The organism is Pseudomonas capsici, from assembly GCF_017165765.1.
GTDB classification, from domain to species: domain Bacteria; phylum Pseudomonadota; class Gammaproteobacteria; order Pseudomonadales; family Pseudomonadaceae; genus Aquipseudomonas; species Aquipseudomonas capsici.
On sequence record NZ_JAFGZD010000022.1, the window covers coordinates 1 to 57,671 of the forward strand.

The following is a 57,671-nucleotide window of genomic DNA, read 5'->3' on the forward strand; positions in this document are numbered from 1 at the left end:
GTTTGAGCCTTGTGTCAATCTATGTTCATGCGTGTCAAACTTTATTGTTTTGTGTCAATCTTTATTGTTGAAAACCATCAACCCACCAGCGCTGTGCGCAGACGCCGGAAAAGGCTGCTCGTTTTACGGCCTTGGTAATCCTGGGTCTTGCTCCTGGCGGTATCATCCAGGTGTGGGTGCGGGACAGTTGCAACAACGCCATCAAAGTCGCCCGCGCTCAAGCTGATGTAGAGCCGTTGGGTCCACATCTTGGCAAGTCGGGCGGCAATTACTACCCACAGCCGGAAGCCTCCAAACGCTACATTGAGAAATATGGCATTCCCTACGGTAGCTGGTGATTTGCCTGTGAATGCTCTACTCAGGCGGGCGGTTTCATCCGGGAAGGCGTTATCTCTAACGCCACAGATACTGTGAATGACGGCAGCACACAGTTGGACAAAATGCTCGGCGCCAACCTGGGCGTGGTGCTGGATGCCCTGAATGACAACCTGTGGACACAGGGTAAGGCCGATGGAACGCCGGATTGGCCAGCATGCTCGTTCATAAGGGATAATGCCCCCTGCTACACGACTTATAGACAGCAACACCTAGAGACGTCTAATGACCCTTGCCGAGCTTCATCAGATCCTTGCCCGTGGTGAGGACAGTCGCCATCAATTCAAGCGCGACTTCAGCAATATCGATGCCTTGGCAGCCGAGTTGGTGGCGCTCGCCAATACGTGCGGTGGCTATCTGCTGATTGGCGTAGAAGACTCCGGCGCGGTGAGTGGGTTGGATGTCACCGACGTTGCGCGGCTTAATCAACTGCTCTCGAATGCGGCTTCGCAGAACGTCCGCCCAGCGATCAATCCATTGTCAAGTAACCTTCAGACCGAGCACGGGCTGGTTATGGTGGTGGCAGTCGAACAAGGACTGAATAAACCCTATGTCGACAACCAGGGTCGTATCTGGGTAAAGAATGGCGCCGACAAACGTCGGGTCACGGCCCGTGAAGAGCTGCAGCGTTTGTTCCAACAAGCCGGGCTGGTGTGCGCCGATGCGGTACCGGTCGCGGGCAGCAGCGTGGCGGATATAGACGCCAAAGCGCTTGGCGAGTACTTCCAAAGACGCTTTCGGCAGAGCCCCGAACAGACAGGTTTGGAAACCACCCGCATATTGGAAAATCTTGGCCTCGCCAGTGGCGACACACCCAATTTGGCCGGTTTGATGCTCTTCGGCAAGACGCCACAACGCCTTTGCCCCGCGTTCGATATAAAGGCCGTGGCGTTTCCGGGCACGGTGCTACATGACCGCCACTACCTCGACAGCGAAGACATCGACGGCGACCTGCAGGAGCAGTACCGACGCAGCCTTGCCTTCATCAAGCGCAACCTGCACCACGTGCAGCGCCAGCAGGGCTTCAATACCCTCGGCCAGCTTGAAGTGCCGGAGGAGGTATTTGAAGAACTGCTGGTCAATGCCCTGATCCACCGCGACTACTTTGTCAGCGCCTCCATCCGGATCATGATCTTCGTCGATCGTATCGAACTGATCAGCCCCGGGCACCTGCCTGACGTGCTCGATACCGAGAAAATTCGATTTGGCCTGTCCAACCGTCGTAACCCGACGCTCACCTCCCATGCTGTGCACATTCTCCCCTATCGCGGTTTGGGCACCGGCATCCCGCGCGCTATCGATGCTTGGCCAATGATCCGGCTGGAGGACGACCGGCAGAGTAATCAGTTCAAGGTGGTAATTCAGCGCGCCGTTGAAAAAGGGCCTCTTTCGGGTCCAAGTGGGGACCAAGTAGGGACCAAGTCGGGACCAAGTGGGGACCAAGGAGAGACTGAGTCCGCTGCCGAAGAAGAACAAGCTGAAACTCGCCTGTCTTTGCAGCAAGAGCAGATAACGCTGCTGTCCAAGATGACAGGCGACCACACTGCGCCAGAGCTAATGAGCTTCGTCGGGCGCAGCAACCGCAGCAAGTTCCGCGAGCAGGTTTTGGCCCCACTACTGGCGCTTGGCGTGGTCGAGATGACCATTCCAGACAAGCCCAACAGCAGCAAGCAACGCTATCGCCTGACTGCGGCCGGCCAAGCGCTAAAAGCCGAACAACGCTCCCTAGGCTCCTGAACCTGGCCATCCTCGAACAGCGCAGCAGCGTCGCGGGCAACTTGCTGGACAGGCTGTTGCACAGCCTGGGCTACGGCGCTAACCGTCAGGCGCTGCAGCAAATCGGAAAACCGCGCCACATTCTTCATCAAAAATGGCGCAGTTCTAAAAACTGCGCCACATTCTTCATCAAAAATGGCGCAGTTCTAAAAACTGCGCCATAACTGCGCCATAACTGCGCCAACAACCGCTAGACGTTGCAAACTCCGCAATGTATTCAATCCCTGAAATACTCAGCAGCATCCGGGATGCGGATTGACATTGCCCAAGCACCCTGAAATTGCCAGAAGAACAGCCAGATCTTAGAGCTCCGGTAACGACACTCTGTCGCAGCAGCTATCCAAACCAACACCCCGCTCACCAACAGCAACACTTTCCCGAAAGATCCCTCCCTTTCCTTCGCACGAAATTTCCGAGAAAATCCCAACCGCTTGCGCCCATGAAATCCGGTCACTACTCTCCCTCCGTCGCTGCATATTCAGCGAACGGGTTTAGTCGCCCGGGATGACTGGCGCACTGCGCCACCTTTTGCGAGGCGCTTTTTTACGGCCTGCATTTATGGTGGCCGTGCGTAGGGCACCTTCGGGTGCGCCGGGTACCAGTCTCCGGTCGACTAACCTGCGCATGGCCGCCACCCATCGTTTAGTCGCGAGCATGGCGGCTCCACTTCTGACTGGAGTTTCATGATGCTCAAGATCACACCGGATCCACCCTGTCACCTCTCCCCTCGTTACCTTGAAGATGCTCTCGTGCGTGCTTCCGAGCTATTGAGTTGTGCCGCTGCCACAGCCTATGAAAGCGGCGACCGTTTGAGCGGTTCACATCGGCATCTGGCCTTGTCTGTCGTCCATCTGGTGGAGATGGCCAAGGCCGAGGTTGATCGTTCGCTGGAGGATCTTTCGGTTCGTTGATGTGTGGATTACAAAACCTGCATTGCGCAGGTTTTGTATTTGCTCAGGCTTTTCGCCAGCAAGCTGCCTCCCACACGTGTTGTTTATGCCTTAACAGATCGGCATTAGCCCTGTTGCACATCACAAAAACCTCTCCCCCAACTCCCGCCCCAAAAACCGCGCAAACGCCGATATCCGCTGTGGCACATGCTGTCTGTGCTGGTAAACCACATAAACATCCGCCAGCGGCGCGTGGTATTCGGGCAGTACGGCAATCAGTTCTCCACGGGTCAGATGTTCCTGTGCATCCCAGCGTGAACGCAGGATCAGGCCATGGCCGTCCAGGGCCAGGCGCATGGCGACTTCGCCGTCGTTGCTCGACAGGCTGCCGGAGACTTTCTGGCTGTATTCGCGTCCATCGCGGGTGAAGCGCCAGATGGCGTAGTCGCTTTCGTATTGTTTGAGGACGATGCAGTTGTGTTGCGCCAGCTCGGCGACATCCTGGGGTGTGCCTGCGCGTTCGAGGTAGGCAGGTGAGGCGCAGAGGATGCGGGGGTTGTCGAGCACATGGTGGGCGATCAGGCGTGAGTCCGGTGGCTCGCCCACACGGATGTCGATGTCGATCCCCGCATCCAGCAGGTTGACCGGCTGGCTGGACAGTTGCAACGACAGTTCCAGGTGCGGGTGCTGTGCAGCGAACACCGACAGCAGCGGCGCGATGTGGCGTCGGCCAAAGCCGAACGAGGCGTTGATGCTCAACTTGCCGCGCAGCACCGGCTGGCGGTTGTCGAGGGCGCTTTCCAGTTCTTCCAGTTGGCGCAGGATTGGCCGGGCGCCTTCCAGGTAGAGCAGGCCTTCGGGGGTCAGGTCCAGGCGGCGGGTGGTGCGTCTTATCAGTTGCACGCCCAGGCGCTGTTCAAGCTGGGTCAGGCGTTTGCTGACGGCAGGCAGCGACAGGCCCAGTTCCCGGGCAACGGCGGTCAGGCTGCCGTGGGTGGCCACGCGATTGAAGAAGCTGAGGTCATCGATGTTGGTGACCAACTCTTTACTTGAATTCAAGAATGGATTTCCCGCAGGTCAAATTGTGCTCGGCAGGCGAATGAATACACTGGAGTGCATCACCTGACAAGCACGAGAACCGCTGCCATGACTCAATACAATTACAAGATCGCCGTCATTCCCGGAGACGGTATCGGCAAGGAAGTGATGCCCGAAGGCGTGCGCGTGATGGACGCCGTCGCGCAGAAGTTCGGGATCGGTCTGCAATGGGACTGGTTCGATTTCGCCAGCGCCGACTATTACCTCGCGCACGGCAAGATGATGCCGGATGACTGGTTCGAAACCCTCAAGCAATACGATGCGATTTACTTTGGCGCGGTGGGCTGGCCGGATGTGGTGCCGGACCACATTTCCCTGTGGGACTCCTTGCTGAAGTTTCGTCGCGACTTCGATCAGTACGTGAACCTGCGCCCCTGCCGGCTTATGCCCGGCGTGAAAGCACCGTTGGCCGGTCGCAAGCCGGGGGATATCGATTTCTATGTCGTGCGGGAAAATACCGAGGGCGAATATTCCAGCGTCGGCGGCACCATGTTTGCCGGTACCGAGCGGGAGGTCGTGATTCAGGAAACGGTGATGACTCGCGTCGGCGTCGACCGCATTCTCAAGTATGCGTATGACCTGGCCCAGAGTCGGCCCAGGAAGCATCTGACGTCAGCCACCAAATCCAATGGTATCGCCATCACCATGCCGTACTGGGATGGGCGCGTCGTGGAGATGGGCAAACAGTACCCTGATGTGAAGGTCGACAAGTATCACATCGATATTCTCACCGCGCATTTCGTGCTGCACCCGGATCGCTTCGATGTCGTCGTCGCGAGCAACCTGTTCGGGGACATTCTTTCCGATCTGGGGCCGGCCTGTACCGGCACCATCGGCATTGCGCCTTCGGCCAATATCAACCCGGACCGGACTTTTCCCAGCCTGTTCGAGCCGGTGCATGGTTCGGCACCGGATATTGCAGGCAAAGGCATCGCCAACCCCATCGGACAGATCTGGTGCGGCGGCATGATGCTGGAGCATTTCGGTCATGCGCAGGCCGGGGCTGCCGTGCTGTCGGCGATTGAAGCAGTGCTGGCCCAAGGGCCGGAGAATGCACCACTGACACCTGACCTGGGTGGTACGGGGTCAACGGTCACGCTGGGCAAGGCCATCGCGGAACAGGTGCAACGCGGGGAATAGATGCGCGTTGTTACTGGCAGTAAATGTCCTCGATGCGATTCTGCCCGTTGACCTCGATGTTAAGCCGCAACGGGCTGTAGCTCAGGTCTCTGGGGCCACCGCTTGAGGTGATGCGCGAGCTGGGCGCACGGGCGAGTCGCTCGATCTCTCTTCTGTTTTCCGGAGTGAATTCTTCGCCAAGCAGCGCAGAGGCTCGGGCGGCGTAGCAACCGTATACGGTCATCTTGCCGTGAGTGGATTTGGCAGGTGCGGGGTCAGGCTCGACCGGCTGTTCACTGGCGAAAGAGCGCTCGGCGGGCAGGACAAGAAGCAGGCAGAATACCGTCGCGGCGAATGCACGCATGCGAGGTAAAGGATTGATTTTTTCCATAAAAAGAAACTCCGAAGTGGCTGTGAGACATCGCATCCCACAATCAGTTCGTCACGAACCCGCGCTGCATAGCCCCAATAGCAAGACGCCTGTCTTTCCCTTGAATGGAATTTCCGACCGATATGGAATTTAGCCGCGAGCATGGCGGCACATTCAATCACTCAACTCATGCACCAGAAAATCCAGAAACGCCCGGGTCTTCAAAGGCACACGCCGGGCGGACGGGTACACCGCATTGATGGAAATCGGCGGGGCCTGCCAGTCGCACATCACCGGCACCAGTCGCCCCTGTTCCACGGCCTTTTCGACGATGAAAGTCGGCAGCAAAGCGATGCCCATGCCCGCCTCTGCCGCTTGCGCCAGCAGGTCGCCGTTGTTGGCGTGCAGCGGGCCGGTGACGTGGACTTTCTGGGTTTCCTTGCCGTTGCTCAATTGCAGACTGACGCCGCTTTGCAGGTAGCCGTAGTTCAGGCACTGGTGCGCAGCCAGGTCGCGGGGCACTTGTGGAGTACCGGCGCGAGCCAGATAGTCGGGTGATGCCACCAGCATGCGTGGTGCCGGTGCCAGATGGCGGGCGACCATCGAGGAGTCGGCCAGGCTGGCAATGCGGATGGTCACGTCAAAACCGCCCTTGACCGGATCGACCTGCTGGTCGCTGAACACCAGTTGCAGCTCCACCTTGGGATGCTGCGCATGGAATTTGGGGATCAACGGCCCCAGCCGACACAAGCCGAATGACATGGGGGCGTTGACCCGCAGCACACCATGCACTTCCCCCAGACCGCTGCGCGCCCGCTGTTCGGCCTCGTCCAGCGAGGCCAGCACTTCACGACAGGCATCGTAGTACTCGGCCCCGGCTTCGGTCAGATGCAGGCTGCGGGTGGTGCGCAGCAGCAACTGCACGCCCAGCGCTTCTTCCAGCGCCTGGATCTGTTTGCTGACTTTGGAGCGTGGGACATCCAGCACTCGAGCGGCCGCAGCAAAGCCATTGGCGTTCACCGTGGCGACAAAAGTGCGCATGCACTCGATGCGATCCATGACTGTCCCTTATATAGAAACAATGAGTCTCGATTTTAGGGAATTGTCTCAACAACCGCCAGTCCGTAAATTTACTCCCAAGCCAGCAAGCAAACGCCAGACAGGCAAAACGGCTAACCCTTTAACGATTCGTACTGACTCAACTTGAAAGGAAATCATCATGTCCAAACTCGAACTGCTGAACCCGACCAACTCCGCTCTGATCCTGATCGACCACCAGCCGCAAATGGCATTCGGCGTGCAGTCGATCGACCGTCAGACGCTGAAGAACAACACTGTAGGTCTGGCCAAGGCCGCCAAACTGTTCAACGTGCCGACCATCCTGACCTCGGTGGAAACCGAAAGCTTCAGCGGTTATATCTGGCCGGAACTGCTGGGCGTGTTCCCTGATCAGCAGCCCATCGAGCGCACATCGATGAACTCCTGGGAAGACAGGAAGCTGGTGGAAGCGGTCAAGGCGACCGGGCGCAAGAAGCTGATCATCGCCGCACTGTGGACCGAGGTCTGCCTGACCTTCCCCGCTCTGGAAGCCATGGCCGAAGGCTACGAGGTGTATATCGTCACCGACGCGTCGGGCGGCACGACCAAGGAAGCTCACGACATGTCGGTACAGCGCATGGTGCAGGCCGGCGCGATTCCGGTGACCTGGCAACAAGTGCTGCTTGAGTACCAGCGCGACTGGGCACACAAGGAAACCTACGACGCCGTGATGGCACTGGTTCTGGAGCACAGCGGTGCTTACGGCATGGGCGTCGACTATGCCTACACGATGGTGCACAAGGCACCGCAGCGGACCGTTTCCTGATACTCGATTGCAAAAGCGCCGGCGCGTCTCTGTGACACGCCGGCGTTTGTCGTTTTGCCGTGACAGCCTGTCGCGTGACGTTAATAAGCCATGAAGCCTTCGAGCAAATATGTCACGATCAAGCCAAGCCGCAACGGCAAACCAGAGATCAACAGACTCGACATACCGCAACGCCTCGGAGTACAGCATATTGAACAGCAAATTGACGGCTGCAGAACTGGCCGTGATCAGTGAAATAGAAGCGACATCCAGCCTCTTGAAGCTGGTAACGCGGCTGACCGGCTTGAGATTTGCTGCCATCGCCAAGGTGACCGAGACCAACTGGGTCGCCTGCGCGGTCTGCGACGAACTCCAGTTCGGTGTCGAGCCCGGCGGTGAGCTTGAGATTGAAACCACCATCTGCAACGAAATCCGCGCCAGCCGCCATATCGTAATGATCGACGAAGTGGCAACGGACCCGGTGTATGCCAACCATCCGGTGCCGAAGCTCTACGGCTTCCAGAGTTACTTTTCCATGCCGATCATTTTTCCCAATGGCATGTTCTTCGGCACCTTGTGCGGTCTTGACCCGTTGCCGGCCAAGCTTGGCAATCCGGAGACCGTCGATACCCTGAAGGTTTTCTGCACCTTGCTGGGCAGTACGCTGTATGCCCATGAGCAATTGCTGGAAGGTCAGGTGGAGATGAGCTGTTAAGGTGTTCACTCCTGCCCGGGCATCTGAAATGTGGCCGAAAGCCGTTCTCCCGGAGAATGGCGATGCCGCTATCGGGCAATTACTGAGCGCATGGCTGGACTCGGTCCAGCGCTATATCGGCATGCTGGCTAACGACAACTGCTGGTGGCATAACGAACGCGCCAATGTCAGCACTCTGGCCGGCGCGGCATGGTCAATCGGCTGGGTAGCGCTCGAGGAATATCCCACGCGCAAACATCGCCCCACGACCTCGCATATAGATCAGTCCGAAACAGGTGGGCGTGGACGCTGCGACCTTTACATCAGCAACGACCAAGAGGATTTCGCTTTCGAGGCCAAGCATGCCTGGCAAAGACTCGACGGGGCGGATGTCGTGAAAGTCGCGATGGATGCAGCAAGAAAAGATGCGCTGGCACTCAAGCAAGGAGAGGCCGAGCGTCATTTCGCCGCGACCTTTATCGTACCGTTCCTGCCAAAAGCAGAGGTTCAAGGCATGACGGAGGAAGACTTGCGAGGGCGACTCAAGGAGTGGCTGGACAGTCAGAATACGTTTATCGGCGACACGCAACGAAACATTGCCTATGCCTACACCTTTCCGGGAACAGGCAGGGAATCATGGAGTAATGACATAAACCATTTCCCTGGCGTGGTGCTGGTACTGGAAGAGGTCCCTGTCGCGTAAAGATGAAGACCAACGCCCGCACCGCTTCTGCGATACGGGCATTCAGGCGGACGACGAGTCCACAGCTGCCTACGGCGAACAAGAAAAACAATCACGTTTCCTGCCCGGTCCTTTACGTTTATTCATCACTGCCTTTATTGCTGCTCTGACCACCCTTCTTGCCTGCTTCGGAAGCCTTTTCAGGATCATTGGCGAAATTGCCGCCAGAAGCCTGACCACCTTTCTTGCCGGCTTCGGATGCCCGATGAGGGTCATTGGCGAAGTTGCCGCCCGATACCTGACCGCCTTTCTTGCCGGCTTTGGATGCACGCTCAGTGTCGTTGGCGAAGTTGCCGGGATTGTTGTCTCCAGTGTTAGCCATCTCCCTATCCTCCAGGGTTAGTCGACCGCTTTAGTGCGTGTCGTATTCATTGAGAGGGGAGGAAAAATCTGTCGATCCATGAAAATCGCTTCTCTTCGACGAGTGGTAAGCACTGCGCTTCCTCGCTACAGGCCACGGCTATCAAGGCTTGCAGGTTTCCTGAAGGTAAAAATATTTTTCTTCGGAAAACCTTGTTACTCGGCGATCAAAACAGTGGCACCAGTGTCTGATAGAGTGACCCTGCGTAGTGGCAATTAGTCACCACCCTGTTGATTCGAGAGTTTTATGAGCACCGGCGCCCCCCTTCCGCTGAACGAAACGCAACGTTTGCTACGTATTACCGAACTGTGCGTGCTTGAAAACACGGTGGATGAGGTCTTCGAGGAGATCGTGGCGATGACCGCCGAGTTCTTCCAGGCCCCTATCGTGCTGATTTCCATCGTCGACGAACATCGACAGTGGTTCCGCGCACGGGTTGGCCTCAAGGCTCAGGAAACGCCGCGTGATGTCTCGTTCTGCGCCTATGCGATTCACTCTCCCGACTCACTGGAAGTAGTCGACGCCACGCTCGACGAACGTTTCAAGGACAACGGCCTTGTCACCGGAGAACCGGGCATTCGTTACTACGCAGGGGCACCGCTGATTACCGACGACGGTCTTGGCCTCGGCACGCTCTGCGTGATCGACACCGTACCTCGCGAGGCCATGAGCGAGCGCGAGGCGTTGATGCTCAAGCGCCTGGCCGGGCTGGTGATGAAACGTATCATCGACCTGCGTCGCAGTTGCTTCGTCGACCAGACCACCGGACTCTACAACCGTCTGCGTCTTGAAGAAGACATTCTGCTGGCGCTCAAAGCCGGTAAAGAGATGCGCCTGGTGGCCGTCGACATGATCACGCCCGAATTCCTCAACAATATCGTCAAGGCCCTGGGCTATAGCTTCGCTCAGGATCTGGTCGTGGCCATGAGAAACCGTCTGCAGGCGATGCTGCCGTCAAGCTGTCCTCTCTACAAGATCAGCCCGACACGCTTCGGCTTTCAGTTGCCGGGCGACATGCCGGACGAATCGATCTATTGCGCCATTCTCGAAGACCTTCAGTCTCCCGTGATCTGCCACGGCATTCCGGTGCAGATGCAGGTCGGCCTTGGCATTGTGCCTTTGCTGGTGGGCCAGGCAATGGAACAGGACTGGGTGCGACTGGTCATCAGTGCCGCCGACGATGCCCGTGCCCGTCAGGTTGGCTGGGCCTTGTACGAGCCGCACATGGATGCAACCCAACAACGCTCGTTCCAGCTTCTCGGCTCACTGACCAGTGCCGTGCATGCCCACGATCAATTGCGCCTGGTCTATCAGCCACGCATCGATCTGGCCTCAGACGAATGCACATCGGTCGAAGCGCTGCTGCGCTGGGTTCATCCGACCCTGGGTCCCATCGGGCCTGCCGAGTTCATTCCCCTGGCTGAAAAGACCGCGCTCATGCGCTCCTTGAGCCTGTGGGTGTTGCAGACAGCTGTCGAGCAAGCTGCCAGCTGGCAGCGCAAGGGTTTCAATATCCGGGTCGCCATCAACGTGACGCCTGACGACCTGACAGGACCGGTGTTCACTGACCGGGTGATCTGGCTGTTGAAAAAACATGACATTTCCCCCGAACACTTCGAGCTGGAGTTCACCGAAAGCGCGTTGATGCAGAATCCGAGCGAAGTCCGCAACCAGCTTGAACGCTTGCGCGAACTGGGCATGCATATCGCTATCGATGACTTCGGTACGGGCTACAGCAACTGGAATTACCTGCGGCAGCTACCCGCCACAACCGTGAAGATTGATCAGTCACTGATGCGCAACCTCAACGTCGAAGAGGCGGACCAGCGTCTGGTCAAGGCCTTGATCGGCCTGGCCAAGAAGCTGGGCTATTGCGTGGTGGCCGAAGGTATCGAGACAGAAACCATCCGCAAACTGGTCAAGCAATGGGGCTGCGATGAAGGGCAAGGCTATCTGATTGCCAGGCCCATGGAGGCAGACGCTCTGCTGAGCTGGTTGCACCCCAATCAGATCATGCACATTGGCACTGAGGTAGCGCCTGAAATCCGCACCCTGTAAAAACGGTTATAACCTTAGACCACATCTTCATAACCGATCAGTACATAAATCGTTATGCTGCCCGCCGGTTTTTACCTGACAACAGGTCTTACAGGGTCATATATGGACGTCGGCGGTCTGGGTTTCGTAGTAGCGGGATTGGTGGTCGGTTTCATTGTCGGTATGACGGGTGTAGGTGGGGGCTCATTGATGACGCCCATTCTGCTCTGGTTCGGTATCAATCCGGCGACAGCCGTGGGCACGGACCTGCTCTATGCCGCCATTACCAAGTCCGGTGGTGTGCTGGTTCATCAGAAAAACAAAAACATCGACTGGAAGATCACCGGCTGGCTGACGATGGGCAGCGTGCCGGCGGTATTGCTGACCTTGTGGTTTCTAAGCTCGCTGGACTCGGCACCCGATGCCCTGAATGCAATCATCAAGCAGGCGCTGGGCGTCGTCCTTCTGTTGACGGCCATGGCCGTACTGTTCAAGAAAAGACTCCTGGCGTTTGCCCATAGTCGCGACAATGGAATTTCGTTCTTCACCGGTTCGAGCCTGAACGCACTGACGGTAGTGACCGGGCTGATTCTGGGCACCATGGTGGCCCTGACGTCCATCGGCGCTGGCGCACTGGGCACGGTGGCGCTGTTCATTCTCTATCCCTTGCTGGCCACCCGGCGTCTGGTGGGCACGGAAATCGCCCATGCCGTTCCGCTCACGCTGGTCGCAGGCCTCGGGCATGCCAGCATGGGCAACATGAACTGGGAATTGCTGGGCTGGCTGCTGCTGGGTTCATTGCCCGGCATTTACCTGGGCAGCCATATGGCCGGGCGCGTATCCGATGAACTGCTGCGACCCTTCCTGGCAATCATGCTGGGGATGATCGGCTTCAAACTGGCGTTCTGATCGCAGCCAGAATCCGGCTGACGGCTTCTGGCACCGCAAGCTCGGAGGTATCGATCGTCACGGCGGCACTGTGCGGTGCTTCATAGGCGCTATCGATACCGGTCATATTGGGGATCAGCCCGCTCCGGGCCTTCTTGTACAGCCCCTTGGGGTCTCGCTCTTCGCACACCTGGATCGGCGTGCTCATGTAAACCTCGGTGAAATCGTCCTCACCGATCACCTGCCGGGCCATTTCCCGCTCCCGGCGAAAGGGCGAGATAAACGCGGTAATCACGATCAGCCCGGCATCCATCATCAGACGGGCCACTTCGGCGACCCGGCGAATGTTTTCCACCCGATCTGCATCGCTGAACCCCAGGTCCCTGTTCAGGCCCTGGCGAACATTATCGCCATCGAGCACGTAAGTTCGCTTGCCCTCGTCATGCAGGGCCTGCTCCAGAGCATCGGCAACGGTCGATTTGCCGGAACCCGACAGGCCGGTAAACCAGATGACCTGCCCTGTATGGCCATTGAGACGCTCTCTGCCCTGGCGGGTGATGCTGAGCGCCTGACGATGGATATGCGGCTGGTTTTGATTGGCCATTATCAGACCTGTCCTTCTCTTTTAACCGGTCCCTGACAGTACCGCTTCCGGCACCCGTGCCGCTGGATGTTATCAACAAGTTGATCCCGATCAAGAGAGCGAAGACACGCTCATCGGGAGATGTAATTTGTTGTAGCCCAATCGGAGTTTTAGGTGCAGGATTTCGTGCGTCAACTTTCCGTGCCGGTGACTCGGCATCTGCTCACCTTACAAAATGGAGATGCGTACAATGCTTATCCGAATTGAAGAAGGTAATCACGGGGCAAACTGGGTAGTGAAACTGGACGATTACCCAGTGACCTGCCGGAGCTGGCAAGAGGCCAGGGAGTTCGCAGAGCGAATGAAATCGCGCATTGATGCGCCTCATCCCCTGCCACGCTCTACCCGACGAGCAACACCGGAACGCGCCACTGCAACCTGACACCTCCTCACCCACCCTCCGGTGCTTGACGGATAAACGCCGGGGGGCCGCTTTTGCTGAATCGAACCCGCTATTTTCCGGGCATCACGCCCTCTGAATCCATTCTCGTTTTGCCAACATTCATTTCACATCCTCTTCACGTTTGGCTCTGTACATTCACATCACTCCTTTGATGAATCCCATTTGGCCCGCCGTGTTGTGGGCCATTTTTTTGCCTGCGAAAAACCGGGCCACGCCTCGTGAACCGCTTTATTCGCCCTGACTGGCAAACGCGTTTTCCTGCACAGCAACCGATTTACCCCTGGCTGCGCCGCTCAGCAGACTGCTCTCGCTCAGTTGTGCCAGACGCTCACTTCCGGTGCCGCTGACAATCGTGCTGCTCCATTGCGCCACAACGGTCGCCATCCAGCCGAACAGGAACAAGGCAACAACCTGCAACGCCCACTTTGCAATTATCGACATGTGTTTTCTCCATAACGGATTGGTGATGGCGAGGATATAAACATCCCTGCATTGCAGAAGAATTGCAGAAAACGGCGTTTTATCCACCCCAGTCACTCATCTCGTCGAAGGAACTCCGGCAGACAACCTCGCTTCATAACCCATGAGGCCAGAGCAATCCTGTCCAGGCTGTTTCACTACGAGAGGAGAAATGTCATGCCCACCTCGAACAAAGACCTGTACACCGCCAAACAGAAACGCAAGGCCGCTCGCATCGAAGAAAGCTACGAGCAAAAAGGCGTGCCCAAAGACGAAGCCCAGGCGCGCGCATGGGCTACGGTGAACAAACAGTCCGGTGGTGGCGAGCGCAAGGGCGGTTCGGGAACCCGCACCTCGGCGAGAGCCAAGACCGAGGCGCGTCAGGACTCGGCCAAGCGTGCAGCCGAAACCAGACAAGGCATACCGCGCAACGATCTTCCCCTGGAAGAGCAGACCAGAAACGATCTGATGCTGCGCGCACGAGCATTTGAAATTGCCGGTCGCTCGGCCATGAACAAACAGGAACTGATCCAGGCCCTGAAAAAGGTCTCATGAAGGAGTTGTCTTATGAGCGGGTCAAGAACAGGCACGACCAAAGCCGAAGTTGTTCTGTTAGCCACGCACAAGCAGCTCGCCCCCCATGAAGTCGTGGTTCATCAGGTACTGGCACGCCAAATAGCCCGGCTTCTGGGAGCGGTATTTGTCGGGCTTCATGACAGCACGGTGCATAAAGGCCCCGGTCTGTACTTCATACCGTCCGATACCCTGATCGGCGCGGACATGAGCGATGCCCTGGACATCCGCTCGGTAGACGATCTGTTCGGCGGTCTGGCCAGCGAACCGTTCATGGCCACCAAGGCCATTTCTCATCCCCTGCCTGAAAACTCTTCGACCCGGCCAAGCGGCTGGTCCGATGAGTTTCACCGCCAGGCTGGCGCTGCCGTACTCACAGGCTTCACGACTTTCGACCTGAACGACGCGCTCGAGGCAGGCACGCAATTACTGGCCAACGGCCCGGTGCGGATAAAACCGGTACTGGCCACTGCAGGCCGGGGGCAGATCGTGGCCCGCTCCGAAGAGGAACTGGCAAACGCCATCGCCGAACAGGATAGCGACGAGGTCCGCCACTGGGGTCTGGTGGTGGAGGAAAACCTGCAGGACGTGGTCACTTACAGTGTGGGTCAGGTACAGGTGGCGGGCATGACCGCCAGCTACCATGGCACTCAGAGCCTGACCACCGATAATCAGGGTGAAACCGTCTATGGCGGCTCCCGGTTGTGGATCGTACGCGGCGATTATGACGTGCTGCTCAGTCAGGACCTGGACGCCTCGGTGAGGCAGGCCGTGGAGCATGCCATGGTCTATGACCGGGCAGCCTGTAACTGCTTTCCCGGTCTCATCGCCTCACGACGCAACTACGATATCGCTCAAGGCACCAATGCCCGGGGCCAGGTGTGCTCCGGGGTGCTTGAGCAGTCCTGGCGCATCGGGGGTGCCAGCCCGGCAGAAATCGAAGCATTGACGGCCTTCGCGGCGGACCCTGCTCTGCAGCGTATTCAGGTTTCTACCCACGAAATCTACGGCCAGACCCGCCTCCCCGCCAACGCCCGCGTTCTCTATGAGGGCGACGATCCTCAAGTGGGCTTCATCACCAAATTCGTACAGGTCGAGCCTTATGAGTGTGCGCAGTGAAAGCATCGAGATAGACGTTGAAAACCAGTCCATTTCCGGGACGATCCTCACTCCCGGCGCCAGGATACCCGGCATCCTCTTCGTTCATGGCTGGGGCGGCAGTCAGCAGCGCGACCTGGCCCGCGCCAAGAACATTACCGGACTTGGCTGTGTATGTCTGACCTTCGACCTGCGCGGTCATGAGCGCACCCATGAACTGCGCGCCACCGTTTCCCGCGAGCAAAGCCTGAACGATCTGCTGGCGGCCTATGACCGGCTGGCCAGCCATCCGGCCGTGGACAAAGAAGCGATTGCCGTTATCGGCAGCAGTTATGGCGGGTATCTGGCCGCCATCCTCAGCGCCATGCGCCCTGTCAGGTGGCTCGCGCTGCGCGTACCGGCGCTGTACTGGGATGCCGACTGGGAGATGCCCAAGCAAGAGCTTGATCGTGACAAGCTGGCGCATTATCGACGCTCGGCACTGACCGCCGCCGACAATCGCGCCCTTGCCGCCTGCAAGGACTTCAAGGGCGATGTACTGCTGATCGAGTCAGAACAGGACGACTACGTGCCCCATGCCACGCTGATGAGCTATCGCAGCGCCTTCGAGCTGGCGCACTCGCTGACTTATCGGCTGGTGGATGGCGCCGACCATGCGCTGAGCAGTGATATCAGCCAGAGCATTTACAGCTCCATGCTGACCAACTGGATCAGCGAAATGGTCATCGGCGCACGGTTGGTCAATTACCCTCACCATTCGGCGAAGTATTCCTGAAGCTGGCCTCAATACTTGCTGGCTTCCTGAGCCGGGTTGGCAGGCTTGGAGACATGCCGTGGGCCAGTCAGCACCCACAACAGCACACCGATGACCGGCACGGCCACAATCACGACGATCCACAACAGTTTGTTGCTGGAGGACGTCTCGCTTTTACGTACCCGCAATACAGCCCAAATATCGGCCAGCACAATGAGTGCGACCAGCAAAGCAAAGAGCCATAAACCACTTTCAGATATCCAAGGCATTTGAAACCTCCCACCTGTTTGAACAGAGGCCACCGAACAGGCGCCCTTGAAATAGAAGAGGTCCGCACAAGCCGGAAAGTTCAGAGAAGTAGGAAAACTCGATGCGTTCATGGCTCCGATGGTCCCATGGAGCGAAACCATTCAGGCATCAGCCATTAAAGTCGACGGGGGCTCGCAGAAGACCGGGAAAGTTGCGGGCAGACACTGAGCCGAGGGGTAAGCCATGAGCACGCCATTGATCGTCAAACTTTTCACCCAGCCCAGAGATGCCTGGAAAACCGCCAGATACAAGGAGGAACAGGAACCCCGGCACTACCTGCCCCATCTGATACTGCTGGCGCTGATACCGGTCGTCTGCCTGTATATAGGCACCACTCAGATCGGCTGGAGTCTGGCTGAAGGTGAAAACGTGAAGCTCAGCACCAAGAGTGCATTGCAGCTCTGCGCCTTGCTGTATGTGGCTTTTCTGATCGGGACGATGATTATGGGAGGCTTCATTCGCTGGATGTCTCGCACCTTTGAAGCCCGACCGACTCTCAACCAGAGCATCGGCTTTGCCACCTACACCACAACCCCCTTTTTCATCGCCGGTATTGCAGGCCTGTACCCAAGTCGCTGGCTGGCCATTCTGGTGCTGGGGATTGCTTCGATCTATTCGACGCTGCTGCTGTTCGTGGGCATAGCCCCTTTCATGCGCCTGCCCGAAGGCAAGGCTCCGCTCTACGCCGCAGCGATCTGGGCGGTAGGGCTGCTGGTGCTGGTCACGATTCTGGTATCGACGATTCTGCTTTGGTACAACGGCCTGACGCCGGAGTATGTGCGCCATTCGCTGGGAGAGGTGGAGGGTTGAGGGGGCGCGAATGAATTCGCCTACCGGATTTCCCCGTGCAGGAGCGAATTCATTCGCGAAGCGTCTGTCAGGTGATCGGAGCCGGGTTGAACAACGTGATGTCGTTGTGCAGCCGGTAATGCTCGGTCCAGGTCTTCTTCTTGCCGCTGGCCACGTCCAGATAGAAGTGGAACAGCTCCCAACCCAGGTCTTCGATGGTCGCGCGACCGGTTGCGATACGTCCGGCGTCGATATCGATCAGGTCGGGCCAGCGCTGGGCCAGCTCCGTGCGGGTCGAAACCTTGACCACCGGGCTCATGGCCAGGCCATACGGTGTACCACGTCCGGTGGTGAACACATGCAGGTTCATCCCGGCAGCGAGCTGCAAGGTGCCGCACACGAAATCACTGGCCGGCGTGGCGCAGAAAATCAGACCTTTGCTCTTGAACCGCTCGCCTGGGCCGAGCACGCCGTTGATGGCGCTGTTACCGGACTTGACGATCGATCCCAGGGACTTCTCGACAATGTTCGACAACCCGCCCTTCTTGTTGCCCGGCGTGGTATTGGCGCTGCGATCCGCTTCGCCCTTGGCCAGGTAACGGTCGTACCAGTCCATCTCGCGTACCAGTTCCTGCGCGACGGTTTCGTCTTGTGCGCGGGAAGTCAGCAGGTAGATGGCATCGCGTACTTCGGTCACTTCGGAAAACATCACCGTCGCGCCAGCACGCAGTAGCAGGTCCGAAGCGTAACCCAGTGCCGGGTTGGCAGTGATGCCGGAAAACGCATCGCTGCCGCCACACTGCATGCCCAGAATCAGTTCAGACGCCGGCACGGTTTCGCGACGACGCTGATCCAGCTTTTTCAAGCGCACTTCAGCCAGTTCCATGATCTGCTCGACCATTTCATTGAAACCATGGCTGGCATCCTGAAGCCGGTACAGCCATGGCTCGCTGAGATCCACGGAGCTGTCGTCTTCATGCATGACCTGCCCGGCCTGCAACTTCTCGCAGCCCAGGCTGATGACCAGCGCTTCGCCACCCAGATTCGGGTTGCGTGCCAGGTTACGAACGGTACGGATCGGAATGTAGGCATCCGTCGCCGAAATCGCCACACCACAGCCGTAGCTGTGGGTAAGAGCCACCACGTCATCGACGTTGGGGTAACGCGGCAGGAGTTCGTCGCGGATGCGCTTGACCGCAAAATCCAGAACACCGGTCACGCACTGGACTGTGGTGGTGATGCCCAGGATATTGCGTGTACCCACGGTGCCATCGGCGTTGCGGTAACCCTCGAAGGTGTAACCCTCCAGCGGCTCCCCCTTTTCCGGTACCGCATCGGACATCGGCAGGCTGTCCAGAGCTGGCGCAGAAGGCATGCGCAGCAGGTCTTCCCTGACCCAACTGCCACGAGGAATAGGCTGCAAGGCATAGCCGATGGTGTGGCCGTAACGAATCACGGCCTCCCCTTCGGCCAGATCCACAGTACTGACCTTGTGGCTCTGCGGTACGTTATCGACAGTCACCAGCCCGTTGTCGAACTCGGTTCCGGCTGGAACGCCCTGGTCATTGACCACTACCACCACGTTATCCAGCGGATGCAGCTGGATGTACCGTGGAGAGTCGGCATGTTGAATCAGGTTCATCACGGTTACCTCAGGATTTGGCTTGTGAAAGGTCGCTGGTCTGGTCGTCCAGCAAAGGCCCCTTGGTTGGCGGCTCTTTCAATTCCACTCGCTTGATTTCACCCACTATGAAGATGTAGCTGATTACCGCCAGCAGCGCGTTCGCGCCGACGAACACCAGTGCCCACTTGAAGGAACCTGTGGAGCTGATGATGTAACCAATCACGATCGGAGTAGTGATCGAGGCAATGTTACCGAATGTGTTGAACAGGCCACCGCTCAGACCGGCGATCTGTTTTGGCGAGACGTCGGACATCACCGCCCAGCCCAGCGCACCTACACCTTTACCGAAGAACGCCAGCGCCATGAAACCTACGACGACCCATTCGATATCGACATAGTTACAGGTGACGATGGAAGTCGACAGCAGCAGGCCGCCAATGATCGGAGCCTTGCGGGAGAAGGTCAGCGAGTGGCCTTTGCGCAGCAGGTAGTCGGAGATGACACCACCGAGCACACCACCGATGAAACCGCAGATGGCCGGCAAGGACGCGATGAAACCGGCCTTGAGGATGGTCATGCCGCGTTCCTGCACCAGGTACACCGGGAACCAGGTCAGGAAGAAGTAGGTGATGCCGTTGATGCAGTACTGGCTCAGGTAGATACCGAGCATCATGCGGTTGGTCAACAACTGGCGAATGTAATCCCAGCGTGGGCCGCCTTTCTTGTCCTTGCTCTTGTCCTGGGTATCCAGATCGACCATGCCGCCGTTGCTGGCAATGTGCTCGATCTCGGCTTCGTTGATCAGCGGATGGTTACGCGGGCTGTAAATGACTTTCATCCACAGCAGCGAGAACACGATACCGCCAGCGCCCATGACGATGAACACATGTTCCCAGCCGAAGGTGTAGACGATCCAGCCCATCAGCGGAGCGAACAGCACCGTGGCGAAGTATTGCGCCGAGTTGAAGATCGCCGAGGCAGTGCCGCGTTCGGCAGTCGGGAACCAGGAAGCCACGATGCGGGCGTTACCCGGGAAGGATGGCGCTTCGGCCAGGCCCACCAGGAAGCGCAGCATGAACAGCGCGACGATTGCAGTGGAGACACCGAACTCACCCACATAGCCTTGCAGCAGGGTGAACAGGGACCAGGTGAAAATGCTCAGGGCATAGACTTTCTTCGACCCGAAACGGTCGAGCAGCCAGCCACCGGGAATCTGACCGGCCACGTAGGCCCAGCCGAATGCAGAGAAGATGTAGCCAAGGGTTACGGCACTGATGCCGAGGTCTTTCTGAATGCTTGAACCGGCAATCGCGATGGTGGCTCGGTCGGCATAGTTGATCGTGGTGACAAGAAACAGCATCAACAGGATCAAATAGCGGACGTGAGTCGGCTTGGACTTTTGCATGTGATTGAACTCCCACTCATTATTTTTTTACGCGGGTAATACATTTTTTTTGGGTCCAGCGATGCAGGCCCCTTAAAAGCGTCGGCGGCGACGACAACTTTTACCTGCATGGTCTTGCGGTCTAACGACAAAACCGCTGATTACTCAGCGGTTTGCCTGTAGCGGTGTTACTGCTTGCCTTGCTTGTCCATCAGCGCAGCCAGCATTTCGACTTCTTCGGCAGTCAGGTCAGTCAGCGGTGCGCGAACCGGACCTGCGTCGTAACCGGCGATTTTTGCGCCAGCCTTGACGATACTCACGGCATAACCGGCTTTGCGGTTACGGATTTCCAGGTATGGCAGGAAGAAATCGTCGATGTACTTGCCGACCGCTTCGTGATCGTCGCGAGCGATCGCGTGGTAGAAGTCCATCGCCAGCTTCGGAACGAAGTTGAATACCGCCGAGGAATAGACCGGAACGCCCAGCGCCTTGTAAGCGGCGGCATAGACTTCAGCGGTCGGCAGACCACCCAGGTACGAGAAGCGGTCACCCAGACGACGGCGGATCGAAACCATCAGTTCGATATCGCCCAGGCCATCCTTGTAACCGATCAGGTTCGGGTTGCGCTCGGCCAGTTTTTCCAGCAGCGGAGCGGTCAGGCGGCAAACGTTACGGTTGTAGACGACCACGCCGATCTTGACCGACTTGCAGACCGCTTCAACGTGAGCGGCAACGCCGTCCTGGCTGGCTTCAGTCAGGTAGTGCGGCAGCAGCAACAGACCTTTGGCGCCCAGACGCTCGGCTTCTTGAGCGTACTCGATGGCTTGACGAGTCGGGCCACCTACACCGGCCAGGATTGGCACGCTGGTTGCGCAAGTGTCGACGGCAGTCTTGATGATTTCGGAGTATTCGCTGGCCGCCAGGGAGAAGAACTCACCGGTGCCGCCTGCGGCGAACAGTGCACTGGCGCCGTACGGAGCCAGCCACTCAAGGCGCTTGATATAGCCAGCGCGATTGAAATCGTCCTGAGCATTGAAATCGGTAACCGGGAAAGACAGCAGACCGGAGGAGAGGATGGACTTCAGTTCTTGTGGATTCATTATTCGAACACCCTGTGGGACAAAATTATTAGAGGATCACCGGGGGGCAGATCCGATGTCGTAAGTCATCGTACAACTGAAAATAAAATGTCTCAACAGGGATTTGCAGGTTTTTCGGAACTAAAGCGATGAAAGGGCTTCGAGCCCTTTAAAGACGGGGGGTTACAGGATTTTTGACGGGAGGTGGTAGTTATAGGATCACTGAGAGCCTTGAGCTACAAGCTACAAGCTACAAGCTACAAGCTACAAGCTACAAGCTTTTGACTTGAAGCTTAAAGCTTGAGGCTTGCAGCTCACATCCTACGCCCTCTGCGACTCTGCCTCTTCATGTGCATGACGCAGGCGTTCGCGGCTGTTGGTGAGGTGCAGGCGCATGGCGGCGCGGGCGGCGTCGGCGTCCTGGCGGGCGATGGCTTCGTAGATTTCTTCGTGCTCGCGACTCAGGCGGCTCATGTAATGCTGCTGATCATCATGGGCCAGACGTGCCGAGTTCAGGCGCGTGCGTGGAATGATACTGGTACCCAGGTGGGTCATGATGTCGGTGAAATAACGGTTGCCGGTGGACAGCGCGATCTGCAGGTGGAACTGGAAGTCCGACGCCACGGCATCGCTGGCATGGGCCGCGCTTTCGTTCAGGGCATCGAGCGCCGCACGCATGGCGGCCAGTTGCTCATCGCTGCGACGCTGGGCCGCCAGCCCTGCGGACTCGACCTCCAGGCTGATACGCAATTCCAGAACTGCCAGCACATCACGCAAGGTGACGATGGTGGCCGGATCGATCCGGAAACCGCTGGGGCTCGGGATATCCAGCACAAAAGTGCCGATCCCGTGCCGGGTCTCGACCAGACCGGAAGCCTGCAGCCGGGAAATGGCTTCGCGAACCACCGTCCGACTCACGCCCTGCTCTTCCATGATGGCGGATTCGGTCGGGAGTTTGTCGCCGCGCTTGAGTTGCCCGCTGCTGATGCGCTCGGACAGTTCAGTCACCAGTTCCTGCGCAAGACTGCGGTGCTTTCTGCGTGCGCGAGGCGCAGCGGTTTGCTTTTCCATATCCAACATCGATCTCGGCACTGTTAACAAAGGCCAATCATAGCTCAGCGGTTATACGATAACACCCTGAAAACCGAAGGACGGGGACAGACTGAATTCAGACAAGATATTGCTGCGTTGTCTGTTCGAGCAACTTGCCCCCTTCCATCCGCAGATACCGATCATGAAAACGCTTGAGACTGCTGCGGTGCCCGATGCTGAGAAGCGTCATGTCGGGCAGCTCATTGATAAGTGCCTGATACAGCGCCGCTTCGTCTTCTTCGTCCATGGCCGACGTGGCTTCATCCAGATACAGCCACTTCGGCGCAAACAACAGAGCCCTGGCAAAAGCCACACGCTGCTGCTCGCCGGGCGATAGCAGGCGCTGCCAATGGTTTTCCTCGTCCAGCCTGGCAACCAGATGATCCAGACGGCAGGTGTGCAGCACCTCGACAAATCGCTGAGGCGGATATTGCTCAGCCGTCTGTGGATAACTCAGGGCTTCGCGCAGCGTACCAATGGGCAGGTAAGGCTTTTGCGGCATGAACATATAGCGCTCGTCCGGCAAGCGGATTTGCCCCTGTCCTTGATGCCATAACCCGCCCAGAGCGCGCAGCAAAGTGCTTTTGCCACTTCCCGAACGGCCACTGAGCATGACCCGTTCGCCGCCATGGATAGACAGACTGGCATCCCGCAGCAGTTCGCGGCCACCGGCAAGGCCCAGTCCAAGTGCCTGCAATTGCAAGACTTCACCGTCACGACCGAGAGCAATGGCCGAGCGATGCGCTTCATTGTCATCCATGCCCTGGCGGAAGCTGAGCAGGCGATCACAGGTTGCGCGCCACGAAGCCAGCGAGGCATAAGCCTCGATGAACCAGCTGAAGTTTTCCTGCACATTGCCAAAGGCCGAGTTGATCTGCATCAGATCGCCCAGCTCGATCTTCCCGGCGAAATACCGGGGTGCGGCGACAATGAACGGGAAGATAAGCGCAATCTGCGAATAGCCTGCAGTAAAGAAAGTGAGGCTTTTCTGCACCTTCATGATGGAGCGGAAGTTGCTCCAGATCATGCCGAAGCGATTGCCCAGCCGCTGCTTCTCGTTGGGCTCGCCATCGCACAGCGCGATGCTCTCGGCGTTTTCCCGCACCCGCACCAGAGCAAAACGCATGTCGGCTTCAAAGCGTTCCTGCTGGTTGTTCAACACGATCAGACGCCGTCCGATCAGGTGCGTCAGCCAGCTACCGACCACGGCATACACCAGCGCCGCCCAGAACATGTAGCCGTGAATCGTGAAACCCAGCACTTCGACACTGCCGGAAACGCCCCACAGGATGACCGAGAACGACACCAGACTGACCACGGTACTCATCAGCCCGATCCCCAGCGACAGGGTTCGGCTCGTGAACTGATCGAGGTCTTCGGACAACCGCTGGTCAGGGTTATCGGTGTAACCGGCCTGCTCCAGCTGGTAGTAATTCTTGTGGCTGAGCCACTTGGCAAAATGCTGCTCGGTGAGCCAGCGACGCCAGCGAATGGTGAGCATCTGCGTCAGGTAAAGGCGATACACAGCAACCAGAATCGCCAAGGCGGCAATCGCGCAGAAATACAGCGTCAGGTGAGTGAAAGACGCCAGGTCCTTCTTTTCCAGAGCGTTGTAGAAATCCCGGTACCAACTGTTGATCTGCACCGAAATTTCCACGCTGAACAGCGACAGGGCAATCACCGACGCCAGCAGCAACCAGGCCATGCGCCTGTCTTCGCTGCGCCAGTAAGGCGTGATCAGCTTCCAGACTCTGGGGAGGAACGTACCGCTCGGGGCGTCGTTGACTTCAGGATTGCGATTCATGGTTCAGGCCCGGCTTCTCTATCTGAAAGAAGAACAATGCCTGTTCACAATGAAGCAAAAACGCCCTCTGACCTCATGAATAAAACTTCATCAACGACGCACAGGACGCTTCTGCAATTTGCGCTGCAAGGTGCGGCGGTGCATGCCCAGCGCACGGGCCGTGGCCGAGATATTGCCTTCATGCTCGGTCAGTACCCGCTGAATGTGCTCCCATTGCAGGCGATCCACCGACATGGGGTTTTCCGGCACCAGGGTGTCCAGATTCGCATGCTCGGACAGCAGGGCCGCCAGCACGTCGTCGGCATCCGCCGGTTTGCACAGGTAGTTGCAGGCACCGCGCTTGATCGCCTCGACCGCCGTCGCAATGCTCGAATAACCGGTGAGGATCACCACGCGCATGTCGGGGTCCAGTTCCAGCAGCTTGGGCAGCAGCACCAGACCGGAGTCGCCGTCCATCTTCAGGTCGAGCGCGGCGTACTCGGGGATATCGTTCTGGGCAATCACCAGCCCTTCTTCGGCCGAACCGGCGGTGCTGACGCGAAAACCACGACGGCTCATGGCCCGTGCCATGACACGGGTAAAGGTTGCGTCGTCGTCGACCAGCAGCAAATGCGGAAGCTCTTCGCCTTCGACCTGGATGTCATCATCACTCATGCTTTATCTCCTTGAGTGTCACGAGGCAAGCGCAGCTCGGTGAGCGTGCCGCCCTCTTCATGACGGTAGAGTTTTACCGAGCCCCCGGCGCGGGTGACGCTGGCCTTGCTCAAAAACAGGCCCAGGCCAAAGCCTTTGCCCTTGGTGGTAAAGAATGGCTTGCCGATCTGCTCGGCAATGGCCAGCGGCACACCCGGGCCGTGGTCACGGATATTGATACAGATTTCCGCACTATCCCAATCCAGATTCACTTCCAGCCCGTCGGGACAGGCATCGGCGGCATTGTTCAAGAGGTTGAGCAGCGCCTGGGTGAGGTCAGGCGGCGGTGCCAGCATCGGCACATCGCCTTTGCCCAGCTGGAAAAAACGATAACTGACCTCAGGGCGCATCAGGTGCCAGCGGTTCAGCGACTCATCCATCCACTGGATCACCGTCTGATCTTCCACCGCCATGCGCCGGTTGGCTTCAGCAGCGCGCACCAGTTGCTGGAGTGTCTGCTTGCACTGCTTGACCTGTTCCTGCAGGACCGACAGGTCGTCCTGCAACTCGGGATTACTATGATCCTGACGCATTTCCTTGAGCAGCACGCTCATGGTCGCCAGAGGCGTGCCCAGTTCATGGGCCGCACCTGCGGCCTGGGTCGCGACGGCCAGCAATTGCTCGTCACGCAGGCCCTCTTCGCGGCGTACCGCTCGCAACTGCTCCTGACGACGCAGCTCTTCGGCCATCTTCGCCGCAAAGAACGTGATGACCGAAGCCGCCAGAGCAAAGCTGAGCCACATGCCATAGATCTGCATGTTCTCTCTGGAGATCGGATAGGTTTCCAGCGGATAGGAGCGGTACAGAAGCGCGGTATAGAGCGTCAGGGCGATACCGGACAGGATCAGGGAATAGCGCCATGGCAAGGTCACGGCAGCGATGGTCAGCGGCACCAGATAATAGGAAACGAACGGGTTGGTCGATCCACCGGAGAAGTACAGCAAGGCACTGTGGATGATCAGGTCCAGCGCCAGTTGCAGCGCATACTCCAGCTCCGTGACAGGCCAGGAGGTACGCAAGCGCACGGCCGTCAGCACGCACAGCGCGACCGAGCAGCCGAGGGTAATCGACAGCGGCAACCAGGGCAGCGGCAGCACATTGAACAGCCAGGCAATGCCGACCGAACCGGCTTGCGCAGCCAGCACCAGAGTGCGAATGAACGTCAGGCGCCACAGGTTCTGGCGCGAGGCTGAAAGCATTTGAACGGGGGCGAGCATGAGCTCTCCTGATGAGCGCTCCAGGCGGATCGAAACGAGTATAACCAAGCGAGAGGCAAAACTGGAAAAGTGCGTCAAAGCGCCACAGACACGACTGTCCGGAACCGGAACCGTTGGCTACAGTCATATGGCTTTGCATCAGTCCGACAACCGCCGGATGACGCTTTTATAACAAGGAGTTTCCCATGTTCAATCTTCGCCCTGTCGCCCTGGTCATCACGCTGGGGATCACGATCCTGGCCTGCGCCCAGGCCATTGCCGAGGAACCCCGTTACAACCAGATTTCATTGCGCGCCGAGGTCAATCAGGAAGTCCAGCGCGACCTGATGCTCGTCACGCTCTACAGCGAAGCCCAGAACAGCGATCCGGCAAAGCTCGCGGCGCAGATCACCGAAACCCTGAACAAGGCGCTGGGTCAGGCGCGTCAGGTCAAGGACGTGACGATCCGCCAGGGCAGCCGCAACAGCTACCCCATTTACGACGAGAAAGGCCAGACCATCACTGGCTGGCGTGAGCGCGCCGAACTGCGCCTGGAAAGTGCCGACTTCGCCGCGCTGTCCAAACTGACGGGCGAGTTGCTGACCGACCTGAAAATGGGTGGCATGGACTTCTCCATTTCCACACCAACCCGCAAGGCCAGTGAAGATGCCTTGCTCAAGGATGCCGTTACCGCGTTCAAGGCCCGCGCCCAACTGGTCACCGAGGCTCTGGGTGGCACAGGCTACAAACTGGTGAACCTGAACCTCAATACCTCGGGTTATCCACAGCCGTACCTGCGCGCGCCGGTCATGATGATGAAAGCCGAACGCGCCGACGCGGCCCCGACACCGGATGTCGAAGCCGGCACCAGCCAGGTCAGCGTTGCAGCCGATGGTGTGATCGAGGTGCAGATTCCCTGATTGCACAGAACAGACGATCTCTGAGGGGGAGCGGAGCGCCACCCGATTCGCTCCCCACAGATACATCCATTCATCGCGGCCAAGGCTCCTCCCACCTTGTCCGCATCACCTCCCGACACCCCGTGCCCCCCTTGCCCTACAACACTCATCGCCCTGCCTGATTTTCCCCTCCCGTGTAACTCGTAAACTCACCTGTAACTTCTAATAACCGTTCAATAAAGGAATCAAGGATGAATCCTCGTACCAGCGCGTCAGTCCACGATCAGCAGAATGAAGACAATACCGGTGAGGCCCACGAGCCTCTTCCCGTTGCGGCCCGCTTTGAAGCAGGCGAAGGCAGCAAAGACAAGGCCACTCATGGCTCCATCGAAGCCATCCTTGAAACCGCCGGTTTCAGGAAGGATGAAATACGGGCTATCTATTTCGGTAACTGGTTGCGTGACTACTCGCAACTGCTCGATCCGAAGATAGTCCGCGCCACCACCATGCCCAAGAGTTTCCCGGACCTGCTGTCCCGCGAAGCCCTGACCCGCATCGTGGATGTACTGGCGGTGCGGGAGTTCACCGACCTGATGAAAACTGACCGTTCGCGCTTTATCGTGACGCCAGAAAGGCTGGGGGTTTATCGCCCGAGCGAGCACATCGACAACCCCAGGACCGTGAACCCGAAGCCGGCCAACCCCAAGGAGCGCGACGCCGACTTCGAGGACTGGGTCAGACCCGACGATCCGGTCTTGCAGGTCGACTTTCAGAGTTCGATGAAACGCTATATCCAGCGCTCGGTTGATGCCATGAGCCGTGAGCTGGACATGGCCATGCAGGCTGGCCCCCAATCCACCGATGGTCTGCGGGCATTCGGTTCGGGCCTGCATATCCTCGAAGACTTTTTCGCCCATTCCAACTTCGTCGAGTTGAGCCTGATAAAACTCGGCTACAGCAGCGTCCTGCCATGGACGTCCGAGGCAGACTGCCGGCATCGGCTGCCTCTGGTGACCGGCATGTTCGGCGGCAGCGACATCATCGCCAGCCTTGCAGCGCCACTGGGCAAGCTGCTGTTCTCGACGGATGACAAACCCTTCGAGCCTATCAAGGCCGGGGAACGCTACGAGCGCGACCAGATCATTCAGATCCTGCTCGGCGAGCACCCCAACGAGCAACTGCTGCAAGGCTATGAAACGTTCCTGACCACCCGTGACCAATGGGCGAGCCTGCCGTTCTCCGAACAGGTCGAGCGGTTCTATGCGTTCATCGGTACACCGGGAAGAATCGTCAACAATGCAATCGGCACGGCCATGCAAGGCTTGGCCACCTGGTTCGGCAACAGCATCGACGATATCCAGACCACACTGGGCGATGACCCGCACGTCAACGGTTCTACTGACCCATCGCATTCGCAGCTTGCCAAGGACCATGCCGAACACCCGCTGCACACTCTGTCTGCGCTGCTGGCGGAAAAAGCCGTGCTGCAAGTGGGTCAGGCCATGAAGGGCCAGTGGTTTGGCAAGAACGACGTGCAACACCCTGCACAACTGGCGGCAAAGTTCCTCGTTCACCCCATGGACAGCAACTGGCAGGACGATCTGGTTCGCGACTGGGCAAAGCGAAACCCGAGCCTCATAAAACGCGCATCGGTCAAAACCGAGCTGGAGCGTACCCATGAGCAATTGCGAAAAAGCGCAGAAGCAGGCTTGCGATCATTCAATCAAGAAAGCTCCAGTTTCCTGAATACCTTTTTCGAAAGCACTTCGCTGTCGGACCTGTGGAATAAAATCACCGGCAAGTAAGAGCGTTGTCCGACTCCTGACAAATACGGCACTATCCGCTGTCTATCTGCACGATGATATTCAGAACGGTTATTGCCGCACTTTGCGAGGGGTCTCATGGGACATACGATCTTCAAACCGCTGCTGTTGACTACCGCACTGCTGGCCTGCGCCCCTCTGGCCCAGGCTGCCAGTACCCTGGTGTACTGCTCCGAAGCCAGCCCGGCCGGTTTCGATCCGAGTCAGTACACCAGCGGTACCGATTTCGATGCCTCGGCCGAAACGGTTTTCAACCGCCTGACCCAGTTCAAGCGCGGTGGTACGGAAGTGGAGCCAGGGCTGGCGACTCGCTGGGAAGTCTCTGCAGACGGTCTGAGCTACACCTTTCACCTGCGTGAAGGCGTGAAATTCCACATCACCGACTACTTCAAGCCGACCCGGGCTTTCGATGCCGACGATGTGCTGTTCACCTTCAATCGACTGCTCGATCCCGAGCAGCCGTTTCGCAAGGCTTATCCTTCCGAATCGCCCTACTTCACCGATATGGGCATGAACAAGACCATCAAGAACATTGAAAAGGTCGATGCCCACACCGTCAGGTTCAACCTGAACAATGTCGATGCTGCGTTCGTGCAGAACCTGGCCATGAGCTTCGCCTCGATCCAGTCCGCCGAATATGCCGCGCAATTGCTCAAGGAAGGCAAGGCTGCCGAACTGAACCAGAAACCCGTCGGCACAGGTCCTTTCGTCTTCAAGCGCTATCAGAAGGATTCGCAGATCCGTTATGTGGGCAACAAGGATTACTGGAAGCCCGAAGACGTGAAGATCGACAACCTGATCTTCTCCATCAACAGCGATGCCGCAGTGCGCCTGCAAAAGCTCAAGGCCGGTGAATGCCAGGTCAGCGGCTACCCTCGCCCGCAAGACATCGAAGAGTTCAAGAAAGACCCGAAGATCAAGGTCCTGAGCCAACCGGGCTTCAACCTGGGCTTCCTGGCCTATAACGTCACACACCCGCCACTGGACCAGCTCAAGGTTCGTCAGGCGCTGGACATGGCCATCGACAAGCCGGCCATTATCAAGGCGGTCTACCAGAGCGCCGGGCAACTGGCGCAGAACGCTCTGCCTCCAGGCCAGTGGAGCTTCGACCCGGACATCAAGGACGCGCCCTACGACCCGACCAAGGCGAAGCAGTTGCTCAAGGAAGCAGGCATCGCGCCGGGCACACAGATCAACCTGTGGGCCATGACGGTGCAGCGGGCTTCCAACCCCAACGCACGGATGTCGGCGCAGATGATTCAGTCCGACTGGGACAAGATCGGCATCAAGGCCAACATCGTCACTTATGAATGGGGCGAGTACATGAAGCGCTCCCGTGCAGGCGAGCACGATGTGATGATCTACGGCTGGACCGGCGACAACGGTGACCCCGACAACTGGCTGGGCGTGCTGTACAGCTGTGCGGCGGTCAAGGGCAGCAACTTCGCCAAATGGTGCGATCCGGCCTACGACAAGCTGGTGCAACAGGCCAAGGTCACTACCGACCGGGATGAGCGGATCAAGCTGTATAAACAGGCGCAGAAGGTGCTCAAGACACAGGTGCCGATCACCCCGATTGCCAACTCCAAGGTCTTCCAGCCCATGCGCCAGGAAGTTCAGGACTTCAAGATCAGCCCGTTCGGCCTGACCCCCTTCTATGGCGTCAGCCTGAGCAAATAAGTCATATACGGTAACAACCCCACACCAACCGGGTGCATTCAACACGCCCGGTTGCGCGTTTATGGTGCGATAAACGGCAAAATTCCTTTGCGCAAACGATCAACTGCGCAGAAATTACACTGACGCGACATTCATGTACGCTCGTTCCACTTTTTAGCGCCCCTTTGTCGTCAGCACCTTGCTTCGGGTACGACCCCTGCATAAGTATCGGATGGATCGGCTCACGAGGTCGTTCCCTCCAAATGACAATAACTGAGGCCTCCATGCTCAAACACGCAGTCATCCCGTTCATCGTCGGCGCAAGCCTGCTGGCGAGCGCACCCTTCGCTCAGGCGGCATCCAACCTTGTATTCTGCTCGGAAGGCAGCCCGGCGGGCTTCGATCCGGCCCAGTACACCACCGGTACCGACTTCGACGCATCGGCAGAAACCCTGTTCAACCGGCTGACCCAGTTCGAGCGTGGGGGTACGGCTGTCGAGCCAGGCCTGGCAACCAGTTGGGATGTGTCCCCGGACGTGCTGACTTACACCTTCCACCTGCGCAAGGGCGTCAAGTTCCACACCACGCCGTACTTCAAGCCAAGTCGCGACTTCAATGCCGATGACGTGCTGTTCACGTTCAACCGCATGATCGACAAGGACCAGCCGTTCCGCAAAGCGGCCCCGACCGAATTCCCGTACTTCACCGACATGGGCATGGACAGCAACATCGCCAAGGTCGAGAAAGTCGACGACTACACCGTGAAGTTCGTTCTCAACACCGTCGATGCCGCGTTCATCCAGAACCTGGCCATGTCCTTTGCCTCGATCCAGTCTGCCGAATACGCCGACCAGTTGCTCAAGGAAGGCAAGGCTGCGGACATCAACAGCAAACCTGTCGGCACGGGCCCGTTCGTCTTCAAGAGCTACCAGAAAGACTCCAACATCCGCTTCACCGGTAACAAGGATTACTGGAAGCCCGAAGACGTCAAGATCGACAACCTGATCTTCGCCATCACCACCGATCCCTCGGTACGCATTCAGAAACTCAAGAAGAACGAGTGCCAGATTACCGCCTACCCGCGGCCGGCCGACCTTGAAACGCTCAAGGCGGACAAGAAGCTGAAAATGCCCGATCAGGCAGGCTTCAACCTGGGTTACATCGCCTACAACGTGATGGACAAGATCAAAGGCAGCGACACACCGAACCCCATGGCGCAACTGAAAGTTCGCCAGGCTCTGGATATGGCGGTCAACAAGCAGCAGATCATCGACTCGGTCTACCAGGGTGCAGGCCAGCTGGCCGTCAACGCCATGCCGCCGACCCAGTGGTCTTATGACGACACCATCAAGGACACTCCGTACAACCCCGAGAAAGCCAAGGCCCTGCTCAAGGAAGCCGGTATCAAGGAAGGCACCGAAATTACCCTGTGGGCAATGCCGGTCCAGCGTCCTTACAACCCCAACGCCAAGCTGATGGCCGAGATGCTGCAGTCCGACTGGAAGAAGATCGGTATCAACGCAAAAATCGTCAGCTACGAATGGGGTGAATACATCAAACGCTCCAAGGGCGGGGAAAACGGCGCCATGCTGATTGGCTGGAGCGGTGACAACGGTGACCCGGACAACTGGCTCGGCACCCTGTTCGGCTGCGACGCCATCAATGGCAACAACTTCTCCAAGTGGTGCGACAAGCCTTACGACGCAATCATCAAACAGGCCAAGGCAACACCTGATCAGGCCAAACGCACCGAGCTGTACAAACAGGCGCAACACCTGCTCAAGGACGCCGTGCCGATGACGCCTATCGCGCACTCCACCGTCTACCAGCCGATGAGTAATACCGTTCAGGACTTCAAGATCAGTCCGTTCGGACTGAACTCCTTCTATGGTGTAAGCGTGAAGTAGTAGCAATACGCCTGCGCTGTTATTGCAGCGCAGGCAACTGAACGTCGGCCTGAAAAATAAACTCGCCAAGTTGCGTAATTGCAGCTAAAAGCAATTACCTACTTGGTGAAAGTTTTTTTCCTACAACAACTAGAGCCTGCGAACCTATTTACCGCAAGCGCTGGCCGACATACCGTCGTGGCAGTTTTACTTACTTCAGATATTGTTTTCGGACGCGTCGTTACATATGAGCGCTATCACTCGCCCGTGGAAGGACAGGAATCCTTATGCGTAAAACAATCGCGATAACATCATTAGTTGGCCTTGGACTACTCAATGCGGCAACTGCAGCCCAGGCCGCCAGCAGTCTGGTGTTCTGCTCGGAGGCCAGCCCTGCCGGCTTCGATACGGCCCAGTACACCGCAGCAACGGACAACGATGCAGCCGAACCCATCTATAACCGCCTGACGGAATTCAAGCCCGGCGACACGACCGTCGTACCGGCCCTGGCCACCAGTTGGGATGTCTCGCCCGATGGTCTGGTCTACACCTTCCATCTGCGTGAAGGTGTCAAATTCCATAGCAACAAAGACTTCAAGCCAAGTCGCGACTTCAATGCAGACGATGTGGTTTTCACTTTCAATCGCATGCTCAAGACCGACCACCCGTTTCGCGTGGCGTATCCCACAGAGTTCCCTTATTTCAACGGCATGGGCCTGAACAAGAAGATCAAGTCCATCGAGAAGAGCGGGCCGCTGACCGTCGTATTCACCCTCAATACCGTCGACGCTGCTTTTATCCAGAACATCGCGATGAACTTCGCCTCGATTCTCTCCGCCGAATACGCCGAGCAACTGATGGCCAAGGGCGACCCACGGGATATCAACCAGCAACCTATCGGCACTGGCCCGTTTGTGTTCCAGCGCTATCAGAAGGACTCGCAGATCCGCTACAAAGCCAACAAGGACTACTGGGACCCGAGCCGCGTCAAAGTCGATCAGTTGATTTTCGCCATCAATACCGACGCTTCGGTACGCATGCAGAAGCTGCGCAAGAACGAATGCCAGGTCACGCTCAACCCGAGGCCCGCCGACCTCGAAGCCCTGAAAGCCGACAAGCAGTTGCAGGTGCTGCAACGTCCCGGCTTCAACCTGGGCTACATCTCCTACAACGTGCGTCATGAACCGCTGGGCAATCTGCAGGTGCGCCAGGCACTGGACATGGCAGTCAACAAACAGGCCATCATCAACGCCGTGTATCAGGGCTCCGGGCAACTGGCGGTCAACGCCATGCCACCGACCCAATGGTCTTATGACGACAGCATCAAGGACACGCCTTTCAACCCGGAAAAAGCCAAAGAGCTGCTGCGGGCAGCTGGGGTCAAGGAAGGTACCGAACTGACGCTGTGGGCCATGCCGGTCCAGCGCCCTTACAACCCCAACGCCAAGCTGATGGCCGAAATGCTCCAGTCCGACTGGGCCAAGGTCGGAATCAAGGTCAAGATCGTCAGTTACGAATGGGGCGAGTACCTCAAGCGCACCAAGAACGGCGAGCACGATATCTCGCTGATCGGCTGGACAGGTGACAACGGTGACCCGGACAACTGGCTCGGTACGCTCTACAGCTGTGCAGCCATCGGCGGCAACAACTACTCGATGTGGTGCGACGAGAAATACGACGCCCTGATCAAGGCGGCCATTTCCACCACCGACCGGGAAAAACGTACCGACCTGTACAAGCAGGCTCAACGCTACCTCAAGGAACAGGTCCCCATCACGCCGGTTGCCCATTCAACGGTCAACCAGCCATTGCGCGCTGAAGTCGAGGGTTTCCACGTAAGCCCCTTCGGTCGCAACAGCTTCTCGGGCGTCAGCATCAAAGACTGATCTTCAATCCCTCTGGTTGCATCACTCACGCTCAGACGTCGAGTGATGCAAGCGGGTGGCCGGACACATAAAAAATACCGGGCCAAAACCCGGCACCACCAAGCCAGACAGAAAAACTGGCGCTTTAAAAAAGAAATAAAAAAGGAGCGGTATCCCTTGAAAACAACCAGCACGGCATTGCTTGCCCTCTCTCTGACCTCCTTCGGCGCAGTAGCCCAGGCAGAAGAAAGCAGCCATACATTCATCCCGACGCAACTGAGCACCTCCAGCGCACAGGACGACGCAAAAGGTTTTTTTGAAGACCAGCATCTGACGGGCACGACTCGTAACTGGTATTCCAATGAGCTACGCCGTCGCGATAACCGGTTCACCTATAGCAATAACGGCGTAGAAACAACGACACCTCGCCGTATCAACTGGGCACAAGGCACCATCGTCAACTACAGCTCGGGATTCACTCAGGGCACAATCGGCTTCAGCACCGAAGTGGCGCTCTACAACGCCATCGCTCTGGAAAGAGACCGCAGCGACATCGCTGGCGGTGCCAACCGTACCCTGACCGAAAACGACGGCGACCCGGTTGGACAATGGAGCAAACTGGGCCTGGGTAACGTCAAGGCCCGGATTTCCAACACCACCTTCACTGCAGGCCGCCAGTCGGTCAACACACCGGTCATTGCATTTATCGGCAACCGTGCCTTGCCTTCCAGCTTCCAGGGTTTTGCCCTGCAGAGCGACGAGTTCAACAACCTGTCCATCCAGGCCGGCAGCTTCGATCGGGTTTCGCCTCGTACCGAACAGAGCCTGAGCAAGTTCCGCTCCGAATACGCCACCAACAATGCCAACGCAGACCGCCTGAGCATGGTCGGTGCCGACTACAAGCCGTTCGACAATCTGACTACCAGCCTGTACGCGTCGGACCTGGAAGACCTCTGGAAACAGTACTACTTCGGCTTCACCCATGACATAGGTGACAGCAAGGCGGTGGCGCTGAGCACTAACCTCAACTACTACAAAACCAAGGATTCGGGCCAGAGCAAGCTCGGACCTATCGATAACGACACCTACAGCCTGTCGTTCACCGCGACTCATCAGGCGCACAGCTTCGGCATTGCGTACCAGGAAGTCATGGGCAACGAGTATTTCGACTACGCCCATGAAACCAACGCCATCTTCCTGGCCAACTCCCTGCTGTCGGACTTCAACGGCCCGAACGAAAAATCCCTGCAACTCAGCTATGTCATCAACATGGCCGATTACGGCATACCGGGCCTGAAATTCAACGCCTATCAGGCTCGTGGCTGGGGTATCGACGGTACTCACTACAGAGGCAACGCCTATACCGACGTAAGGCAGATGAATGGTGAGCATCACTACGAGTACGGCATCGGCACGACCTATGCTGTGCAGTCCGGCCCGCTCAAGGCCACGACCGTACGAGCCACCTACACCACTCACCGCGCAAGCGAATTCCAGTCGGATGGCAACATCAATGAATTCCGCCTCGTGACCACGATCCCATTCAAGATTCTGTAAACAGCCATGCCACTGCGGCGTGCGTCGTGCCTGTGCATGACACACGCCGCAGCCACGGCCTTCGCACTCAAAAGGAGGTTTCTCTTGAAACTGCTCACACTACGCGCCTCGATTGCCGTCGCTGCATTCGGCTTCGCCGCCAGTGTCTGCGCCAAACCGCTGGTGGTCTGTACCGAAGCCAGCCCGGAAGGCTTCGACATCGTGCAATACACCACCGCCGTGACGGCAGACGCCTCGGCAGAAACCATCCTTGAACGTCTGGTCGCGTTCACGCCTGGCACCACAGATACCGTTCCCGGTCTTGCCGAGAGCTGGGAGATCAGCCCCGACGGTCTGGTCTATACCTTCAAGCTGCGTCAGGGCGTCAAGTTCCAGACCACCGATTACTTCAAGCCCACCCGCGACATGAACGCCGACGATGTGCTCTGGAGCTTCCAGCGGCAGATGGACGCCAAGCATCCCTGGCATGCGCGCTCACTGGTGGGTTACCCCTATTTCGAGAGCATGGGCTTCAAGGAACTGCTCAAGAATGTCGAAAAAGTCGACGACTACACCGTAAGATTCACCCTCTCGAAAGCCGAGTCGCCTTTCCTGCGCAATCTGGCGATGCCTTTCACCTCGATCTACTCGGCCGAATATGCCGATCAGTTGCTCAAGGCTGACAAGACCGCCGAACTCAACAGCAAGCCCGTTGGCACCGGCCCGTTCATCCTGACGCGCTATGCCAAGGATGCCCAGGTCCGCTATAAAGCCAACCCGGACTACTGGAAGCTGAAAGTCCCCAGCGAAGCGCTGATCTTTGCGATCACTCTGGACAACAACACGCGCCTGCAAAAACTCAAGGCAAACGAATGTCAGGTTGCGCTTTATCCAAAACCTGACGATATTGCGAGCATCAAGGCTGACCCGAATCTCAAGATCGACGAGATGGAAGCCATGATGACCAGCTATGTCGCCATCAACACATCGCACAAATACCTTGACGATGTGCGCGTGCGGCAAGCGATCAACCTGGCTTTCGACAAGAAGTCCTACATCAGGGCTCTGTTTGGCGAAGGCAAGGCCACCGAGGGCGTCGGCCCCTACCCACCGACCATGATCGGCTACGACAACGATAGCCAAAGCCCGCCGTACGATCCGGCCAAAGCCCGTACCTTGCTCAAAGAGGCCGGCGTTCCAGAAGGACAGGTATTTACTCTGTTCGCTCGCAATGGTGGTGCAGTGACCAACCCCAACCCGTTGGTGGGGGCACAGATGCTTCAGGGCGATCTGGCCAAGGTAGGCATCAAGCTGGACATTCGCGTCATGGAATGGGGTGAAATGCTGAAACGCGCCAAGAATGGCGAACATGACATGGTTTTTGCGGGATGGGCAGGCGACAACGGCGACCCGGATAACTTCCTGACGCCGAACCTCGGCTGCGACGCCGCAAAAAATGGCGAAAACTATGCTCGCTGGTGCAACAAGGACTTTGAAGACGCGATCACCCGGGCCAGGGAAAAAACCGACCCAGCCGAACGTGCCGCGCTCTACAAAAAGGCCCAGCAAGTGTTCAACCAGGAGCAACCATGGATAAGCCTGGCCTATCCAAAACTGTTCGTAGCAATGCGCAAGAATGTCGAAGGCTTTCATATCAGCCCGCTGACCAATAACAACTTCACCACTGCACGGGTGAAGTAAGAAAAACAGCCGCCCGCGTCCACAAGATCAAGGTCGGCATGCCTGAAAGGCTGATGAGGTACACCACAAGATGTTTAGTTTTATTGCCCGCCGGGTGGGGTTACTGATCCCTACCTTCTTCGGCATTACCCTGCTGACCTTCGCCCTGATTCGCCTTATCCCCGGCGATCCGGTCGAAGTCATGATGGGCGAGCGCCGGGTCGACCCGGAAATGCACGCCCAGGCCATGGAGCGCCTTGGTCTGAACAAACCGCTTTATGCGCAGTACATCGACTATGTCGGCAAGCTCGCCCAGGGCGACCTCGGCGAATCCCTGCGTACCCGCGAAAGCGTCTGGACCGAGTTCACGTCCCTGTTTCCCGCAACGCTTGAACTGTCGATCGCAGCCTTGATCTTCGCCGGCATCGTCGGCCTTCTGGCCGGAGTCATTGCCGCACTCAAGCGCGGTTCGCTGTTCGATCACGGGGTCATGGGCGTTTCGCTGGCGGGCTACTCGATGCCGATCTTCTGGTGGGGCCTGATCCTCATCATGTTCTTCTCGGTATCCCTGGGCTGGACCCCGGTATCGGGACGCATCGACCTGCTGTACGACATTCAGCCGGTGACCGGCTTCATGCTGATCGACACCCTGCTCAGCGACGAAGAAGGCGCGTTCCTCGATGCCCTGCATCACCTGATTCTTCCGGCCATCGTGCTGGGCACCATCCCGCTGGCGGTGATCGCGCGGATGACCCGCTCCTCGATGCTCGAAGTGCTGCGCGAAGATTACGTGCGTACCGCACGGGCCAAAGGCCTGTCGCCGGCTCGCGTGGTGTTCGTCCACGGTCTGCGCAATGCGCTGATCCCGGTCCTGACCGTATTCGGCCTGCAGGTCGGCACGCTGCTGGCAGGTGCCGTACTGACCGAAACCATCTTTTCCTGGCCCGGCATCGGTAAATGGCTGATCGAGGCCATCGGCGCACGGGATTACCCGGTCGTGCAGAACGGCATTCTGTTGATCGCCTGTCTGGTGATCCTGGTCAACTTCGTCGTGGATATCCTCTACGGCTTTGCCAACCCACGTATCCGTCACCAGCGCTGAGATCCTGACCAATGAGCACACCTACTCCTGAGGTAGCAGTCGATCAAAGCCTGCTTTACCCATCGCCCTACAAAGAATTCTGGCATGCCTTTTCCCGGAACAAAGGTGCCGTTGCCGGCCTGATGTTCATGATCCTGATCGTGTTCTGCGCGCTGTTCGCCCCCTGGGTTGCGCCCCACGATCCGAGCGAGCAATACCGCGACTTCCTGCTGACTCCACCGGTCTGGCTTGAGGGCGGTCAATGGCAGTTCATTCTCGGCACCGACGAGCTGGGCCGTGACCTGCTGTCGCGCCTGATCCAGGGCTCGCGGCTGTCGCTGCTGATCGGTCTGTCGTCGGTGGTCATGTCGCTGATCCCCGGTATTCTGCTGGGTCTGCTGGCCGGGTTCTTCCCGCGCTTCCTCGGCCCTTCGGTCATGCGCCTGATGGACATCATGCTGGCCCTGCCGTCGCTGCTGCTGGCTGTGGCCATCGTCGCGATCCTCGGCCCAGGTCTGATCAATACCGTGATCGCCATTGCCATCGTGTCGCTGCCGTCCTATGTACGCCTGACCCGTGCTGCGGTGATGGGCGAGCTGAACCGCGATTACGTGACCGCTGCCCGTCTGGCCGGTGCCACCCTGCCCCGCCTGATGTTCGTTACCGTGCTGCCCAACTGCATGGCGCCACTGATCGTTCAGGCAACCCTGAGTTTCTCCTCCGCCATCCTCGATGCCGCAGCACTGGGCTTCCTGGGTCTTGGTGTGCAACCGCCGACGCCTGAGTGGGGCACCATGCTCGCTTCGGCTCGCGACTACATCGAACGCGCCTGGTGGGTCGTGAGCCTGCCCGGTCTGACCATTTTGCTCAGCGTGCTGGCAATCAACCTGATGGGCGACGGCCTGCGCGATGCGCTGGACCCGAAACTCAAGAATGCCGCCTGAGGAGATTCGTATGTCACTTCTGCAAATCCAGAATCTCAACGTCCGCTTCGGCGACGCCAAGGCCGTCCCGGTTGTGGATGGCCTGTCCCTGAGTGTCGAGAAAGGCGAAGTCCTGGCCATCGTCGGCGAGTCGGGTTCCGGCAAGTCCGTGACCATGATGGCGCTGATGGGGCTGATCGACGCTCCCGGCATCATCACTGCCGATGCGCTGAATTTCGACGGCAATGACCTGCTCAAGCTCAATGCCCGTCAACGTCGCCGCATCATCGGCAAGGACCTGGCGATGGTCTTCCAGGATCCGATGACCGCCCTGAACCCCAGCTACACCGTGGGCTTTCAGATCGAAGAAGTGCTGCGCCAGCACTTGAAACTGTCCGGCAAGGCCGCTCGCCAGCGGGCGCTGGAGCTGCTCGAAAAGGTGGAGATTCCGGGTGCCGCGTCGCGCCTGGATGCCTACCCGCATCAACTGTCCGGCGGCATGAGTCAGCGTGTGGCCATTGCCATGGCCATCGCCGGTGAGCCCAAGCTGCTGATTGCCGACGAGCCGACCACTGCGCTGGACGTGACCATCCAGGCACAGATCATGGACCTGCTGCTGAGCCTGCAAAAGGATCAGGACATGGCGCTGGTGCTGATCACTCACGACCTGGCTGTAGTAGCCGAAACCGCCCAGCGCGTCTGCGTGATGTATGCCGGGCAAGCCGTGGAAGTCGGTCAGGTGCCCGGCCTGTTCGATATTCCGGCGCATCCTTACAGCGAAGCACTGCTGGCGGCGATCCCGGAACACAGCATGGGTGCAGCACGTCTGGCGACCTTGCCCGGCATGGTGCCTGGTCGTTATGACCGTCCGATGGGCTGCCTGCTGTCACCGCGCTGCCCTTATGCACAGGAAAACTGCCGCATCCAGCGCCCGGCACTGGACCCCAAAGCCCACAGTCTGGCTCGTTGCTTCTATCCGTTGAATCAGGAGGTGGCGTGATGAGCGTCGTACTTACCGCCCGCGACCTTACCCGTCATTACGAAGTCTCTCGCGGCCTGTTCAAGGGCAATGCACTGGTGCGTGCCCTCAACGGCGTTTCCTTTGAACTGGAAGCGGGCAAGACCCTGGCTGTGGTCGGTGAATCCGGCTGTGGCAAATCCACTCTGGCCCGTGCCCTGACCCTGATCGAAGAGCCGACCTCCGGTTCCCTGAAAATCGCCGGACAGGAAGTCGCGGGAGCCAGCAAGTCCGAGCGCAAGCAATTGCGCAAAGACGTGCAGATGGTGTTCCAGAGTCCTTATGCCTCGCTCAACCCGCGGCAGAAGATCGGTGACCAGTTGGGCGAGCCGCTGCTGATCAACACCGACCTCAGCCGTGCCGAACGCCGGGAAAAGGTTCAGGCGATGATGAGTCAGGTGGGCCTGCGTCCCGAGCACTACCAGCGCTACCCGCACATGTTCTCCGGTGGTCAGCGCCAGCGTATCGCCCTGGCTCGTGCCATGATGCTGCAACCCAAGGTGCTGGTGGCCGATGAACCGACCTCAGCGCTGGATGTGTCGATCCAGGCACAGGTGCTGAACCTGTTCATGGACCTGCAGCAGGAGTTCAATACGGCCTACGTGTTCATCTCCCACAACCTGTCGGTGGTGCGTCACGTGGCCGACACGGTATTGGTGATGTATCTGGGACGACCTGCGGAAATGGGGCCGAAGGAAGAAATCTACAATCGCCCTCTGCACCCTTACACCCAGGCACTGCTCTCGGCGACTCCGACCATCCACCCGGACCCGCTGAAGCCGAAGATCAAGATCGTCGGTGAGCTCCCCAACCCGCTAAACCCGCCAAGCGGCTGCGCCTTCCACAAGCGCTGCCCCTACGCGACCGAGCGCTGCTCCAAGGAAATCCCCGAGTTACGGACGGTGGATAACCGTCAGGTAGCCTGCCATCACGCCGAGCAGTTTGTAGCGGCGTAATACCCTGTCGCGGCCAAGCCCCCTTTCACAGAACAGTGTGGGAGAGGCCTTGGCCGCGACAACTCAATACACATCCCTTCTGTAACGCCCTTGCTCGATCAGCTCGGCTACCGCCTGCTCACCCAGCACATCCTTGAGTACCTGATCCACACCCGCCGCCATCCCCTCAAGGCTGCCGCAGATGTAGATCGCAGCGCCCCGATCCAGCCAGGCACGCAACTCATCGGCGGCTTCGCGCAAACGATCCTGCACGTAGATCTTTTGCGCCTGATCGCGGGAGAACGCCAGATCCAGACGAGCCAGACTCCCATCCGCCAGCCAGCCTTGAAGCTCGGCAGAACAATGAAAATCATGGGCCGCATTGCGTTCGCCAAACAACAGCCAGTTGCGCGAATGCCCTTGAGCAATACGCGCCTTGAGCAGGCTGCGCAACCCGGCAAGCCCGGTGCCGTTGCCCAACAGAATCAACGGCATCGGTTCGACCGGTAAATGGAAACTGCTGTTCCGACGCAGGCGCAGGCTGATAGCACTCTCCAGAGACGCATGCTCGGTCAACCAGCCAGAGCCGAGTCCCAGGCTGCCATCGGGATGCAGTTCCTGACGCACGAGCAGTTGCAGCACGCCATCCTCGGGAATAGAAGCGATCGAATATTCGCGAGCAGCCAGAGGCACCAGCGCATTGACCAGCGCCTGTGCATGCAGGCCGACCAGATGCGCACGGTGCTGGGGCAACTGACGAGTCGCCAGCGCCTGTAGCAGAGTCTCCTGCAAGCCATCCACGCTGACCGGCGTGTCGTGCGCAATGCCAAGACCGCTCAGGAAATGCTCAAGGGCCGCCACGCTGTTGCGTGGCAATACTTCGACCAGATCCCCCGCCTGCCAGGTTGCGGCACCCGGTGCAGCCAGATCCACCAGAAAGACTTTTGAACCGCTGCTGCCGGGGTTCAACAGCTCGCGGCGCGTCAGCGTCCAGTTCTCGAAAACCGGGGCCTGCCAGGACACAACGGGCGAGCTGCCCGTCAGTTGTCCCAGTTGTTGTTGCCAGTGCTGCAGTGCGCCAGGATCGGCGCTGTCGACTTCTACCGGCGCAAACAGTGTGCGACCGCCGCGCTCGACCAGCCAGTGATGCAGTCGGTGGGCGAAAGCGCAGAACTGCGGATACTGTCGATCACCCAGAGCCAGGACGGCATAGTTCAGATTCTGCAGAGGCAGCTCGCTACCGAGCAATTTGCGCTCGAAACCACGAGCGCTGTCCGGTGCCTCGCCATCGCCAAAGGTGCTGACCACGAACAAGGCATGCTGGCTCTGGCTCAGCTCCTGCCCGGTCAGGTCGCCCAGTCGCTTTACACGCACTGGCAACCCGGCCGACTGCAACTGGCCTGCCGTCTGCCAGGCCAGCTGTTCGGCAAAACCGCTCTGGCTGGCAAAACCAATCAGCCACGACGCGGCGTCATTATCCGGATTCCCCGCAAGACCGCCGCGAGCATTCCTGATCTCACGCTTCTTGCGACGACGATCCAGATACAAAAGCCAGCCGGTGATGAAGAACAGCGGCATCATCAATGCAGCAACAGTCATGATGATACGACCGCCGAGACCGAAATAACTGCCCACATGCAGGGAATAGTTACTGGTCAGTAGCTGAGCGCCCAGACTCTTTTCCTCATAGCGCGAAACGAAATTGACCTTGCCGGTGGCCGGATCAAGATTGATCGTGCCGAAAGCCCGTGGATGCGGTGAGTTCTTGAGCAGGTAGAACACGGTCGCGGGCTGGCCGCCGCTCGCCGGAAGTCTCAGGTTATAGGAGCCCAGCTCAGGCCCGGCCGCTTCCTGAATGCTGGCCCAGACGGCATCGTAATCCACCACCAGCGGGCCCGCGGGCTGAGCACGTTTCTCGCCTTTGCCCTGCTCGGCAGGTGGAGGATCGCCCAGCAGCCTGTTCATGCCGTTGCTGAACCATTCATAGGACCAGTTCAAGCCGGTCACGGCGAACAACAGATAGAAAAGCAGGCACCAGGTCCCGAATATCGAGTGCAGGTCCCAGTTGAAACTGCGCCCCTTCTTCGCCCAGTCCATCGTCAGCCAGACACGCCAGTCCAGCGCCTTGCGCGGCCAGCGCAGATAAAGACCGGACAGGCAGAAGAACACCAGAATCAAGGTACAGGCAGCCGTGATCTGTTTACCGACTTCGCCTGCGGCAAGATAGCGATGCAGGTTCAGAACGAAATCGAAGAAACCCTCACCGACACCGTTGCCTCTGATTTCCCCCGTATAAGGATCGAAATTGCGCTTGGGACCACGTCGCTGACCCGGCTCGGGAGTGAAATAGACCTGGGCAACGCGATTGCCCGTCGTCTGGACACGCAGAATCGCCACCTTCAGGCCTGTGGCAGTTTCAAGCCTGCGTACCAGCTCGGGTGCGGGCAAAGTGGCGGCACGTTCCTGAACCAGCAGCACATCGGGGTTGAGCGCGTCGAGAATCTCGTCCTCGAACGAATACAACGCACCGGTAATGCCCATCAAGGCCAGGACCAGCCCTGCCGTGATTCCAAAGAACCAATGAATCTGGAACAGGATTTTCTTCAACACACCCACCACTCGAGAGGCATTTTGCGGCGCGTATTATGCGCTAAATGTTATTTATTCTCATCTTCAAGATTGTCGAATCCACCCTGTCCCGAGCATGGCCGACGGTTTCAAAGAGAAGCGCTACTGGTCGATAGAGGCGGATCGCAACTATTGCCTCAACTGACAACTTAGGCTTTGTACGAAATATATCTGCGCTCGATGATGCTGCGTTAAAAACAGGCTCGGAATGCTCATTTACACCAGTAAACTCCGCTTCCTCGCCTGTTTTTGCCTTGCCTCATCTTCGCTCGAAAACATTTCGTACAGAGCCTAGAAAGCCAATCCTGCCAAGCACTACATAAGTATATTATCCCCATATTCATATTTACTACTTACCTGCCCCAAACATTTATCCTACAAAACACGCCCGCCTTTCGTCTTTGACATCCATTAACACCCCCTCCTAACCTTGATCACAAGTAACAACTCAATTGCTACAGAGAAAACAGGATCCAATCATGATCCTCCCGGAAAATAAGGATATATCCGAATGAGCGCATTACTTGAAAAACCAATACCCGACAACAACACAACGGAAGACAGCATTACCGAAGAAGCCATAAAAGCACCCGAAATGTTTTTCAATGTTTCATCGGGCCATGACTCGGACGTTCAACGCACGCCCGGCCTGATATTGACCCAGCAACAGATCGTCAACCTCAAGAAATATGAACTGGTCGGTCTGTCACTGCCCATAGAAATCGAAGCTGTCATCGCCTACCTGGGATACAGCAATGGTGCGGGTGCAGGACTGGAACCTGATGATTTCCTGAAAAGTTTCACCCTTGTCCATAATCATGCAAAACGCTGGAACCCACTACGGACTCAACTATTGGCAGTGGGCAGCAAACTGAAAGTATTTGCCGGCCAGATGCTGATATACGGCGATAGCATGGAAGAGGTCTATAAAGACATCAAAAGCGGAGAAGTTATTGAAAAATTCGATATCAGGAATCTGGAAGACGTCAAGCGTCTGAAGCGTGAGCAGGGTGATCTTTTCCCGGGAATAGAATTAAGCCCCGCCGATAAGGAAACCGCCAGGGATATCGGGTTCTACCTCGATGAAATCCTGCGCAAGGTCAAGGAAAGCCATGCCGACGCGCTGGGCATCAAGGAAGAACTGGACAAGTTCGGACTGGATCTTGCGCGCTATGTCGCACCGGAAATCCAGCGCAAGGTCGTTGCCATCGATAACAGCTCACTGCCTGCCGATGTCGCGAAACTGACTCAGGACATCGAGCGAAGAGCAAAGGATATCGATGAAAAAAACAAGGAATACAAAGCCGCCGTCGAAAGATCCCTGGGGTCGATCAGCAAGTTCAATGTCGTAGGTCTTGCGTTGAGCATTTATTTTGGCGTTGAAGCCGAAAGTGTTCGCAAGGCAAGGAATGAGTTGATAAATCAACAGGAAAAGGACATCAACGAACTGCAGCTTAAAAACAAGATACTGGGGTCATTGAACCGGGTAAAGTTCGACTTGCAAAACCTTGTCACTGTCGTCATCGACGCCGACGTCGCTACAAAAAACCTGATTACCGTATGGAACAAGCTATCTATTTTCATTGAGGAATCCGCAAAGGCATCCTCCGAAATTACAGATGCCCTGTCGCTCAGAATATTCATGAATCGCTTCAGGCGGGTCGTGGAACCATGGAAGACCATTCAGCAGGACTCTGACGCACTACTTGATGTATTCAAGGAAGCAGACGATGAATTCAAACGGATTTATGGAAAATAAAAATGAATAACACTATCACTCCTCTTGCAACATCTCTGAACGTAAATACGCCGGATCTTCCGGTCATGTCCAGCAGCCTGGAAAACATGAGAAAGAATCTGGTCAGGGCCGATGTCCTGTATGCCAAGACACTTTACCTGCCTAATCTTTATACGCGGGTCCAGCGTCTCACGGGTGCGATGTTCGTCGAGCAACAACGCCTGGGCGAATCCTGCATGCGCTTGAAGATCGATATCGAATCCCGAATCAAACGGCTGAGAAACTACGACCGGGAACTGGACAACACAACCGATCAGGATGAAATCAAAGACATTCAAGACGAACGTAAAAGCGCCTTGAGTGACGCCGCGACCACGGCAGGCAACGAGCTGACCAGGCAGGTCCATGCTCTCGTTGATCTGAAGGAGTCCGTCAATCGTCAGCAGACAAAGGAGTTCCAGGAGAGCCTGGAACAGGATGTCGTCAAGGCAACGGCAAGAATCGACGACAGCAATGCCAGAATTGCCGTCATCCAGGAAGAACGGCGGGTATTGACCGAAGCGATTGATGCCATTGAGAGCAAGGGGTTTACCAACATTGCCAAGGACACTCTCCTTACCGGTGAGAAGATTCTTGCCCTGGGCATGCAGCCACCCCAAATCGCAGTGATCACTCTGGCCATCGAACAGATGAAAGCGACGCTGGAATATGGCGGCGAGGGCATCAACTTCATTGCTCTGCTCAAGCGCCGTGACACCCTGCGCGAACGCATGGACAAACTGTATGAACAACTGGCTCAGACGGAAAAGGGAAAGCTGGCACTGACTCAACGCATCGAATTGATCACATGCTTCCACGCAATGGACGATCAGCGCAATCTTTACGTCGAGCAATATCAGAAAGTGTCTCAGACCATCGAAAGCTTCATCGCCCTCAATCAGACCGTCGCCCCGGATGACAAGCAGCGCAGCGCGCGCTTCATCAGTTCCGGGCTTCAGATGATCAGCTACCTGCAACCCATTCGCTGACGCTCCCCAATGCGTGCACCCCAAGGGAAATGGCCTGCTCCATTTCCCTTGGCAGACCATGCGTTTCCAATACCGTACTCACGCCATGGACTCCATCATGACCGGCTATCTGATCCATCAGAGCGACCTCACAGAGATCCACAACTACATGGAGGTCCTGCGTAACCTTGCGCAGTTCACCCGCTCGTTCAAGGTCGGCCTTGATCTGGTTCCGGCGAGGGAATACGGGTCCTATCGAATCCCCGAAATCGAAAAGCACCTGAAAAAGGCCGCCGATCACTTACCCATCTGGTCTGAAGTAGTGTCAGGAATCACGGCTCTGCATAAAGAACTGGAGGCATTCATGCACAGCCTCATACAGTCATCCGAAAGCATAAAGAGCAGCCATGAGGTTACAAGTCCCTTCATTGAACGAAACCTGACCAGGCTGGGTGAGCTTGCCGATGCCTTCGAGAAGCGACAGGAAACCCTGCAAACGCTGATCCGTGGCATTTATACAATCCTGCCTCGCATCACCGACTTCATGAACCGTGAAATCTACCGCCACGCCCATCAATACAACCTGGTAGAAAAAAGACCGGATCAGAACACCGCCATGCAGAACCTTACGGCCTCGTATTCGTTTGTCGAAAACGGACCCGCCCTTTCTCCACAGGCGCGACTCATTGCAGGATATGCCTATATCCAAAGAAGCAGACGCCAGTATGAAGAAGCCTACGGTGCCGCAACCCATATGAGTGATCACCTGACAAGGATATGCGACCTGCTGGCCAGCTCAATCCTGCATCCCCTGAAAATGCGCAGGAACGTCCCGCCTTCGCGCCCTTATGTGGAGACAAGACTGATGCTTGTCAGCCTGCAGGAAATACAGCGTTTGACACAGAGGTTCAACAGCCTGACAGGCAATCCGGGCGCCCAATAAAAAGCCCGCAATCGCTTGCGGGCTCTTTCACTCAGGTAGAGCGCTTAAACGTAGAACGATTTCAGCGGCGGGAAGCCGTTGAATTCAACAGCGCTGTAGCTGGTGGTGTAGGCGCCGGTGGACAGCCAGTACAGGCGATCACCGATGGCCAGATTCAGTGGCAGGCCGTACTTGTAGTTTTCGTACATGATGTCGGCGCTGTCACAGGTAGGACCGGCGATGACCACTTCTTCCATCTCGCCCTTCTTCTCGGTCCAGATCGGGAACTTGATGGCTTCGTCCATGGTTTCGATCAGGCCGGAGAACTTGCCCACATCCGTGTACACCCAACGCTCGACGGCGGTACGCGACTTGCGCGCGACCAGCACGACTTCGCTGACCAGAACACCGGCGTTGGCGATCAACGAACGACCTGGCTCCAGAATGATTTCCGGCAGATCGTCACCGAAGTCTTCCTTCAGGAAGCGGATGATTTCCTCGGCGTAGGTTTCCAGGCTGTTGGTACGGGTGATGTAGTTGGCCGGGAAGCCACCACCCATGTTGATCAGCTTGAGCTCGATGCCGTCTTCTTCTTTCAGACGTTCGAAGATTACCTTCACCTTGGCAATGGCAGCGTCCCAGACGCTGATATCGCGCTGCTGCGAACCCACGTGGAAGGAAATACCGTAAGGCACCAGCCCCAGGTCACGCGCCAGGATCAGCAGATCCATGGCCATATCGGTCTGGCAGCCGAACTTGCGCGACAGAGGCCAGTCAGCCGTGGTCGAGCCTTCGGTGAGGATACGCACGTAGACTTTCGAGCCCGGCGCGGCCTTGGCGATGTTGCGCAGGTCGGCTTCCGAGTCGGTCGCGTACAGGCGCACGCCCTTGTCATAGAAGTAACGAATGTCCTTGGACTTCTTGATGGTGTTGCCATAGCTGATGCGATCCGGGCCTACGCCACGGCTCAGCACCTTGTCCAGCTCATAGATCGAGGCGATATCGAAGCTCGAACCTTTTTCCTTGAGCAGATCGATGATCTCGACCGCCGGGTTGGCCTTGACCGCGTAGTAGACCTGAGCGAATTCAAAACCTGCGCGCAGGTCATCATAGGCCTGGCTGATCACCTGGGTGTCAATGACGACAAAAGGGGTTTCTTGCTTGTCAGCGAACGACTTGATTTTCTTGAAGGAAGCATCAGAGAAATAGTCTTCAACCTTGATCGGCATGCTTGGAACTCCACTTGGCAAACAGATGAATATAAATGGGTGTCAATGAACGCCCTCCGTATCCCCACTTTGGTTCGCCTACTTCCCAAGGCATGTCGCCGAAAGCAAAAAGGCCATGGGGATCATGCCCCCCTGGCCTTGCTGTCTCGTCGTCAGTACTTGAGCCGGATGGATCGTTTCCAGCATGGACGTTCGGCGCGAACTTTAGGACCTGAGAGGCTTGAGATCAACAAAAAATGTCGCGTTTGCAGACGTTTCTGCCGGAACAGATAACTGCGTCCTCTTTACACCTCTATGTAACCGACCTGTATGACAGCCTCATGTTCCTGCGCAAACGGATTTCTCGACGAGATAACCCTCGGCCGCTGATGAAAAACGGCACTAAGCACAGGTATTTCTGTCAGTACTTTTCGGGGTCATGGATGGGCACAATCAAGCCTGATGCAGCCTTGAACCTTCGCAGGAGGCGAACATGGCCACCTATATCAAAGAACGCTCCTTCGTCGCGTCGCTCAGGTCCGTGCAACCCGGATATCTGGCGGCTCTTGATTTCTCACGACTGGAACAGGAAACCAGTACGGTCCCGGCAGGAGGCAACATTTCGCAGACGTTTACCTACGTTGGCAGCGATGAATACACCTATCTGACCGCCACCACCAAGCCTCGTGAGGAACTGAACTTCTGGTTTCTGTACCGGCGCTGGGACAACGGCTCCGAGAGCTACGAGATCAAGGCCTGCCACGATATGTTCTATGAAAACCCCTCGCGCCTGGGAAGCCTGATCGTCGAAGAAAAAAGGCTGGTCGCCGGCCCCTTTGGCGATGTCCGCTTCGTCAAGCTGCATGTTCGCCCCGACAAGTCGCTGGCCAGCACCCCCGGCTGGAAAGTCATGATCGGCGGCCGCCCGCTGGCCACCGGCGACATCGACAGAAAGGAAGTAGGACCGGTACAGATCATTGCCCCCAACGGCAATCCGCTCGGGGTCTATGACAGGCAGAACTTCGGCAACGACTGGTGGGCCTACATCTCGTGCGCCAATCAGAATGAGCCTTTGCTGCCAATGACGACCCAACCTGTCCAGATCATGATGAAGGTCAGCCAGTTCAACATGAACGATCCTCTGGCGTGACGTTCAGGGTTGCTCCCGATAATGCCCCGGTGGCATGCCAAACCAGCGCAGGCATGCCTTGTTGAAACTGCTCTGGTCACGAAACCCCAATAGTGCAGCGATGTACTTGAGACTGCGCATGGAGTTGCGCAAAAAGCTGTGGGCCATCTTCAGGCGCTCTTCATCCTGAAGTGCGGAGAAATTCACGCCCTCGCGCTCAAGGCCATGTTGCAGACTGCGCCGGCTGATATGCAGGGCCTGGGCAATATCATCCAGCCCGAAGGCAATGCCCTGGGCCAGGTGCTCGGACAATACGCGCCGCACCCTGATCGTCATGGAACCGCAGAGCAAATCATTGAGTCGGGTCCTGGCGTGCTCGACATGTACCCGGTCGAGCTCCGGGTTGGCGGTCGGCAATTCAATGTCCGCCACGGAGGATTCGAACGTCAGGCTGTTGTAAGGCGCATTGAAGCTCAGATCATGGCCCAGCAACCGGATCAGTGAGCCGAGATCGGCAGGCTCGGGATAGGTAAAGGTTACGGCCAGTGGTCCGGGCTTGTGCTCCGGCAACAGCCAGTGGATCAGGCCTATTATCTGCGCCATGGCCGAATCGATGACCGGTCTGGGGGTCCGGGAGCTGTCACGGGTCAGGTCGAAGCCGAGCAAGGAAACCTGATCGTGCTTGTGCTCGAGGCAAAAGCAGAAACCGTTGCCGATCAGCAGGTGATAGTCCACCAGCTTTTTCAGTGCCGCCCCCAGGGTCGAGCTGGACATGATTGCGTAACCCAGCAACTGGAGATTGGCCGGATGTGCTTTCGAGTACGCCAGCAGCCCGTAATCCGGGCGATCGCTGCGCAATGAAACCTCTGCCATCAACTGATAGACCAGCTCCATCCTGACGCCTTTGGGGTCATTGTAGAGAGCGCGACTCTCGCAGCCAAAATCTGCAAACAGGGCATCCATATCTATCCCCGTTTCGGCCATGGTCTGCACCAGGACCCTGAAGCTTGCACTGGTTATTCTGTACATGCCGATCTCACACCTCTCGGCCACCACCCGTTCCAGTCTATCCTGATGATTACCACACAACACATTGAGTAATGCCCTTTGGCCGTTGAGTCACAGGACAAGCGAAAAGGGTGTCAGGACACTCCTCTAACCCTCCTCAATACCCGATCATGAATCTTTTGTGACAATCCGAATAAACAGGTCGATACAGGCTTGGGGCTCTTATCCGGGCACCCCGACATCGACGTCCGCTTCTTCCCTGGTGATACGTTGATTCCTGCCCATGAAAAATTTATCTGTAAAGTTCAAGTTGATAGCCGGTTTTTCCAGCGTATTGCTCGTATTGGTCATCACGACCCTGATTGGCCTGCACAGTATCCAGTCCATGACCACTCGGGCAATCAAGTCGGTTGCAATCAATCGGCTCATCGATGAAGCCAACATCGTTCAGAACTCCCGCCTGCGCTATGAAGCCACTCGGGCTCCTCAATACCTGCAACAGATCGACGAAGCATCGGCTCGAGTCAACAAACTGATTGCCGACAACAGGAATCTTTTTTCGAGCCCCGAAGACGGGAAGCGTTTCGACGATATAAACAATGCCATGAGCCGCTACTCAGTAGCCCTGAAAGCGCTGGTCGAAGCCATGCGTCAGGGCAACGGCGCATTGATCGATGCTGCACGTGAGCCCCTGGAAACCCACTTCAAATCGGCTTTCGGCACCATCCATGAGTTGATAGAAAGCCAGAACGAAAAAGGCCGGCAGGAAGCTTCTTTCGCCCGCCAACAACTGCTCGCTCTATTGGTGATCGCGCTGGTTCTGGGGCTTGGCGTGACCTGGCTGATTACCCGGCAGATCCAGCAGCCGCTCGACGCGGCCCTGGTAATGGCCAGACAGATCGGTGAAGGCAACCTGATCGGGATTTCGGCACCCGAGCGCAAGGATGAATTCGGTGCGCTGCTGTCTGCTCTCGAACAGACAGGCCTGAGCCTGCGCAAACTGCTCGGCCAGGTCAGCCGGGTGACCGGTGAGCTGCAGAGCGCTGCCGAAGAGCTGTCGGCCGTGACCGAGCAAAGCAGCAACGGCGCGAACTCGCAGCGTACGGACACCGATCAGGTCGCGGTGGCCATGAACGAGATGGTATCCACCGTTCAGCATGTGGCCATGAGCGCCGCAGAAGCCTCGAACGCGGCCAAGTCTGCCGACCTGAAAACCAGCCAGGGCAATGTGGTCGCTCAGGAAGCCCTGACGCAGATCGAATTGCTGGGACAGGAAATCAACAATTCCAATCAGGCCGTCAGCGACTTGTCCAATGAGAGCGAGCGTATCGGCGGTGTGCTGACGGTCATCAACGGGCTGGCCAGCCAGACCAACCTGCTGGCGCTCAACGCCGCCATCGAAGCCGCCAGGGCCGGAGAAGCCGGGCGCGGTTTCGCCGTGGTTGCCGATGAGGTTCGCGGGCTGGCGTCACGCACCCAGCAGTCCACGGCCGAAATCGAGTCCTTGATCGTTTCGCTGCAAAACAGCGCGCAACAGGCCTCGCGACGAATGGAAGCCAGTTGTCAGATGGTCGAGAACACCGTCGGCCTGACTCGCAATCTACAGACCGAACTCAATGATATCGGCAAGTCGGTGGCCACTATCCAGGTAATGAGCATGCAGGTCGCCAGCGCTTCCGAACAGCAGGACAGCGTGGTCGAAGAGATCAACCGCAACATGCATGGCATCAAGGATGTCACCGAGCAGACCGCCACCGCCACGCAGCAGATTGCCATTGCTGCTACCAATCTGGCCCGCCAGGGCAGTGAGCTGCAAGGCTTGATCAGGCGTTTCCAGCTTTAAAACGCCTTCCGGATCAGAGAACCGCAATGCAACGAGTGAGACATTTTTACCGGGAGCTGGCCGCGGGTCGGCTCCTGATGGCCTTTCAGCCTGTGGTAGCGCTCCCAGCGCTGGGCCATATTCTTTACCACGAAGCCCTGCTCCGGCACTCGAGCGCTGTCCGCCAGCCCTTCGCGCCGTTTGCCCGACTCGAGAAACTGGGCATGATGCTGAGGCTGGACCTGAGCGTGATGAGCACCGTGATTCAAAGACTGCGACTGCATCCCGACTTATCCCTGAGCTGCAATATCTCCGCGCAAAGCGCAATTCTCGCTGAAGGCTGGCAGCCCCTTCTGCAACAGTTGCTCGAAGAGCCCGAAGTGGCCTGTCGACTGGTGATCGAAATTACCGAAAGCGCTGCAACTCCAGACATTCCCATGGCCGTCGACTTTGTGAACGCCATGCGTGCCACCGGTTGCCGGATCGCGGTGGACGACTTTGGCTCCGGCTACAGCACACTGGAATTCATCCTGCAGTCGCGCCCGGACATCATCAAGATCGATCAGGGCTACATGAAACGGGCACGGACAAATCCGCTCGGACGCACCACCCTCTCGCATTTGCTGCCCTTGTGTAAAAGCCTTGCGCCCTGCGTGATCGTCGAAGGCATCGAAACCCGGGCCGACAGTGAGATGGTCAATGATCTGGGCGGTGAATGGGGTCAGGGATACCTGTTGGGCAGGCCTTCGCTGGAAACACTCGGGACGCCCTGTAAAGTGCTCGCAGCGTTTCAGCCCTCCGTGCCCGGAGACTGACAGCCACGTCATGAGGCGACAGAATCGGACAAGGGGTAAGCCGCCCCGATTGCCGGGGCGGCTGATGGATCAGGCTACGGCTTCGGCCGGCGAAACGATGCTGGTCTTCATGCCACGAGAACGGCCGGAGCTCAGGTAAGCGGCAATCGACTCTTGCGTCACCTCACCCAGGAACACCCGCTCGGCATCCAGCACCGGCAGCCAGGCGCGGTTGAACTCGTACATGCGCGACAACAGGATGCGCAGGTGCTCGTCGTAAGCGGCGATGGCGTTGAACTCGCGCAGGAACTGGGCACAGGTGCCCTGCTGGCGATGCAGGTCGCGGCGACGCACGTAACCCAGCGCCTTGTTCTCGGCATCGGTGACGACGATGTAACGACGGTCGTTTTCGTCCATCACTTCCAGCGCGTCGGCCACCGGGGTTTCCGGGCTCACCGACGGGGCGTTGTCGGCCGCGTCCTCGGCCTTGACCAGCAGCAGGCGCTTGAGGGTGCTGTCCTGGCCGACGAAGTTGCTGACGAACTCGTCCGCCGGGTGCGCCAGCAAGGTGTCCGGATGGTCGATCTGCAACAGCTTGCCCGCCCGGAAGATCGCAATCTTGTCGCCCAGCTTGAGGGCTTCATCGATATCGTGGCTGACCATGATCACGGTCTTGTTCAATGCACGCTGCATCTCGAAGAACTCGTTCTGGATCATCTCGCGGTTGATCGGGTCGACGGCGCCAAATGGCTCGTCCATCAGCAAGACCGGCGCTTCGGCTGCCAGGGCACGAATCACGCCGATGCGCTGCTGCTGACCACCGGACAGCTCACGCGGGTAGCGATGCAGATACTGCTTGGGCTCAAGCTTGATCATGTTCATCAGTTCGCGGGCGCGGTCGTGGCAGCGTTTCTTGTCCCAACCGAGCAGCTTGGGCACGACCACGATGTTTTCCTCGATGGTCATGTTCGGGAACAGGCCGATCTGCTGGATCACGTACCCGATGTTGCGACGCAGGGTCACTTCGTCCAGGTCGGTGGTGTCTTCGCCGTTGATCAGCACCTTGCCGGAAGTCGGCACGATCAGGCGGTTGATCATTTTCAGCGTGGTGCTCTTGCCGCAACCCGAAGGCCCGAGGAAGACGCAGATCTCACCTTCATTGACGGTCAGACTTACCGAATCCACGGCTTTGACGTCTTTGCCGTTGGAGGTGAAGGTTTTGGTCAGATTCTGAAGTTCGATCATTTGAGCAATCCTTTTGGAGTCAGGCTGCGTTGCAGCCATTGCAGGAGCAGGTCGGCGAAGATGGCCAGAATGCTGACCAGCACCGCGCCGACGATCAGCATCGACATGTCGCTGCGGCTGATCGAGGCAAGAATGAGTACGCCCAGACCACCGGCACCGATGGTGGCGGCGATGGTCATGACACCGATGTTCATCACCACGGCAGTACGCACACCAGCGAGGATCACCGGTACGGCAATCGGCAGTTCAACCATGCGCAGACGCTGGCCGAAGGTCATGCCGATGCCTTTGGCGGCTTCGCGGATACCGGCGTCGACACCGGTCAGGGCCAGGTAGGTGTTGCGCATGATCGGCAGCAGGGAATAGAGAAACACCGCCGTGATCGCAGGCAGCGGGCCAAGGCCCTGGCCGAACTTGGAGTAAAACGGCAGCAGCAGGCCGAACAGGGCAATGGACGGCACGGTCAGCAAGACCGTGGCGCTGGCCTGCAGCGGCCCGGCCAGCGCCGGAAAGCGGGTCATCAGAATGCCCAGGGGCACACCGATCAGAATTGCCAGGCTGACGGCAATACCGACCAGAGTGACGTGCTGCCAGGTCAGTTGCATGACCTGGGCCCAGTCCAGATGGGAGAAGGCGTCAAAGAAACTCATATCGTCTCCTTCCTTAATTGAGTGGATGCTGGCGCAGGAAGTCTGCGGCCACCGCGGACGGGCTTTCATGACCGACATCGACGCGGGCGTTGAGCTCGATCATGGTCTGGGTATCCAGAAGGTCGGCCAGAGGCTTGAGCAGCGTGGCGATTTCCGGATGGGCATCGAGATACTCCTGACGAATCACCGGCGCTGCGGTGTAGTCCGGGAAGTAGTGTTTGTCGTCTTCCAGTACCTTGAGTTTGAAGGCGTTCAGACGTCCGTCGGTGGTGTACACCAGTCCGGCGAAGACTTGCCCGTTACGCAAGGCGGTGTAGACCAGCCCGGCATCCATCTGCCGGGTATTCTCGCGACCGAGATTCATGTCGTAATGCTTGACCATGCCGAGCAGGCCATCGGAACGATTGGCAAATTCGGTGTCCAGCGCTACGACATGACCCTCTTTGGCTTCATCCTTGAGCACCTTGGTCAGATCGCTCATGGTGTTGACCTGCGGGTATCGTTCGGCAATTTTCTGCGGCAGCGCCAGGGCATAGGTGTTGTTGAAACGGGACGGGGAAAGCCAGACTAGGCCTTTCTTCGCATCCACTTCTTTCACCCGTGCGTAGGTCTGTTCGCTGTCGAGCTTTTCATCGATATGGTTGTAGGCCACCAGTGACACACCGGTGTATTCCCACAACAGGTCGAGCTGACCGCTTTCCTGTGCGCTGCGGGCCAGGTTGCTGCCCAGGCCACCGGTGATCTGCACGTCGAAATTCTTGGTGCGCAGGTATTGCGCGGTGAGTTCGGAGAGCATGGTCTGCTCGGTAAATACTCGGGCGCCGATGCGCAGCAAAGGCTTTTCGGCAGCCTGGGCAAAACTGCCGAACAGCAGCCCGAAACCCAGTAACAAAGCTAGTTTTTTCATCGTAGATCCTTTCTCTCAGCGGCTCAGGCCGCGCTCCAGCCAGAGGCGACTCACCAGAGTGACCAGGCCATCGAGCACCAGGGCCAGCAGCGCCGTACACGCCGCACCCAGCAGCAATTGCGGCTGATTGTTCAGGGCGATACCGGGGAAGATCAGGCTGCCCAGACTGTTGGCACCGATCAGGAACGCCAGTGGCGCGGTTCCCACGTTGATCGCCAGCGCCACGCGAACACCGCCCACAATGATCGGCACGGCATTGGGCAGCTCGACTTGCAGCAACACCTGACGCGGTGTCATGCCGATGCCGGTGGCGGCTTCCTTGAGTGAACCCTGAACGTTTTTCAGACCTTCGTAGGTGTTGCGCACGATGGGCAACAACGAGGCGAGGAACAAAGCGAAGATGGCCGGACCACTGCCGATCCCGAGAATACCGAGAGCGATGGCCAGAACCGCGAGAGGAGGAACAGTGTTGCCAATGTTGAAGATCTGCATGAAGCGTTCGGCACGGCCGACCATGTTTGGTCGGCTGAGCACAATGCCGGCAGGAATACCGACCACGACAGCCGCCAACATTGAAACCAGAACCAGAACCAGATGAGCCTGCAGGTAGAACAGCAGATCATCCTTGTACTTCTCAAACGTATCGATGCCGATCCAGTGGACCAGCAGGGCCAGGAGTACGATACCAGCCGTACCTCCCAACAGCCCCTTGCCATAGCGATTAGCCACGGGCGGACTCCTTATTTCAGTCGGCGAGCGCGCTGTCTTTGACGCTCGATAATGAGCGCCTGCAGTCACGTTCGCGAAGAGCAGCAGGTGGATCGCCAGTGAGGATTTTTCCTCGGCGAAGACACAGGCCATGAGCGCAGCTTCGTCAAGCTAACTTGCTGATTTATCAGCTCTTGAAGCAGGCTATACATAACCGGTTACAAGAGAGTGGACGTCTCCACGATCTGAAAGGTTCCCACGTGAGGCATTAATTGGCCACCCCGAATCGACTGAACGGCTCGGTTATTGCCTCAAGTTGAGCTATAATCTGCGCCCTTTTTTTGACTCTCTTTCAGGCGATTTCCCATGACCCAACAGGCCGCCGAAGTCGCGAAACGCCGCACTTTCGCCATTATTTCCCACCCGGACGCCGGTAAAACCACCATCACGGAAAAACTGCTCCTGATGGGCAAGGCCATTTCCGTTGCCGGTACGGTCAAATCCCGT

General features: G+C 57.7%; 51 protein-coding genes and 3 pseudogenes (1 of these 54 running past the window's edge). 32 read left to right on the top strand and 22 right to left on the bottom strand.

Going from position 1 to position 57,671, the window contains the following annotated elements:
• Positions 1-77: 77 nt before the first annotated feature.
• The 3 genes and pseudogenes from JSY17_RS21860 to JSY17_RS21870 form a co-directional block, all read left to right on the top strand.
• Positions 78-338 (top strand): annotated as a pseudogene (locus JSY17_RS21860) (DUF2931 family protein); the annotation flags it as partial.
• A gap of 262 nt (positions 339-600) precedes the next feature.
• Positions 601-2,112: an RNA-binding domain-containing protein gene (locus JSY17_RS21865; RefSeq protein ID WP_206403063.1), complete on the top strand. Its 1,512-nt coding sequence runs from the start codon at positions 601-603 to the stop codon at positions 2,110-2,112.
• Between the two features lie 722 nt (positions 2,113-2,834).
• Entirely contained in the window at positions 2,835-3,062 is a 228-nt protein-coding gene (locus JSY17_RS21870) for a DUF6124 family protein (RefSeq protein ID WP_371874974.1), read from the top strand.
• A gap of 120 nt (positions 3,063-3,182) precedes the next feature.
• On the opposite strand, the gene JSY17_RS21875 is transcribed toward JSY17_RS21870, so the two are convergent.
• Positions 3,183-4,100: a LysR substrate-binding domain-containing protein gene (locus JSY17_RS21875; protein ID WP_206403062.1), complete on the bottom strand. Its 918-nt coding sequence runs from the start codon at positions 4,098-4,100 to the stop codon at positions 3,183-3,185.
• Positions 4,101-4,187: 87 nt separating this feature from the next.
• On the opposite strand from JSY17_RS21875, the gene JSY17_RS21880 reads away from it, so the two are divergent.
• Positions 4,188-5,279, top strand: a complete 1,092-nt coding sequence (locus JSY17_RS21880; protein ID WP_206403061.1) for a tartrate dehydrogenase — start codon at positions 4,188-4,190, stop codon at positions 5,277-5,279.
• A 10-nt stretch (positions 5,280-5,289) separates the two neighbouring features.
• On the opposite strand, the gene JSY17_RS21885 is transcribed toward JSY17_RS21880, so the two are convergent.
• Both JSY17_RS21885 and JSY17_RS21890 read right to left on the bottom strand, forming a co-directional pair.
• Positions 5,290-5,649, bottom strand: coding sequence for an I78 family peptidase inhibitor (locus tag JSY17_RS21885; RefSeq protein WP_183133969.1), 360 nt, complete (start codon positions 5,647-5,649; stop codon positions 5,290-5,292).
• A 153-nt stretch (positions 5,650-5,802) separates the two neighbouring features.
• Positions 5,803-6,687, bottom strand: coding sequence for a LysR family transcriptional regulator (locus JSY17_RS21890; protein ID WP_200999542.1), 885 nt, complete (start codon positions 6,685-6,687; stop codon positions 5,803-5,805).
• A 160-nt stretch (positions 6,688-6,847) separates the two neighbouring features.
• On the opposite strand from JSY17_RS21890, the gene JSY17_RS21895 reads away from it, so the two are divergent.
• The 3 genes from JSY17_RS21895 to JSY17_RS21905 all read left to right on the top strand — a co-directional run bounded on the left by JSY17_RS21895 (position 6,848) and on the right by JSY17_RS21905 (position 8,868).
• Positions 6,848-7,492: a hydrolase gene (locus JSY17_RS21895; protein WP_117166351.1), complete on the top strand. Its 645-nt coding sequence runs from the start codon at positions 6,848-6,850 to the stop codon at positions 7,490-7,492.
• A gap of 190 nt (positions 7,493-7,682) precedes the next feature.
• Positions 7,683-8,186: a GAF domain-containing protein gene (locus JSY17_RS21900; protein WP_200979377.1), complete on the top strand. Its 504-nt coding sequence runs from the start codon at positions 7,683-7,685 to the stop codon at positions 8,184-8,186.
• 1 nt (position 8,187) lies between these two features.
• Positions 8,188-8,868, top strand: a complete 681-nt coding sequence (locus JSY17_RS21905; RefSeq protein ID WP_206403060.1) for a hypothetical protein — start codon at positions 8,188-8,190, stop codon at positions 8,866-8,868.
• Positions 8,869-8,986: 118 nt separating this feature from the next.
• Here JSY17_RS21905 and JSY17_RS26165 read toward each other — a convergent pair.
• Both JSY17_RS26165 and JSY17_RS26170 read right to left on the bottom strand, forming a co-directional pair.
• Positions 8,987-9,136, bottom strand: a pseudogene (locus tag JSY17_RS26165) (general stress protein); the annotation flags it as partial.
• A 3-nt stretch (positions 9,137-9,139) separates the two neighbouring features.
• Positions 9,140-9,229: pseudogene (locus tag JSY17_RS26170) on the bottom strand (general stress protein); the annotation flags it as partial.
• Positions 9,230-9,514: 285 nt separating this feature from the next.
• Between JSY17_RS26170 and JSY17_RS21915 the strand changes: the two are divergent.
• Together JSY17_RS21915 and JSY17_RS21920 are read left to right on the top strand one after the other, a co-directional pair.
• Positions 9,515-11,326, top strand: coding sequence for a putative bifunctional diguanylate cyclase/phosphodiesterase (locus JSY17_RS21915; RefSeq protein ID WP_206403059.1), 1,812 nt, complete (start codon positions 9,515-9,517; stop codon positions 11,324-11,326).
• 102 nt (positions 11,327-11,428) lie between these two features.
• Entirely contained in the window at positions 11,429-12,214 is a 786-nt protein-coding gene (locus tag JSY17_RS21920) for a sulfite exporter TauE/SafE family protein (protein WP_206403058.1), read from the top strand.
• Here the strand turns inward: JSY17_RS21920 and cysC are convergent.
• Positions 12,198-12,797: an adenylyl-sulfate kinase gene (gene cysC / locus JSY17_RS21925; protein WP_206403057.1), complete on the bottom strand. Its 600-nt coding sequence runs from the start codon at positions 12,795-12,797 to the stop codon at positions 12,198-12,200. The genes JSY17_RS21920 and cysC overlap by 17 nt on opposite strands.
• Positions 12,798-13,026: 229 nt before the next feature.
• Between cysC and JSY17_RS25765 the strand changes: the two genes are divergently transcribed.
• Entirely contained in the window at positions 13,027-13,218 is a 192-nt protein-coding gene (locus JSY17_RS25765; protein ID WP_117184083.1) for a hypothetical protein, read from the top strand.
• A gap of 249 nt (positions 13,219-13,467) precedes the next feature.
• Here the strand turns inward: JSY17_RS25765 and JSY17_RS21930 are convergent, their stop codons facing one another.
• The gene (locus JSY17_RS21930; protein WP_117166359.1) at positions 13,468-13,680 is read right to left on the bottom strand and encodes a hypothetical protein; all 213 of its coding nucleotides are present in this window, start codon (positions 13,678-13,680) and stop codon (positions 13,468-13,470) included.
• Positions 13,681-13,875: 195 nt separating this feature from the next.
• On the opposite strand from JSY17_RS21930, the gene JSY17_RS21935 reads away from it, so the two are divergent.
• The 3 genes from JSY17_RS21935 to JSY17_RS21945 are packed head-to-tail and all read left to right on the top strand — an operon-like array spanning position 13,876 to position 16,144.
• A complete protein-coding gene (locus JSY17_RS21935; protein ID WP_206403056.1) occupies positions 13,876-14,253 on the top strand; it encodes a termination factor Rho in 378 nt (125 codons plus the stop codon).
• Between the two features lie 12 nt (positions 14,254-14,265).
• Positions 14,266-15,390 carry a DUF3182 family protein gene (locus JSY17_RS21940; protein WP_206403055.1) on the top strand — a complete coding sequence of 375 codons (1,125 nt, stop codon included), beginning with the start codon at positions 14,266-14,268 and terminating at the stop codon, positions 15,388-15,390.
• On the top strand, positions 15,374-16,144 hold the full coding sequence (locus JSY17_RS21945) for an alpha/beta hydrolase family protein (protein WP_117184086.1): 771 nt from the start codon (positions 15,374-15,376) through the stop codon (positions 16,142-16,144). Before JSY17_RS21940 ends, JSY17_RS21945 begins: the two co-directional genes overlap by 17 nt.
• Before the next feature lie 8 nt (positions 16,145-16,152).
• Here JSY17_RS21945 and JSY17_RS21950 read toward each other — a convergent pair whose 3' ends face one another.
• Positions 16,153-16,392 (bottom strand): PLDc N-terminal domain-containing protein, encoded by a 240-nt coding sequence (locus JSY17_RS21950; RefSeq protein ID WP_206403054.1) that lies wholly within the window; start codon positions 16,390-16,392, stop codon positions 16,153-16,155.
• A gap of 223 nt (positions 16,393-16,615) precedes the next feature.
• On the opposite strand from JSY17_RS21950, the gene JSY17_RS21955 reads away from it, so the two are divergent.
• The gene (locus JSY17_RS21955; RefSeq protein ID WP_117184087.1) at positions 16,616-17,242 is read left to right on the top strand and encodes a Yip1 family protein; all 627 of its coding nucleotides are present in this window, start codon (positions 16,616-16,618) and stop codon (positions 17,240-17,242) included.
• Positions 17,243-17,309: 67 nt separating this feature from the next.
• On the opposite strand, the gene garD is transcribed toward JSY17_RS21955, so the two are convergent.
• The 7 genes from garD to JSY17_RS21990 all read right to left on the bottom strand — a co-directional run bounded on the left by garD (position 17,310) and on the right by JSY17_RS21990 (position 26,114).
• Positions 17,310-18,863: a galactarate dehydratase gene (garD, locus tag JSY17_RS21960; protein ID WP_117166365.1), complete on the bottom strand. Its 1,554-nt coding sequence runs from the start codon at positions 18,861-18,863 to the stop codon at positions 17,310-17,312.
• Between the two features lie 10 nt (positions 18,864-18,873).
• Positions 18,874-20,250: an MFS transporter gene (locus tag JSY17_RS21965; RefSeq protein ID WP_200979387.1), complete on the bottom strand. Its 1,377-nt coding sequence runs from the start codon at positions 20,248-20,250 to the stop codon at positions 18,874-18,876.
• Positions 20,251-20,417: 167 nt separating this feature from the next.
• A complete protein-coding gene (gene kdgD, locus JSY17_RS21970) occupies positions 20,418-21,329 on the bottom strand; it encodes a 5-dehydro-4-deoxyglucarate dehydratase (RefSeq protein ID WP_206403053.1) in 912 nt (303 codons plus the stop codon).
• Positions 21,330-21,629: 300 nt separating this feature from the next.
• Positions 21,630-22,379 (bottom strand): FadR/GntR family transcriptional regulator, encoded by a 750-nt coding sequence (locus tag JSY17_RS21975; RefSeq protein WP_117184320.1) that lies wholly within the window; start codon positions 22,377-22,379, stop codon positions 21,630-21,632.
• Positions 22,380-22,476: 97 nt separating this feature from the next.
• On the bottom strand, positions 22,477-24,204 hold the full coding sequence (locus JSY17_RS21980; protein WP_206403052.1) for an ABC transporter ATP-binding protein/permease: 1,728 nt from the start codon (positions 24,202-24,204) through the stop codon (positions 22,477-22,479).
• Between the two features lie 90 nt (positions 24,205-24,294).
• Complete coding sequence (locus JSY17_RS21985) at positions 24,295-24,858, bottom strand: response regulator transcription factor (protein WP_117166370.1); 564 nt, start codon at positions 24,856-24,858, stop codon at positions 24,295-24,297.
• Positions 24,855-26,114 (bottom strand): ATP-binding protein, encoded by a 1,260-nt coding sequence (locus tag JSY17_RS21990; RefSeq protein WP_117166371.1) that lies wholly within the window; start codon positions 26,112-26,114, stop codon positions 24,855-24,857. The genes JSY17_RS21985 and JSY17_RS21990 overlap by 4 nt, the downstream gene beginning before the upstream one ends.
• A gap of 185 nt (positions 26,115-26,299) precedes the next feature.
• Here JSY17_RS21990 and JSY17_RS21995 point away from each other — a divergent pair, with 185 nt between their 5' ends.
• The 11 genes from JSY17_RS21995 to JSY17_RS22045 all read left to right on the top strand — a co-directional run bounded on the left by JSY17_RS21995 (position 26,300) and on the right by JSY17_RS22045 (position 41,419).
• Complete coding sequence (locus JSY17_RS21995; protein WP_117166372.1) at positions 26,300-27,013, top strand: SIMPL domain-containing protein; 714 nt, start codon at positions 26,300-26,302, stop codon at positions 27,011-27,013.
• A 230-nt stretch (positions 27,014-27,243) separates the two neighbouring features.
• Complete coding sequence (locus JSY17_RS22000) at positions 27,244-28,797, top strand: HET-C-related protein (protein WP_206403051.1); 1,554 nt, start codon at positions 27,244-27,246, stop codon at positions 28,795-28,797.
• A 96-nt stretch (positions 28,798-28,893) separates the two neighbouring features.
• Positions 28,894-30,495: an ABC transporter substrate-binding protein gene (locus JSY17_RS22005; RefSeq protein WP_206403050.1), complete on the top strand. Its 1,602-nt coding sequence runs from the start codon at positions 28,894-28,896 to the stop codon at positions 30,493-30,495.
• A 263-nt stretch (positions 30,496-30,758) separates the two neighbouring features.
• Entirely contained in the window at positions 30,759-32,381 is a 1,623-nt protein-coding gene (locus JSY17_RS22010) for an ABC transporter substrate-binding protein (protein ID WP_117166375.1), read from the top strand.
• Positions 32,382-32,647: 266 nt separating this feature from the next.
• Positions 32,648-34,246 (top strand): ABC transporter substrate-binding protein, encoded by a 1,599-nt coding sequence (locus tag JSY17_RS22015; RefSeq protein WP_117184311.1) that lies wholly within the window; start codon positions 32,648-32,650, stop codon positions 34,244-34,246.
• A 156-nt stretch (positions 34,247-34,402) separates the two neighbouring features.
• The gene (locus tag JSY17_RS22020; RefSeq protein ID WP_117184310.1) at positions 34,403-35,782 is read left to right on the top strand and encodes an OprD family porin; all 1,380 of its coding nucleotides are present in this window, start codon (positions 34,403-34,405) and stop codon (positions 35,780-35,782) included.
• A gap of 84 nt (positions 35,783-35,866) precedes the next feature.
• Positions 35,867-37,462, top strand: coding sequence for an ABC transporter substrate-binding protein (locus tag JSY17_RS22025; RefSeq protein WP_117184309.1), 1,596 nt, complete (start codon positions 35,867-35,869; stop codon positions 37,460-37,462).
• 70 nt (positions 37,463-37,532) lie between these two features.
• A complete protein-coding gene (locus JSY17_RS22030) occupies positions 37,533-38,543 on the top strand; it encodes an ABC transporter permease subunit (RefSeq protein WP_117166379.1) in 1,011 nt (336 codons plus the stop codon).
• Positions 38,544-38,554: 11 nt separating this feature from the next.
• Positions 38,555-39,466 carry an ABC transporter permease subunit gene (locus JSY17_RS22035; protein ID WP_200979403.1) on the top strand — a complete coding sequence of 304 codons (912 nt, stop codon included), beginning with the start codon at positions 38,555-38,557 and terminating at the stop codon, positions 39,464-39,466.
• A 10-nt stretch (positions 39,467-39,476) separates the two neighbouring features.
• Positions 39,477-40,445 carry an ABC transporter ATP-binding protein gene (locus JSY17_RS22040; protein WP_117166381.1) on the top strand — a complete coding sequence of 323 codons (969 nt, stop codon included), beginning with the start codon at positions 39,477-39,479 and terminating at the stop codon, positions 40,443-40,445.
• Complete coding sequence (locus tag JSY17_RS22045; RefSeq protein WP_117184307.1) at positions 40,445-41,419, top strand: peptide ABC transporter ATP-binding protein; 975 nt, start codon at positions 40,445-40,447, stop codon at positions 41,417-41,419. The genes JSY17_RS22040 and JSY17_RS22045 overlap by 1 nt, the downstream gene beginning before the upstream one ends.
• Before the next feature lie 63 nt (positions 41,420-41,482).
• On the opposite strand, the gene JSY17_RS22050 is transcribed toward JSY17_RS22045, so the two are convergent.
• The gene (locus tag JSY17_RS22050) at positions 41,483-44,005 is read right to left on the bottom strand and encodes a PepSY domain-containing protein (protein ID WP_206403066.1); all 2,523 of its coding nucleotides are present in this window, start codon (positions 44,003-44,005) and stop codon (positions 41,483-41,485) included.
• A gap of 532 nt (positions 44,006-44,537) precedes the next feature.
• Between JSY17_RS22050 and JSY17_RS22055 the strand changes: the two genes are divergently transcribed.
• The 3 genes from JSY17_RS22055 (at position 44,538) to JSY17_RS22065 (ending at position 47,714) form a co-directional block, all read left to right on the top strand.
• Positions 44,538-45,785 (top strand): alpha-xenorhabdolysin family binary toxin subunit A, encoded by a 1,248-nt coding sequence (locus JSY17_RS22055; protein ID WP_200999551.1) that lies wholly within the window; start codon positions 44,538-44,540, stop codon positions 45,783-45,785.
• A 2-nt stretch (positions 45,786-45,787) separates the two neighbouring features.
• Entirely contained in the window at positions 45,788-46,792 is a 1,005-nt protein-coding gene (locus JSY17_RS22060) for an alpha-xenorhabdolysin family binary toxin subunit B (RefSeq protein WP_117185930.1), read from the top strand.
• Between the two features lie 97 nt (positions 46,793-46,889).
• A complete protein-coding gene (locus tag JSY17_RS22065; RefSeq protein ID WP_206403048.1) occupies positions 46,890-47,714 on the top strand; it encodes a hypothetical protein in 825 nt (274 codons plus the stop codon).
• A 44-nt stretch (positions 47,715-47,758) separates the two neighbouring features.
• On the opposite strand, the gene JSY17_RS22070 is transcribed toward JSY17_RS22065, so the two are convergent.
• Positions 47,759-48,922, bottom strand: coding sequence for a type III PLP-dependent enzyme (locus JSY17_RS22070; RefSeq protein WP_117166386.1), 1,164 nt, complete (start codon positions 48,920-48,922; stop codon positions 47,759-47,761).
• A 472-nt stretch (positions 48,923-49,394) separates the two neighbouring features.
• Here JSY17_RS22070 and JSY17_RS22075 point away from each other — a divergent pair, with 472 nt between their 5' ends.
• Complete coding sequence (locus JSY17_RS22075) at positions 49,395-50,051, top strand: hypothetical protein (RefSeq protein WP_201015740.1); 657 nt, start codon at positions 49,395-49,397, stop codon at positions 50,049-50,051.
• Positions 50,052-50,054: 3 nt separating this feature from the next.
• On the opposite strand, the gene JSY17_RS22080 is transcribed toward JSY17_RS22075, so the two are convergent.
• A complete protein-coding gene (locus JSY17_RS22080) occupies positions 50,055-51,059 on the bottom strand; it encodes an AraC family transcriptional regulator (protein ID WP_117184302.1) in 1,005 nt (334 codons plus the stop codon).
• Between the two features lie 1,144 nt (positions 51,060-52,203).
• Between JSY17_RS22080 and JSY17_RS26175 the strand changes: the two genes are divergently transcribed.
• The gene (locus JSY17_RS26175; RefSeq protein WP_404823256.1) at positions 52,204-52,881 is read left to right on the top strand and encodes a methyl-accepting chemotaxis protein; all 678 of its coding nucleotides are present in this window, start codon (positions 52,204-52,206) and stop codon (positions 52,879-52,881) included.
• Positions 52,882-52,907: 26 nt separating this feature from the next.
• Entirely contained in the window at positions 52,908-53,675 is a 768-nt protein-coding gene (locus JSY17_RS22090; RefSeq protein WP_206403046.1) for an EAL domain-containing protein, read from the top strand.
• A 69-nt stretch (positions 53,676-53,744) separates the two neighbouring features.
• On the opposite strand, the gene JSY17_RS22095 is transcribed toward JSY17_RS22090, so the two are convergent.
• The 4 genes from JSY17_RS22095 to JSY17_RS22110 are packed head-to-tail and all read right to left on the bottom strand — an operon-like array spanning position 53,745 to position 57,185.
• Positions 53,745-54,899 carry an osmoprotectant ABC transporter ATP-binding protein OsmV gene (locus JSY17_RS22095; protein WP_117166388.1) on the bottom strand — a complete coding sequence of 385 codons (1,155 nt, stop codon included), beginning with the start codon at positions 54,897-54,899 and terminating at the stop codon, positions 53,745-53,747.
• On the bottom strand, positions 54,896-55,549 hold the full coding sequence (locus JSY17_RS22100; protein ID WP_117166389.1) for an ABC transporter permease: 654 nt from the start codon (positions 55,547-55,549) through the stop codon (positions 54,896-54,898). The genes JSY17_RS22095 and JSY17_RS22100 overlap by 4 nt, the downstream gene beginning before the upstream one ends.
• Positions 55,550-55,562: 13 nt before the next feature.
• Positions 55,563-56,456, bottom strand: a complete 894-nt coding sequence (locus JSY17_RS22105; RefSeq protein ID WP_117184298.1) for a glycine betaine ABC transporter substrate-binding protein — start codon at positions 56,454-56,456, stop codon at positions 55,563-55,565.
• Between the two features lie 15 nt (positions 56,457-56,471).
• Positions 56,472-57,185: an ABC transporter permease gene (locus JSY17_RS22110; protein WP_122371835.1), complete on the bottom strand. Its 714-nt coding sequence runs from the start codon at positions 57,183-57,185 to the stop codon at positions 56,472-56,474.
• A gap of 345 nt (positions 57,186-57,530) precedes the next feature.
• On the opposite strand from JSY17_RS22110, the gene JSY17_RS22115 reads away from it, so the two are divergent.
• On the top strand, positions 57,531-57,671 hold the 5' portion of the coding sequence (locus tag JSY17_RS22115) for a peptide chain release factor 3 (RefSeq protein ID WP_117184297.1). It continues 1,443 nt past the right edge of the window; only the first 141 of its 1,584 coding nucleotides appear in the window; it begins with the start codon at positions 57,531-57,533; the stop codon falls past the right edge of the window.

Excerpts from the sequence above, each read along its gene's own strand:
- JSY17_RS21915 (WP_206403059.1), top strand. The coding sequence starts at position 9,515 with ATGAGCACCGGCGCCCCCCTTCCGCTGAACGAAACGCAACGTTTGCTA.
- JSY17_RS22105 (WP_117184298.1), bottom strand. The coding sequence starts at position 56,456 with ATGAAAAAACTAGCTTTGTTACTGGGTTTCGGGCTGCTGTTCGGCAGT.
- JSY17_RS22055 (WP_200999551.1), top strand. The coding sequence starts at position 44,538 with ATGAGCGCATTACTTGAAAAACCAATACCCGACAACAACACAACGGAA.
- JSY17_RS21985 (WP_117166370.1), bottom strand. The coding sequence starts at position 24,858 with ATGAGTGATGATGACATCCAGGTCGAAGGCGAAGAGCTTCCGCATTTG.
- JSY17_RS21885 (WP_183133969.1), bottom strand. The coding sequence starts at position 5,649 with ATGGAAAAAATCAATCCTTTACCTCGCATGCGTGCATTCGCCGCGACG.
- JSY17_RS22065 (WP_206403048.1), top strand. The coding sequence starts at position 46,890 with ATGACCGGCTATCTGATCCATCAGAGCGACCTCACAGAGATCCACAAC.
- JSY17_RS22000 (WP_206403051.1), top strand. The coding sequence starts at position 27,244 with ATGAATCCTCGTACCAGCGCGTCAGTCCACGATCAGCAGAATGAAGAC.
- JSY17_RS21980 (WP_206403052.1), bottom strand. The coding sequence starts at position 24,204 with ATGAATCGCAATCCTGAAGTCAACGACGCCCCGAGCGGTACGTTCCTC.
- JSY17_RS21890 (WP_200999542.1), bottom strand. The coding sequence starts at position 6,687 with ATGGATCGCATCGAGTGCATGCGCACTTTTGTCGCCACGGTGAACGCC.
- JSY17_RS22075 (WP_201015740.1), top strand. The coding sequence starts at position 49,395 with ATGGCCACCTATATCAAAGAACGCTCCTTCGTCGCGTCGCTCAGGTCC.
- JSY17_RS25765 (WP_117184083.1), top strand. The coding sequence starts at position 13,027 with ATGCTTATCCGAATTGAAGAAGGTAATCACGGGGCAAACTGGGTAGTG.
- JSY17_RS21945 (WP_117184086.1), top strand. The coding sequence starts at position 15,374 with ATGAGTGTGCGCAGTGAAAGCATCGAGATAGACGTTGAAAACCAGTCC.
- JSY17_RS21940 (WP_206403055.1), top strand. The coding sequence starts at position 14,266 with ATGAGCGGGTCAAGAACAGGCACGACCAAAGCCGAAGTTGTTCTGTTA.
- JSY17_RS21880 (WP_206403061.1), top strand. The coding sequence starts at position 4,188 with ATGACTCAATACAATTACAAGATCGCCGTCATTCCCGGAGACGGTATC.
- JSY17_RS22060 (WP_117185930.1), top strand. The coding sequence starts at position 45,788 with ATGAATAACACTATCACTCCTCTTGCAACATCTCTGAACGTAAATACG.
- JSY17_RS22090 (WP_206403046.1), top strand. The coding sequence starts at position 52,908 with ATGCAACGAGTGAGACATTTTTACCGGGAGCTGGCCGCGGGTCGGCTC.
- garD (WP_117166365.1), bottom strand. The coding sequence starts at position 18,863 with ATGAACCTGATTCAACATGCCGACTCTCCACGGTACATCCAGCTGCAT.
- kdgD (WP_206403053.1), bottom strand. The coding sequence starts at position 21,329 with ATGAATCCACAAGAACTGAAGTCCATCCTCTCCTCCGGTCTGCTGTCT.
- JSY17_RS21895 (WP_117166351.1), top strand. The coding sequence starts at position 6,848 with ATGTCCAAACTCGAACTGCTGAACCCGACCAACTCCGCTCTGATCCTG.
- JSY17_RS21995 (WP_117166372.1), top strand. The coding sequence starts at position 26,300 with ATGTTCAATCTTCGCCCTGTCGCCCTGGTCATCACGCTGGGGATCACG.
- JSY17_RS22035 (WP_200979403.1), top strand. The coding sequence starts at position 38,555 with ATGAGCACACCTACTCCTGAGGTAGCAGTCGATCAAAGCCTGCTTTAC.
- JSY17_RS22005 (WP_206403050.1), top strand. The coding sequence starts at position 28,894 with ATGGGACATACGATCTTCAAACCGCTGCTGTTGACTACCGCACTGCTG.
- JSY17_RS21870 (WP_371874974.1), top strand. The coding sequence starts at position 2,835 with ATGATGCTCAAGATCACACCGGATCCACCCTGTCACCTCTCCCCTCGT.
- JSY17_RS22040 (WP_117166381.1), top strand. The coding sequence starts at position 39,477 with ATGTCACTTCTGCAAATCCAGAATCTCAACGTCCGCTTCGGCGACGCC.
- JSY17_RS21975 (WP_117184320.1), bottom strand. The coding sequence starts at position 22,379 with ATGGAAAAGCAAACCGCTGCGCCTCGCGCACGCAGAAAGCACCGCAGT.
- JSY17_RS21930 (WP_117166359.1), bottom strand. The coding sequence starts at position 13,680 with ATGTCGATAATTGCAAAGTGGGCGTTGCAGGTTGTTGCCTTGTTCCTG.
- JSY17_RS22080 (WP_117184302.1), bottom strand. The coding sequence starts at position 51,059 with ATGTACAGAATAACCAGTGCAAGCTTCAGGGTCCTGGTGCAGACCATG.
- JSY17_RS22095 (WP_117166388.1), bottom strand. The coding sequence starts at position 54,899 with ATGATCGAACTTCAGAATCTGACCAAAACCTTCACCTCCAACGGCAAA.
- JSY17_RS22010 (WP_117166375.1), top strand. The coding sequence starts at position 30,759 with ATGCTCAAACACGCAGTCATCCCGTTCATCGTCGGCGCAAGCCTGCTG.
- JSY17_RS22100 (WP_117166389.1), bottom strand. The coding sequence starts at position 55,549 with ATGAGTTTCTTTGACGCCTTCTCCCATCTGGACTGGGCCCAGGTCATG.
- JSY17_RS26175 (WP_404823256.1), top strand. The coding sequence starts at position 52,204 with ATGAGCGCCGCAGAAGCCTCGAACGCGGCCAAGTCTGCCGACCTGAAA.
- JSY17_RS21935 (WP_206403056.1), top strand. The coding sequence starts at position 13,876 with ATGCCCACCTCGAACAAAGACCTGTACACCGCCAAACAGAAACGCAAG.
- JSY17_RS21865 (WP_206403063.1), top strand. The coding sequence starts at position 601 with ATGACCCTTGCCGAGCTTCATCAGATCCTTGCCCGTGGTGAGGACAGT.
- JSY17_RS22070 (WP_117166386.1), bottom strand. The coding sequence starts at position 48,922 with ATGCCGATCAAGGTTGAAGACTATTTCTCTGATGCTTCCTTCAAGAAA.
- JSY17_RS22030 (WP_117166379.1), top strand. The coding sequence starts at position 37,533 with ATGTTTAGTTTTATTGCCCGCCGGGTGGGGTTACTGATCCCTACCTTC.
- JSY17_RS22045 (WP_117184307.1), top strand. The coding sequence starts at position 40,445 with ATGAGCGTCGTACTTACCGCCCGCGACCTTACCCGTCATTACGAAGTC.
- JSY17_RS21955 (WP_117184087.1), top strand. The coding sequence starts at position 16,616 with ATGAGCACGCCATTGATCGTCAAACTTTTCACCCAGCCCAGAGATGCC.
- cysC (WP_206403057.1), bottom strand. The coding sequence starts at position 12,797 with ATGGCCAATCAAAACCAGCCGCATATCCATCGTCAGGCGCTCAGCATC.
- JSY17_RS21950 (WP_206403054.1), bottom strand. The coding sequence starts at position 16,392 with ATGCCTTGGATATCTGAAAGTGGTTTATGGCTCTTTGCTTTGCTGGTC.
- JSY17_RS22015 (WP_117184311.1), top strand. The coding sequence starts at position 32,648 with ATGCGTAAAACAATCGCGATAACATCATTAGTTGGCCTTGGACTACTC.
- JSY17_RS21990 (WP_117166371.1), bottom strand. The coding sequence starts at position 26,114 with ATGCTCGCCCCCGTTCAAATGCTTTCAGCCTCGCGCCAGAACCTGTGG.
- JSY17_RS21965 (WP_200979387.1), bottom strand. The coding sequence starts at position 20,250 with ATGCAAAAGTCCAAGCCGACTCACGTCCGCTATTTGATCCTGTTGATG.
- JSY17_RS21920 (WP_206403058.1), top strand. The coding sequence starts at position 11,429 with ATGGACGTCGGCGGTCTGGGTTTCGTAGTAGCGGGATTGGTGGTCGGT.